At 62.1% G+C, this 57,671-nt stretch carries 53 protein-coding genes and 1 pseudogene (2 of these 54 running past the window's edge); 32 read left to right on the top strand and 22 right to left on the bottom strand.

Annotation, left to right across the window (positions count from 1 at the left end):
- The 5 genes from IPM54_20180 to IPM54_20160 form a co-directional block, all read left to right on the top strand.
- Positions 1-174, top strand: partial view of a hypothetical protein gene (locus IPM54_20180; protein MBK9262109.1) — the 3' portion only. It extends 309 nt beyond the left edge of the window; the window shows 174 of its 483 coding nt (coding positions 310-483); its start codon lies off the left edge, out of view; its stop codon occupies positions 172-174.
- Positions 175-1,225: 1,051 nt separating this feature from the next.
- Positions 1,226-1,933, top strand: coding sequence for a hypothetical protein (locus tag IPM54_20175; protein ID MBK9262108.1), 708 nt, complete (start codon positions 1,226-1,228; stop codon positions 1,931-1,933).
- 267 nt (positions 1,934-2,200) lie between these two features.
- On the top strand, positions 2,201-4,465 hold the full coding sequence (locus tag IPM54_20170; protein ID MBK9262107.1) for a nucleoside triphosphate pyrophosphohydrolase: 2,265 nt from the start codon (positions 2,201-2,203) through the stop codon (positions 4,463-4,465).
- A gap of 147 nt (positions 4,466-4,612) precedes the next feature.
- Positions 4,613-5,080, top strand: coding sequence for a hypothetical protein (locus IPM54_20165; protein ID MBK9262106.1), 468 nt, complete (start codon positions 4,613-4,615; stop codon positions 5,078-5,080).
- A gap of 236 nt (positions 5,081-5,316) precedes the next feature.
- A complete protein-coding gene (locus tag IPM54_20160) occupies positions 5,317-5,955 on the top strand; it encodes a hypothetical protein (protein MBK9262105.1) in 639 nt (212 codons plus the stop codon).
- 10 nt (positions 5,956-5,965) lie between these two features.
- Here IPM54_20160 and IPM54_20155 read toward each other — a convergent pair whose 3' ends face one another.
- A complete protein-coding gene (locus tag IPM54_20155; GenBank protein MBK9262104.1) occupies positions 5,966-6,610 on the bottom strand; it encodes a hypothetical protein in 645 nt (214 codons plus the stop codon).
- Positions 6,607-7,314: a hypothetical protein gene (locus IPM54_20150; protein MBK9262103.1), complete on the bottom strand. Its 708-nt coding sequence runs from the start codon at positions 7,312-7,314 to the stop codon at positions 6,607-6,609. The genes IPM54_20155 and IPM54_20150 overlap by 4 nt, the downstream gene beginning before the upstream one ends.
- Before the next feature lie 967 nt (positions 7,315-8,281).
- Here IPM54_20150 and IPM54_20145 point away from each other — a divergent pair.
- From IPM54_20145 to IPM54_20115, 7 genes are all read left to right on the top strand, one after another.
- A complete protein-coding gene (locus tag IPM54_20145; GenBank protein ID MBK9262102.1) occupies positions 8,282-8,539 on the top strand; it encodes a hypothetical protein in 258 nt (85 codons plus the stop codon).
- A 77-nt stretch (positions 8,540-8,616) separates the two neighbouring features.
- On the top strand, positions 8,617-9,753 hold the full coding sequence (locus IPM54_20140; GenBank protein ID MBK9262101.1) for a Fic family protein: 1,137 nt from the start codon (positions 8,617-8,619) through the stop codon (positions 9,751-9,753).
- A 286-nt stretch (positions 9,754-10,039) separates the two neighbouring features.
- Positions 10,040-10,993, top strand: coding sequence for a tRNA glutamyl-Q(34) synthetase GluQRS (gene gluQ / locus IPM54_20135; protein ID MBK9262100.1), 954 nt, complete (start codon positions 10,040-10,042; stop codon positions 10,991-10,993).
- Positions 10,994-11,442: 449 nt separating this feature from the next.
- Positions 11,443-11,919, top strand: coding sequence for a 4-vinyl reductase (locus IPM54_20130; protein MBK9262099.1), 477 nt, complete (start codon positions 11,443-11,445; stop codon positions 11,917-11,919).
- A gap of 179 nt (positions 11,920-12,098) precedes the next feature.
- Positions 12,099-12,722: a rhomboid family intramembrane serine protease gene (locus tag IPM54_20125; protein MBK9262098.1), complete on the top strand. Its 624-nt coding sequence runs from the start codon at positions 12,099-12,101 to the stop codon at positions 12,720-12,722.
- Between the two features lie 66 nt (positions 12,723-12,788).
- The gene (locus IPM54_20120; GenBank protein ID MBK9262097.1) at positions 12,789-12,980 is read left to right on the top strand and encodes a hypothetical protein; all 192 of its coding nucleotides are present in this window, start codon (positions 12,789-12,791) and stop codon (positions 12,978-12,980) included.
- Between the two features lie 75 nt (positions 12,981-13,055).
- Positions 13,056-13,286, top strand: coding sequence for a hypothetical protein (locus IPM54_20115; protein MBK9262096.1), 231 nt, complete (start codon positions 13,056-13,058; stop codon positions 13,284-13,286).
- Positions 13,287-13,464: 178 nt separating this feature from the next.
- Here the strand turns inward: IPM54_20115 and IPM54_20110 are convergent, their stop codons facing one another.
- Positions 13,465-14,484, bottom strand: coding sequence for a hypothetical protein (locus IPM54_20110; protein ID MBK9262095.1), 1,020 nt, complete (start codon positions 14,482-14,484; stop codon positions 13,465-13,467).
- A 555-nt stretch (positions 14,485-15,039) separates the two neighbouring features.
- Here IPM54_20110 and IPM54_20105 point away from each other — a divergent pair.
- The 4 genes from IPM54_20105 to IPM54_20090 all read left to right on the top strand — a co-directional run bounded on the left by IPM54_20105 (position 15,040) and on the right by IPM54_20090 (position 19,490).
- The gene (locus IPM54_20105) at positions 15,040-15,936 is read left to right on the top strand and encodes a serine/threonine protein kinase (protein ID MBK9262094.1); all 897 of its coding nucleotides are present in this window, start codon (positions 15,040-15,042) and stop codon (positions 15,934-15,936) included.
- A 108-nt stretch (positions 15,937-16,044) separates the two neighbouring features.
- Positions 16,045-17,355, top strand: coding sequence for a polynucleotide adenylyltransferase PcnB (pcnB, locus tag IPM54_20100; GenBank protein ID MBK9262093.1), 1,311 nt, complete (start codon positions 16,045-16,047; stop codon positions 17,353-17,355).
- Positions 17,356-17,406: 51 nt separating this feature from the next.
- The gene (locus IPM54_20095) at positions 17,407-19,050 is read left to right on the top strand and encodes a transglutaminase domain-containing protein (protein MBK9262092.1); all 1,644 of its coding nucleotides are present in this window, start codon (positions 17,407-17,409) and stop codon (positions 19,048-19,050) included.
- A complete protein-coding gene (locus IPM54_20090) occupies positions 19,047-19,490 on the top strand; it encodes an NUDIX hydrolase (GenBank protein ID MBK9262091.1) in 444 nt (147 codons plus the stop codon). Before IPM54_20095 ends, IPM54_20090 begins: the two co-directional genes overlap by 4 nt.
- A 357-nt stretch (positions 19,491-19,847) precedes the next feature.
- Here IPM54_20090 and IPM54_20085 read toward each other — a convergent pair whose 3' ends face one another.
- The 3 genes from IPM54_20085 to IPM54_20075 are packed head-to-tail and all read right to left on the bottom strand — an operon-like array spanning position 19,848 to position 22,130.
- A complete protein-coding gene (locus IPM54_20085; GenBank protein MBK9262090.1) occupies positions 19,848-20,330 on the bottom strand; it encodes a hypothetical protein in 483 nt (160 codons plus the stop codon).
- 28 nt (positions 20,331-20,358) lie between these two features.
- Positions 20,359-21,102 (bottom strand): 3'-5' exonuclease, encoded by a 744-nt coding sequence (locus IPM54_20080; protein MBK9262089.1) that lies wholly within the window; start codon positions 21,100-21,102, stop codon positions 20,359-20,361.
- Positions 21,099-22,130 (bottom strand): thioredoxin domain-containing protein, encoded by a 1,032-nt coding sequence (locus IPM54_20075; protein ID MBK9262088.1) that lies wholly within the window; start codon positions 22,128-22,130, stop codon positions 21,099-21,101. Before IPM54_20075 ends, IPM54_20080 begins: the two co-directional genes overlap by 4 nt.
- Positions 22,131-22,190: 60 nt before the next feature.
- Between IPM54_20075 and IPM54_20070 the strand changes: the two genes are divergently transcribed.
- Positions 22,191-22,928 (top strand): response regulator transcription factor, encoded by a 738-nt coding sequence (locus tag IPM54_20070; GenBank protein ID MBK9262087.1) that lies wholly within the window; start codon positions 22,191-22,193, stop codon positions 22,926-22,928.
- 246 nt (positions 22,929-23,174) lie between these two features.
- Here the strand turns inward: IPM54_20070 and IPM54_20065 are convergent, their stop codons facing one another.
- The 4 genes and pseudogenes from IPM54_20065 to IPM54_20050 form a co-directional block, all read right to left on the bottom strand.
- Positions 23,175-24,338 (bottom strand): metallophosphoesterase, encoded by a 1,164-nt coding sequence (locus IPM54_20065; GenBank protein ID MBK9262086.1) that lies wholly within the window; start codon positions 24,336-24,338, stop codon positions 23,175-23,177.
- Between the two features lie 70 nt (positions 24,339-24,408).
- The gene (locus tag IPM54_20060) at positions 24,409-25,260 is read right to left on the bottom strand and encodes a hypothetical protein (protein ID MBK9262085.1); all 852 of its coding nucleotides are present in this window, start codon (positions 25,258-25,260) and stop codon (positions 24,409-24,411) included.
- Between the two features lie 309 nt (positions 25,261-25,569).
- Positions 25,570-27,632 (bottom strand): annotated as a pseudogene (locus IPM54_20055) (hypothetical protein).
- Between the two features lie 52 nt (positions 27,633-27,684).
- Entirely contained in the window at positions 27,685-29,430 is a 1,746-nt protein-coding gene (locus IPM54_20050) for a hypothetical protein (protein ID MBK9262084.1), read from the bottom strand.
- A gap of 352 nt (positions 29,431-29,782) precedes the next feature.
- Here IPM54_20050 and IPM54_20045 point away from each other — a divergent pair, with 352 nt between their 5' ends.
- Positions 29,783-30,034: a hypothetical protein gene (locus IPM54_20045; GenBank protein MBK9262083.1), complete on the top strand. Its 252-nt coding sequence runs from the start codon at positions 29,783-29,785 to the stop codon at positions 30,032-30,034.
- 142 nt (positions 30,035-30,176) lie between these two features.
- On the opposite strand, the gene IPM54_20040 is transcribed toward IPM54_20045, so the two are convergent.
- Both IPM54_20040 and IPM54_20035 read right to left on the bottom strand, forming a co-directional pair.
- Positions 30,177-30,860: a hypothetical protein gene (locus IPM54_20040; GenBank protein ID MBK9262082.1), complete on the bottom strand. Its 684-nt coding sequence runs from the start codon at positions 30,858-30,860 to the stop codon at positions 30,177-30,179.
- A 153-nt stretch (positions 30,861-31,013) separates the two neighbouring features.
- The gene (locus IPM54_20035; GenBank protein MBK9262081.1) at positions 31,014-32,120 is read right to left on the bottom strand and encodes a DUF362 domain-containing protein; all 1,107 of its coding nucleotides are present in this window, start codon (positions 32,118-32,120) and stop codon (positions 31,014-31,016) included.
- 179 nt (positions 32,121-32,299) lie between these two features.
- Here IPM54_20035 and IPM54_20030 point away from each other — a divergent pair, with 179 nt between their 5' ends.
- From IPM54_20030 to IPM54_19995, 8 genes are all read left to right on the top strand, one after another.
- A complete protein-coding gene (locus IPM54_20030; protein ID MBK9262080.1) occupies positions 32,300-32,875 on the top strand; it encodes a helix-hairpin-helix domain-containing protein in 576 nt (191 codons plus the stop codon).
- Positions 32,876-32,934: 59 nt separating this feature from the next.
- On the top strand, positions 32,935-33,654 hold the full coding sequence (locus tag IPM54_20025) for a hypothetical protein (GenBank protein MBK9262079.1): 720 nt from the start codon (positions 32,935-32,937) through the stop codon (positions 33,652-33,654).
- Between the two features lie 80 nt (positions 33,655-33,734).
- Positions 33,735-34,508: a ribonuclease PH gene (rph, locus tag IPM54_20020; protein ID MBK9262078.1), complete on the top strand. Its 774-nt coding sequence runs from the start codon at positions 33,735-33,737 to the stop codon at positions 34,506-34,508.
- A 2-nt stretch (positions 34,509-34,510) separates the two neighbouring features.
- Positions 34,511-35,167 (top strand): RdgB/HAM1 family non-canonical purine NTP pyrophosphatase, encoded by a 657-nt coding sequence (rdgB, locus tag IPM54_20015; protein ID MBK9262077.1) that lies wholly within the window; start codon positions 34,511-34,513, stop codon positions 35,165-35,167.
- Positions 35,164-35,568, top strand: a complete 405-nt coding sequence (locus IPM54_20010; GenBank protein ID MBK9262076.1) for an AtpZ/AtpI family protein — start codon at positions 35,164-35,166, stop codon at positions 35,566-35,568. The genes rdgB and IPM54_20010 overlap by 4 nt, the downstream gene beginning before the upstream one ends.
- Complete coding sequence (locus tag IPM54_20005) at positions 35,565-36,086, top strand: ATP synthase subunit I (protein MBK9262075.1); 522 nt, start codon at positions 35,565-35,567, stop codon at positions 36,084-36,086. The genes IPM54_20010 and IPM54_20005 overlap by 4 nt, the downstream gene beginning before the upstream one ends.
- Positions 36,087-36,177: 91 nt before the next feature.
- A complete protein-coding gene (atpB, locus tag IPM54_20000) occupies positions 36,178-36,945 on the top strand; it encodes a F0F1 ATP synthase subunit A (protein ID MBK9262074.1) in 768 nt (255 codons plus the stop codon).
- A gap of 194 nt (positions 36,946-37,139) precedes the next feature.
- Positions 37,140-37,481, top strand: coding sequence for an ATP synthase F0 subunit C (locus IPM54_19995; protein ID MBK9262073.1), 342 nt, complete (start codon positions 37,140-37,142; stop codon positions 37,479-37,481).
- 191 nt (positions 37,482-37,672) lie between these two features.
- On the opposite strand, the gene IPM54_19990 is transcribed toward IPM54_19995, so the two are convergent.
- From IPM54_19990 to IPM54_19975, 4 genes are all read right to left on the bottom strand, one after another.
- Positions 37,673-39,376: an AarF/ABC1/UbiB kinase family protein gene (locus IPM54_19990; GenBank protein ID MBK9262072.1), complete on the bottom strand. Its 1,704-nt coding sequence runs from the start codon at positions 39,374-39,376 to the stop codon at positions 37,673-37,675.
- Positions 39,377-39,391: 15 nt separating this feature from the next.
- Positions 39,392-40,771, bottom strand: a complete 1,380-nt coding sequence (locus IPM54_19985) for a L,D-transpeptidase (protein MBK9262071.1) — start codon at positions 40,769-40,771, stop codon at positions 39,392-39,394.
- The gene (locus IPM54_19980; protein MBK9262070.1) at positions 40,771-42,339 is read right to left on the bottom strand and encodes an FHA domain-containing protein; all 1,569 of its coding nucleotides are present in this window, start codon (positions 42,337-42,339) and stop codon (positions 40,771-40,773) included. Before IPM54_19980 ends, IPM54_19985 begins: the two co-directional genes overlap by 1 nt.
- Before the next feature lie 229 nt (positions 42,340-42,568).
- The gene (locus tag IPM54_19975) at positions 42,569-44,209 is read right to left on the bottom strand and encodes a HEAT repeat domain-containing protein (protein MBK9262069.1); all 1,641 of its coding nucleotides are present in this window, start codon (positions 44,207-44,209) and stop codon (positions 42,569-42,571) included.
- A 279-nt stretch (positions 44,210-44,488) separates the two neighbouring features.
- Between IPM54_19975 and IPM54_19970 the strand changes: the two genes are divergently transcribed.
- Both IPM54_19970 and IPM54_19965 read left to right on the top strand, forming a co-directional pair.
- Positions 44,489-47,839 (top strand): DNA translocase FtsK 4TM domain-containing protein, encoded by a 3,351-nt coding sequence (locus IPM54_19970; protein MBK9262068.1) that lies wholly within the window; start codon positions 44,489-44,491, stop codon positions 47,837-47,839.
- A gap of 76 nt (positions 47,840-47,915) precedes the next feature.
- Positions 47,916-48,152: a hypothetical protein gene (locus tag IPM54_19965; GenBank protein MBK9262067.1), complete on the top strand. Its 237-nt coding sequence runs from the start codon at positions 47,916-47,918 to the stop codon at positions 48,150-48,152.
- 606 nt (positions 48,153-48,758) lie between these two features.
- Here the strand turns inward: IPM54_19965 and IPM54_19960 are convergent.
- The 3 genes from IPM54_19960 to IPM54_19950 all read right to left on the bottom strand — a co-directional run bounded on the left by IPM54_19960 (position 48,759) and on the right by IPM54_19950 (position 50,735).
- Positions 48,759-49,046 (bottom strand): hypothetical protein, encoded by a 288-nt coding sequence (locus IPM54_19960; GenBank protein MBK9262066.1) that lies wholly within the window; start codon positions 49,044-49,046, stop codon positions 48,759-48,761.
- A gap of 174 nt (positions 49,047-49,220) precedes the next feature.
- Positions 49,221-49,763, bottom strand: a complete 543-nt coding sequence (locus IPM54_19955) for a hypothetical protein (protein ID MBK9262065.1) — start codon at positions 49,761-49,763, stop codon at positions 49,221-49,223.
- Positions 49,764-49,943: 180 nt separating this feature from the next.
- Entirely contained in the window at positions 49,944-50,735 is a 792-nt protein-coding gene (locus tag IPM54_19950; protein ID MBK9262064.1) for a hypothetical protein, read from the bottom strand.
- On the opposite strand from IPM54_19950, the gene IPM54_19945 reads away from it, so the two are divergent.
- Entirely contained in the window at positions 50,689-51,798 is a 1,110-nt protein-coding gene (locus tag IPM54_19945; GenBank protein MBK9262063.1) for a hypothetical protein, read from the top strand. The genes IPM54_19950 and IPM54_19945 overlap by 47 nt on opposite strands.
- Before the next feature lie 139 nt (positions 51,799-51,937).
- Here IPM54_19945 and IPM54_19940 read toward each other — a convergent pair whose 3' ends face one another.
- The 3 genes from IPM54_19940 to IPM54_19930 form a co-directional block, all read right to left on the bottom strand.
- Positions 51,938-52,627: a hypothetical protein gene (locus tag IPM54_19940; GenBank protein MBK9262062.1), complete on the bottom strand. Its 690-nt coding sequence runs from the start codon at positions 52,625-52,627 to the stop codon at positions 51,938-51,940.
- Positions 52,628-52,632: 5 nt separating this feature from the next.
- Positions 52,633-53,730 (bottom strand): site-2 protease family protein, encoded by a 1,098-nt coding sequence (locus IPM54_19935; protein MBK9262061.1) that lies wholly within the window; start codon positions 53,728-53,730, stop codon positions 52,633-52,635.
- A gap of 119 nt (positions 53,731-53,849) precedes the next feature.
- Complete coding sequence (locus tag IPM54_19930) at positions 53,850-54,428, bottom strand: hypothetical protein (GenBank protein MBK9262060.1); 579 nt, start codon at positions 54,426-54,428, stop codon at positions 53,850-53,852.
- Between the two features lie 156 nt (positions 54,429-54,584).
- On the opposite strand from IPM54_19930, the gene IPM54_19925 reads away from it, so the two are divergent.
- The 3 genes from IPM54_19925 to IPM54_19915 all read left to right on the top strand — a co-directional run.
- Positions 54,585-56,597 (top strand): TonB-dependent receptor, encoded by a 2,013-nt coding sequence (locus IPM54_19925; GenBank protein ID MBK9262059.1) that lies wholly within the window; start codon positions 54,585-54,587, stop codon positions 56,595-56,597.
- A 147-nt stretch (positions 56,598-56,744) separates the two neighbouring features.
- Entirely contained in the window at positions 56,745-57,236 is a 492-nt protein-coding gene (gene tpx, locus IPM54_19920) for a thiol peroxidase (protein ID MBK9262058.1), read from the top strand.
- Positions 57,237-57,308: 72 nt separating this feature from the next.
- Positions 57,309-57,671, top strand: partial view of a hypothetical protein gene (locus IPM54_19915; protein ID MBK9262057.1) — the 5' portion only. The gene runs 105 nt beyond the window's last position; only the first 363 of its 468 coding nucleotides appear in the window; its start codon is at positions 57,309-57,311; its stop codon lies beyond the right edge, outside the window.

Raw genomic sequence — 57,671 nt, 5'->3', positions numbered from 1 at the left:
AGTGGGCGCCCAATGACGAGACCCCCTTTTGGTATGGTGAGTGCGCAGCCGGGTGTGACGATCATTCCGCGACAGTTCGCGGTAAGAACGGCTGTGAGTGGGGATGCGGGAAGACAGGGGACGCGCAGGACAGGGCTAGAAGGGACGAACGCCGAACAAGGCGGTTTGTCCTAAGCGCTTAACGCGCTCGCCCTCGCGACGCATGAGTGCGCCTACAGGTCAACAAAAATCGTCAGAAGCGTATGTATTTAGGTCGCGTCGAGGAACTGGAATGCCAAGCTGTGAGTGAGGATACGGGAAGACAGGGAACGTACAGGGAGGGCTGGAGGGGACGAACGCCGAAAAGGTGGCTTGCTTTTCTTGCGCGCACGGCTCCCTCGCGAGGGTGTGATTGGCGGGTTGTGTTCCCTAGCCGCTCCTTCGGCAAACAGAAGGCTCCGTGACTGATGCCAGCGAGCTTTGGTGGCATCGCTCTGGAGTGGAGACCGCGAACAAGCTACCATCGCACCACGAGAATGAACGTGTTGACTGCCCCAACCCCCGACACGTGCAACCCCGTCGGCTCGACTGCCCGCGCTGTGGACAGTCCGCTCCGTTGCGACCCACCGCCTGCGCCTCTCAACAGCGCCAAGGTTTCAGGATGTCGATTTTGCGGAATCGCCGCCAGTAGGGCCAACTTCGACCGCATCATCTTACGGACTCCACATTTTTTGGTTGTACCCTCAAAGGGCGGTTTCTTGCCGGGCTGGATCTTAATCGTCCCCATCCATCACGTGCTGAGCTTTGCGCAGCTGGATCGCTCGCTCAACGCAGAGCTGGACGCGTTGACTGCAGCAGCTACGAGACTCCTCGAGGCTAGATTCGTCACTCCCACGGCGTTCGAGCACGGACCATCGAGCGTGGGAACCACTCTCGGATGCGGCATTGATCACGCGCACCTCCACCTCGTGCCGCTCCCCAAGGGAACGAACATGACCAGGTTGGCCGAGGCAGCTCTAGGGGAGCGGTTTGGCACTGATCCACCTAGTGCCACCAAGGGATATCTTAGGATCCGCGAAGCTGGCAGCGACGCGTGGCTCAGCTTGGAACCGCGTGTTGCCCCTCCGCGGCAGTTCTTTCGGCAGATCATCTGGGAAGCAAGCGGCCGACCATCTGAGTCCTACGACTATGATGAAGCACCTTGTGATTCTCAGGTGCAAGCTACCCTCACGGCTCTGGTGGGTCAGTGACCGAGAATCGCAAGCACAGTGGGGAGCCAGGTGAAAAGCGCCTCGACGCAGACTCGAAGCGCGATGACGCGGCGCCAGAGGCCCAAGCCCCGGCTGTCGACGCGTTGGAGGTCGTCCAACAGTCGGCGGAGCAAGCGTCGCCCAAGGGTCGGGAGGCCGAGGTCAAAGCGCCAGACGCGTTTGCGCCAGCCAATCCGACCGATAACCGCGAACTCTACGACTTCAAGTCGCGTTGGCACACCGATGCTCGCAAGGCCCAGCGCACGGAGGGGATTTATCTCGCGGTTCTCGCGATATTCGGTATCGTCGGTTTTACGTTACTCCATCATCCGCCGTTCGTCGAGGAATTCCAGATTGGTAAGTCAATACCCCTTGTGTTCTTTTCGGGTCTATTGGGTGGAATCACCTTCGACGTAAAGTGGTGGTACCACAGCATTGCCAAAGGCATCTGGAATCAAGATCGGCGCGCATGGCGACTCGCGGTTCCGTGGCAGGCCGCCGTTGTCGCGATGTTTGTACACCTCCTTTTCAAATCCGATCTTCTGGGGATTCTCAATCCGACGGCGCTCGACAAACCGAACAATGTGCTGGCGTTCGGGTTTCTGGTCGGTTACTTCAGTGACTCGGCAATCGCGAAGCTCGCCGAAATTGCTGAATCACTCTTCGGCACAGCAAGGGGCGGGCGTAACAATCGTCGCGATTGAGCGCGTCGTATGAACGTATCTCTGCGAGCGGCGGTATTTGAATGGCTCCAACCGACGGGCTGCCGCATCGCGGTGACTGAGCTAGAGCCAACAGATTGTGGAACGAAGGCCCTCGGACTCGCGCAGCTGCCGACTGCTTGGGGCATTCAGTGGACAGTCGTGCCAGTCAGCGCGTGTCGTGTCGCTCAGGCTGAGTCCCGATGGACTGAGGCTGCTGGATGCATCCTCCAGTGGCTGTCCCAAGCAGGAGCGCCCTGCGAACTTGGAATGATCGTGAGATCGTCCGGCCCCAACGAAAGCATGGATATGAGGGGCCAGCTTGAGAGCATCGTGTGTGAATCCGTTCCCGAAAAACTTGCAGAGGCCATGCGCAACGTGGCTTTTCAGGTGCGGGGAGAACCGATGACGCGCCTCGACGTTCCAGCTTGTGCAATCGTCTTACAACCGTTCGCTGCATCCGACTTCTGGGGGCACCTTTCAAACGAGTATCGGCTAGCTCAGCGCAGCGTTGACTTCGTGTACGAGGTGGAAGGCATTGCCAGCCAGCCACCGCGCCCAGCGACGTTTCGTTTGCAGCGTCCCGTAGCGGCTCCGGAAGAACAGGCACTAAGCACTGGCCTGCATTTGAAGGATGGGGCGAGAGGGATCGAGAAAGCGCTCAAGATGGTTGGCGCTTGGTTGGCGGCCCAGAACGTACGGGGGCACATAGAGTGGCTAGTAACACAGAAGCGCCTCATGCTGGTCCAGCTAGATGTCGACCCATTGCCGGCAAAGATAGTTCCGATGTCCGAGGTGACGTTGCCATGCCTTGCGACGGTGCCAGACGTCGCAAGCTTGGGATCGGCTTTCGTACCGATCGCGGGCGGCGCGGATTTTTCTGGTCTCCGCAAGACTCGGTCGCACGCTCTCCTTCAGGCCGCAGGGGCTTTCGTTCCGCCCATTTTTGTCGCCCGCGACGTTGGTGAACGCATCCTGGATCGCCAGAGTGACTTCTGGCGCGAGCTCACATGTCTTCTTTCCACGCCTGCTGTCATCCGCTTCGATGTCCCACTCGCAAGGACGGAGTGGACAAACTTGCCGACCATAGGCCCTTTGTCGTCACCTGACGAGGCTTGGCGCAAGGTCGCAAGTGCAGTTGAATCCGTCAGGGCGCGCGGCATCGAGTTGGGAGAGCTTGCCGTCGTCGTGCATCACTTTATTGCAGCCAGAGGAGCCGCATGGTCGGAGGCAAATCCTTATTCAACGCAGGTGCGCATAGACTCCACTTGGGGCCTCCCTGATGGGCTACAGTCGTTTGTTCACGATTCGGTTATTTACAATGGTGACACGGGAGAGATCGCTCCACACATCCGGTACAAGGACAGGTTCATTGATGTGACCGTAAATGGAGAATGGGTTATACGTAAGGCGCCCCCGAGCATTGCCGGCGAGGAGGCGTGTAAGATTCAGGACGTCAAGGCTATTAGTAACATTTCAATTAATGTCGCGCGTGCTGCAAACCGAACCGTGCGGATCATGTGGTTTCTCGATGTGCTGGCCGGGGGCGGCGGGCAGTCTCCCAGTGCGATGCCTTGGATCGTAGTTGAAGTTGAAGGTCCAGTTGGCGTGCTTGGGCCAGCCTTGCCCGCACAGCCAGTACACACGGCGCAGCGCCGGCAAGCGGAGCTGCACGCGGAGCGCGCGGTAAAAAATCGTCACACGCTTGAAAGATTCCGCAGGACCCCATCAGCAATGGATGTCGGTGGACGCCATGTTCTTTTGCAACCTGATGCGTCGACGGTACGCGACCGTACATTCCTGGCTGAATTCGCCCATGTGGTGCTAGCGCTGCCCCATCACTGGAAGGTTCTGTATGCCGGGAGTATGCTCGCGCATGCTCCCTACCAGCTGCAACAGCTTGGCGTTCCAATCCTTCCGCTCCATTACGAGGTGCGGCCTTCCAGGCGGACGTATATGCGAAAACTTGTCCGTGATGGCATCCCCGCTCGCATTGTCGCAGGCGGAGAACAAGCGGACGTAGTTCAGCTTGATGAAACAGAGTTTCAGCTCGCGCTCAGGCAGAAGTTGGTCGAGGAGGCGCTCGAAGTAGTCTTCTCTGGCGATTGGGACGAACTGCGCGAAGAGCTTGCAGACTTGTTAACCGTTGCTCGTGCGCTTGCGAAAGCCGGCGGAGTGGATGCTTGGGCTGAAGTGGAGAAAGCCTCCGACGACAAGACGGCGAGAAGAGGCGGCTTCGTAGACCGCTTCTTTCTAAGGTCCACCGGCTTCTCTCGGAGCATTGATCCAGTCACGCCGGGCGGGGCCGAGGTGCAACGGCTTAGAAGTGGGGTGGGCATTCGTATTCCCTTGGTTCCCCCACTGCTCCCAGCAAAGAGAGCGAGTTCGATCGAATTTCGACGGCTCGGGATGAACGTGGAGGTAGAATTTCGCGAGCATTACGTTCATGTTCGCTTCGCGAGTAGTCGCGCCGCTATCCGGCAAGAGAGTTTGCAGCTCCCTCTATTTGATCTCGCGGACGACGATGATGGCTGAAGCATGCTGGCTCTTATCGTCAGCGGCTGTCGACGCTCAAACCGGGCGATCCCGCTCCATGAAGCGGGAAGTCATGATTCGCCCGCGCCGGTGATCCGGCGATTTTGGCCTTTCCATGTCAGCCGCATCTTCGATAGGATGCGGCGCATGAAGCGTCATGGAAACATGCGTTGGGTGGTTGCTGCTGTCGTGGCGACGGCTCTTTCGGGCTGCATGTTCGGCGACGAGCCACCGCAAGCACAGCCCATCGTCGGACCCTGGTTCGATGAGAACTGCGTCCCCGCGGAGTGTATGTACGAATGTTGCGACGGGTGGAATTATCACAAAGACCCACTCCTCACACAAGGCGGTCCAGAGTGCGAGAAAGTCAGATTGAAGAATTCTGCGTATGCGGAGTATGTTGCGCTGATGCAGCAGCTCTGGAATAAGTGCTCTGAGGAGTTCCGCGAAACAGAATCTGGGTATTGTTACGTCATCAACCCTCCCGACGCCATCAAAGAGTTTACGGCCGACAATCAGCCCGTGTACTCCGGATTGAATTTCTTGGTCTGCCCGCCGCGGGGACAGTTTACGACCTGCCCCATGGAGGATGTGCTGCTCGTCCCCGCAGAGTGACGTGGGTGCGGGTGATGCATGCGCGCCTCCTTGCAATCGGCACCATTACCCTGGCCCTCGTCTACACGTCGCGTGTCTTCGCGCAGGAGCCGTGTAGGGCACCCGAGCCCTTTCATGGGTACTGGGGTGGTGGAGTCGTCCAGGTGAGGGAACACGTGGCAGGGATTCCGATCGTCGCCACGGCGCGCTTTTCGTACAGACAGATACGATATTCCCCTTGCGCCAATGGGATACCCGTGTTCCCTCCTGGGATCGGCGCAACGACCGTCAGCGTGGGTGTACCTCTCTTCAACAATCGGCGTGGCGGGTGGCTGCTGCAAATGGGCGCTCATGGGCAAGGTTCGCAAAGACCGAGCGAGCCCGCGAGCGGTTTCGTCACCGGCGCGCCTACCACCGCCGGCCACCTCAATCTGTGGGAGACGCCGCTACCGTTGGTCCAGTTTTCGGGAGCGTTGTCGGCGACCTTCATGCCGCAATCTGGAGATGCTCCCCTATCGCTTGCGTATCTGGGCGGCGCGAGAATCTACGCTCTCTATGCGAAGCGCGCGCAGGCGAATCTGGGGTTCATGATTGGTGGCAGCAATGGGGGCGTGAACATCGTCCCCTCGCTTGCGTTCCGGGTCAGCGATCTGGCGATTCTGAGCCACAAGATGGCGATTGCCTTCGAGGCCCGCGCCCCCATCGAGCTCTCTCCGGGCTCGGTAGCCGCGCGGTGGAGGCTTTGGGGCGCCTTGATCGTCGCATTTGACAGGATCGATGAGGGCAAGCGCGACCGCGTGCGTGCAGTGCAAACGCCTTCTCCCTCATTCGACCTCGTTCGTTCCCCGCCCGAAGCTGCACCGCCCGCTCAGACGGCATGGGAAATGACGCTGTGATCGCGTCCGTTCATTCATCGGGCAGCGCCCAAATTCGACGACACTCGCGGCGTGTCCATTGCAGACTCCAAGCCATGTTGTCCTTCTTTAATTTCCAGCTCCATTTCGAAAACATGATCCGCATCTTTTCTTGCTGCGTCAGGTTGTCTTCGTCGATATGTGGTGGATACTCGTCCAGTTCGGCGAACTCGGCGCACTTGGCGACGCTATTGAGAAGGTATTCTCCAATTCCTGGCGGTTCCACGCATGCGTTTCCAAGCACCAAGACGTAGTGCAAGTTATCGTGCTCGCGGATCGTCCCGCAAACATAACCATTCTGCAGCGTTTCTCGCACCCGGCATTCGTGCACTTCCTTTTGCAGCGCCTCGACTTTCGCGGCTACCTCCACACCCGCGTCGTCCAATTCCCCCGGCGTCACCATTACCTTGGGCATCGCTCGAGCTTTCTTGATGGCCTTCAATTCGCGCCGGCACGCAGCAAGCTCGCTCTTCACCTCCGCATCGGGTATCGCCTCTGCGCTTTTCTCCGGCGGCGTCGGTGTGCGCTTGCGTGTCGACCAGCCGAATAGCGCGCCACCACCAAAGCCGAGACCAAGCACGGTCACCGCAATGAGCAAATGCACGACGACGCTAGCGCTCTTGGGGCGTTCGCTCATCGATCCACCTCCTCCCGCATCGGTGCCTTCTTCACTCCCGGAGGAAGCTTTGGAGGTGTCTCCGTGCACGTGTACACGAAATCCTTCAATCGACGAAGCAGCTCTTCTTCCGTGAGCGTTTGATGAACCTTGATCGCCTCCGCTATCAAGCTCGCTTGTTCCTTCGTGAGGTCATCCGTGCGAACGTTGGCCGGCATGTCCGCGAATGCCGCGCAGCGTTCGAAGTCCTCCTCGATGAGATCCGCAGCTCTGGATTTGGGCCCGCACCTCAGACCATCCTTGGGCAACGCCATCAGCGCATCGAATTGACGACCCGCTGCGCTGCACACCTCCGCGCTGACCAATAGCTCGTTTTTCGTGCACCTGCGTAGCTCCGCTTCGAGCTCCTCGACGGTCGCTGGCGTTCGTCCCGCATCTTCGCTCACCGCGTCTGCCGAAAGGGTCGCTCCTGCCTCTGGAAACGCGGCCAATGTTTCGAGCGCGGCCAAGGTTTCCTGGCACGAAGCGAGCTCTTGCCGTTCCTTCTTCACCCAAGGAGCCGACCGAGCTTCCGCGTTCTGCTCCGTCGCCTTCGGTCGTCGCTCCGGAATCGACCTGCCCACCCAAACCCCCGCGCCCACGGCAGGAGCGAACAGAATCGCCGCTGCAATGAGTGGAACACGAAAGCGGGCTCGGCTGGCACCTTCCATCTGCGTCGACGTCATAAGCCCGCGCAGGATTTCGTGCAACTGATTGCATCACATACTTGGGCTCGCTTACTCGTTGGCATACCGTCATGTATGACGGCGTGAACGGCGTGAAGACCGAGATCGAGGTGAACAAAACCGCATAGCGCCCTTGATGGGGGTTCGTCGGCGTCGAGTCACCAAGACGAATCAGCCGACGGCGCTCGCCGAAGCGGACGAAGACGACGACGCCGATACCGAGAGCGAAGAAGACAGCGGCGAAACCAAGAAGGGTTGACGCAAATCCGCGCCGACCTCGTGCGAGGTGGCGCTCGCACCCGCGCAAAAGGCATCGGCACCGCTAGGCGCATTCCTTGCGTCGGCGCAAATCACCGTGCACACACATGGCAAGCTGATTTGCACGCGTGCAAATGGGTCGCCGCAATTCGAAGGGCGGTCTTTTGCACCGACGCAAACACCATCGCGCACCCGTGGCGCCACCGCTCGCGCGCGTGCAAATCAGGCTGCGCGACGTGTGCGAGGTCCTTTGCGCCGGTGCAAATGTGTTGCCGCAAGCGGTCGAGGTCGATTTGCGTCGACGCAAGCATGGTGTCGCAAAGGGTCCACTCGAGTGTCCACGATTGCCCGACGCGGAGGGAGGCTGGGCCATGGCGAGCGAATTGGGGACATCCTCTCAGACTTCGCTTGCGAGATTGAAAGAGCTCCACGCGCTCAAAACTTCGCCTTCAAGTGCCCGCCCACATCCCCCACGGGCGACCTGCATCTTGGCAGTGCCGTCGCCGCCATGTTTTGTGCAGCCGCCGCGCTCGCCGCGCGCGGAGCGCTCGTCCGCAAGGCGCCTGGTCCAACCCGACGGGCTGCGGACGAGGTGCGCCAATTTCCTTTGACGCCCGGCTGCTCGTCTTCGTCGAGCCTAGCCGCGGCTGTGCGAACACGTGTTCAGCCACCGCATCTGCCGACGTATTGTGGTATCGTTGGAGGAGCCATGACATCAGACGACATTCGTGCGTTCGTCAAGCGTGATTGGGCCTTGCTCGAGCGGCTCGAGGAAGACCAACGCGCCGAGAGTTACCGAACATTGGGTTGGCAAGCATCGCGTAAGCTCGCGCTGTCGCTCTACGATCATGCGCTCCAGGTTTCGCCCGGATTTCCGCAAAAGGACGCGCAAGCGGAAGACCTCGACCACCACATTCCTGTCAAACGCCTCATCGACAGGGCCCGTCATGCGATCACCACCCGATAGTGCTCTCGCAGCGCTCGCACCCGTAGTCTATCCCCGATGACTTGATGTAAACACACAACATCGAAATCGTGATTGCCATGGCCTATTCGCCTCGTTTCAGCTATACGGGCTCGATTGTCCAAGCCGCAGAAGAAGTCGGCGCCTACCGAACTGTGGTCTCCGTTCTGCCACTTCCTCTTGCGGTCGAGCGACGTCTCCGGCACGACGCTCGCGTGCGCGTTGCGCATAACAGCACGTGGATTGAAAATCGCACATTGACGCTCGAAGAAGCCGAACACGTCATTGCGGACAAGGCATTGGCAGACCCGACGCGCTCCAAAGCTGGCGCCGCCGAGGAGGTTCGCAACTACTTCCAAGCGCTCGAATATGTCGATCAATGCGCCGGAAGTGTTTGTGACGAGGAATTTATTCGCCGCTTGCACGCGCTCATCATGCGAGGTTCCTCTCCCGGACGGCCTCGAGAACAAAGCGAGTATCGACGGCATACGGTTACAGTGGGCCATTTTGCCTATGTACCGCCCGCTTGGGAGGATGTTCCTAGGCTCATAAGTGACTTGTGCGCGTGGGCTCAAGGTCCGGGTTTGGGATTGCCGCGATGGATCTTTGCAGCAATTCTCGCGTATCAATTCGTGACGATCCACCCGTTTCATGACGGCAACGGGCGCACTTGCCGCGCTTTGGCGACATGGGCGATGCGAGGACCCAACGAGGAACGAGCGGTCGATCCAGTTGGGCTCCTGAATGTGGAAGAATTCTATGTCGCAAATCTCGAGGGATATTATGATGCGCTCCAGATGGGGCTTCACTGGAATTATTATCATTCGAATGAAAAAGGAAGCCGTTCGGATCCGGATCTCTCGCAATGGATCGAATATTTCAGTGAAATGCTAGCCCAGAGTGCACGTCAGGTTCGACAAACCGTCGTCGAGCAATTTCGGGCTGTGAATTCTGACGTACTCGCGGATCCGATTGCCAGCTATCCGCGCACGTTCCGCCGTCTGCTTGTTCGCATTCCCGACCCCTCGATCCCGTTTGGCCCGGGCGAAGTGGCTGCGTGCTTGCATGTTAGCGATCGAACCGCGCGAACATGGTTGAAAAATTGGCATCAGCAAAAGCTCATCCAGCCTGCTGGCACGGCAACCAAACGAGTTCACGTATGGTCGCTCGCTCCCGATGTTGCAGTCCACATCGGCGCCGAACGGCAACAAGGGTGAACAAATAGCGGCAACAGTCAGCGTTGTTGTTGGTGGTTTGAACCACGTGTTCGACGGGATCAGGATGGGATTTCGGCTTGATTTTCACCGCCTCCGTGAGCGGTGTCTGTCCATTTAGCGGCAACGTATCTTGTCCGTAGCGGCAACCAGCCGCGCTGCGGACCTGGTCCGCCAATTCCCTTGACGCCCGCCAGTTCGTCTTGGCCCATGCCGAACGGTCACATCCACGAGTGAGCGAACCGTGGACCCATTGTTCGCAGATGCAGTACAACCAACTTCCACAAAGATGACCTACCGCGGCCGATTCGCACCTTCACCCACGGGCGACCTGCACCTCGGCAGTGCCGTTGCCGCGGTGTTTTGTGCGGCTGCCGCGCTCGCAGCCCGCGGAACGCTCGTCCTGCGCGTGGAAGACATCGACACGCCACGCGTCATCCCAGGGCAAGCCGCACGCATCGCCGAAGACCTCGATTGGCTCGGCATTCGTTTTCAAGAAGGCCCGGACATCGGCGGCGCCGCGGGACCGTACGTGCAGTCGCAACGACAAGCGCTGTACGAAGCGGCCATCGACGAGCTTGCAAAACATGACCTCGTGTACCTGTGCGATTGCTCGAGGGCCGAGATCGCCCGCGTCGCCAGCGCTCCGCACGCCGGCGACGAAGGACCGCGATATTCCGGAACGTGCAGACCCTTCGGCATGCGTCCGCGCGCATTCAAGCGGCCGCCCGCGGTGCGCATCGCGGTGCCGCACGACGCGCGCTCGATCGTCACGACAAACGATCTCGTGCTTGGCTCGCGCACGGACGATGTCGCTGATGTAACGGGCGACTTCGTTTTGCGGCGCGGTGATGGCATCTTCGCGTACCAGCTCGCCGTGGTCGTCGACGACTTGGCCATGGGCATCACGGACGTCGTGCGAGGGGCAGACTTGGCCGGCTCGTCGGCGCGCCAAGTGCTCCTTGCGCGGCTGCTCGGGGGCGAGCCGCCGGCGTTTGCGCATGTGCCGCTGCTCGTTGCGGACGACGGCCGCAGGCTTGCCAAGCGCGATGGCGGCATGACGATTCGCGAACAACGCGCGTTTGGGCGTGATCCACGCGAGCTGGTGCGCACCATCGCGCGCGCGTACGGGCATGACATCGCGGGCAGCGCCGAGCCGCTCGAAGCGCTGGCCGAAGCGCTCGAGTGGTCGAAGTTGCCGATGCAGCCGGTGCGCGTGGGCGCGCTTGGAAGAAGTACGTAAGCAGCAAGCTTCGAGTCGTCGCGTGGGGAATGCGACGTGCATGCGGCGCGATTTCGCGAAACGGTGAATGGATGGAGAGCTCGTCGTCGTGGATAGTGCAACGGGCAAAACACAGATTGTGCGAGCGTTGGAAATTTGACGCAATTTGCAATTGGGATGTCGCACGCATTGCCATTTTAAAAATATTTTTGTCTTGTCCTTTTCGGCGATGTCCCCTATTGCCTAGGTGCACCCAGATTTCTCCTGACATCGAGGCAATCGAGCCGAGCGGCAGCATCGATGCTTCGTTCCGAAGTTTGTAATTTTGGATATGTAAATTGTGCCAAGCGGAGGAGGCTGTTTGTCTTGCAATCCAATGGGCGGGATGATTGAATAGCTCAACGCGCGGATCCGGATGACAGCAGAGTTGGAGTTGATCCAGGTCAATCCAAGGACAAAAAGGTGCTTTCATGGGGCTCATCCAAGACGTCGCCAAGATCGACAGACCGATTCTGGGTAGCGACATTCCGATATTGGTTTTCCGTGTCTTCCGGCACTTTACGGCGGGTTACGTCGAGGAGGTGCTTGGACGCGGTGCGGCGGTCGTTTTTCAGAACGGAGGCAGGGAGCTTGGCAAGGAAGCGGGTCAAATGCTTTACCGGCCGAACACGGACGACTATCTTCGTGAGGTCTTGCAGTTCGTTCGCGATTCGCGCATTGGTATTCTGATTCCTCGCCGATTCGACGACAAACAGCTCGTCATCGATCTCGACGAATGCATTACTTGTGCCGGCATGGCGAGCATCTCGAAGCGCATTTGCCATTTCGAGGTTGGTTTCGTCGCTGGTATCGTGGAGGTTCTGATCAAGAAGCGGCCGAAGGCGTACGAGACGAAGTGCGGCGCCAACGGTGAAGAGACTTGTCAGGTAACGGTCGACTTGGCGTAGCGAGACCCGCAGCTCCACGCTATCCGATGCTCTCGATTGACGATCGAACGATACTCGCAATTGGAGCATCGTGATGGATCGCGCTGTGCACCGTAAGTGGGGATACTCGACTGGTGCATGCGATTCGCGCTCGAACTCGGTTCAAGTCGACTCAATGATGCGATACAGTGCTCCGCATCATGCCGACCCGTCAGCTTGAAAGCATCGTCGCCTCCCTGCCTGTGCACGTCATCCTGATCGCGACGATCGTCGTCGTGAGCTTCATCGGAATGTCTTCCGATTCCGTCAAGCGAGCGCTGATTTTGAACCCTTGGCGCGTACGCCACGACGGCCACGTCCACCGCCTCCTCACGGCTGGATGGTTGCACGGCGACTTTCCGCACCTCGCGTTCAACATGATCACGTTGTACTTTTTCGCGAACGACGTCCTACGCGTGCTCGGGCCGGTGCGCTTTTTGGCACTGTATCTCAGCGCAGTGGTCCTGGGATTCGTTCCGACGACTTTGCGTTACATGAACAAGAAAGAATACAATTCCATCGGCGCGTCCGGTGCAGTTGCCGCCGTGATGTTCAGCGCGATTCTGCTCGTCCCCGGAATCAAGCTTTATTTGATGTTTTTACCCATTCCCGTGCCGGGAATCGTATTCGCGTTGGCATATTTGGGTTATAGCGCTTGGCATTCGCGCAGCGCCCGCGATGGCGTCAATCACGACGCGCACTTTTTCGGTGCCGTGTACGGGGCCATGTTCACGTACGCGTTCGAGCCTGCTCGCGTCGAGCGCACGATCAAGAGCTTTTTTTGAATCCATCTGTGGGTACACGCTGGACTTCGAGTGCCTCAACCAGGGCAGAGAAGTGTCACGGCGATCATGCTTTGGTCCTACTTCACACACCGGCATCCAGCGTTCTGCGAAAAACCCGAAGTGTTCGACCCGGATCGCTGGACGCGCGAGCGAGAGGAGGCTCGTCATGGCCACGCCTACTATTGCAGAGACCACGTCTTTGCGACTCTGCGTCTTTGCCCCTTTGCGTTGAATTCTCTTGTGGTGTCTTGCGCGTAAGTTAGCGCTTATGGCTGCAGGGGGTGGGACAAAAAGCGTGGATGATGACGACGACAGCGGCGGCGGGGTGGTGCAGTGTTCGACCTCGACTCCAAGAGCGCCTTTTGGCTCAGCTACAAGGGCGGGTATGCGCTGGTCCTCTATACGTACAGCGGCGACGCGTACGTGGGTATCGAGGCGCGAGATTCACCGAAGCGTTCCATTGCAGGAGAGTACACGGGCTCGCGTCTCGGCTGGCGTTGTCGTCATGGATTCAGCGTTGCGCGGTGCACAAATCACCACCTGCAAGCGCGAGCTGGCACGTAAAATCAGGCCAATTCTCAATTTGGCCGCGCAACCGGCGCCGCAAAATCCAATATGGTTGAATTGGCTTTTGCATTCCCTCACCCTACATCAATTCGTTCCAGATATTGCATTCGGTCATGCCGCGCGCATGAGCGCACTTCATGTTCTTGGCTGAGCAACGAGTACGGTTACCGTTACGCTATTTACTCGGCGGTGGTAGACCAAGCTGCGCAGCAAAATCGGCAATTCGAAAATCCAAATCCACATCGCACGGAAGTGGCACTTGCCGCACGCGATCGTCTTCGACGACATAAAGGCTATCACCGAGTTGATACGCGTGAACCTTGCCACCCTCGAAGCAAGAGGCGGCAACGCTGCGCGGATTATCATCACGCGAGGCATTACATACTTCGACGCATTGTGCCGAAAGCAGTCCCAAATCCTGCGACGGGGCAATCGCAGGGGGCAAGATGAGTCGCACCATTGTGATACCGCGACAGTAGCGGTATGGTGGCGTGCTCGTGCGCTGCAATTTTCCCATTTCATAAAAAACATGACCTTTGGGAAGTGGCTCGTGAACCAGAGTCGCCCGAACCTTCCGCCGCGTTGCATTCATGTCGCGACAGCGCTCGGATGGGTTGTCATTGAGGTGCGCGTTCTTGAGCGGGATTAAGTTGCGTTTCGGAATTGTTGTCGTGATTGACGCGCACGCATTGGATGGCATCGGCGTCACGAACCACGTATTACTCCCATCCCCACGACCTACTTCTTTGCCATTATCAATAATGACGAGCGTTCGACCTTGTTCGATGCGGTATTCGATGGTCTTCAACTCGCCAGCGATGTCTATGCAAACAAAGCGGTGATATGATGGCTGCGTTTCCTCTGCGGAACAAAGATCCTCTATCGAGTAGGCAGCAGCATATGGTGGCCAAGCCAGCCCAAACGTTATGGTCGTCCAAAGCTTGGCCTGCAGTGCACCATCGCTTGGAACAAGATGCTCGGCAATGAGCGAAGGGCCAGTGAGTATGAGAGGTGGGAGGCTCATATCATGAGTGTATGAGCCAGCAATGCGCACATCGACCAGAACCGGGATGCATTCCGACTCCTGAACCCCTGAGGCGCCATCGCTCCCACTGTTCGCGTTCGCATCTCGCTCGCTCCCACGGTCATCGGCCCTCGACGACGCCACACCGTCGGCGCGTAGCCCCTCTGCCACGTGCACGCTCGTCCCCGCACAACCCACATACGTGTACACGGCACCGAGCGCCGCGGCGATGGGAACGATGGCCGTCGTCACGCCCGCAACGCGACGCCATGGGTTTCGATGCGCCGGCCTGGGCGAACCGGATGCGTCCGGGGTTTGTGAGAATGATCCGGCTCGCTCGCCATGCTCGAAGCGTACGAACATGCTCGCGCGTCGTCAACGCGCGCTGCGTCTTCAGTGGTTTGTCCATTCGGTGTACCGTGGCCGGTTTGAGACGTCGGCCGCGCGCTCCAATGTCACGATCGCGTTCCGTCGCGCCAAACCTTTTTCATTTATGCATCGACGACGAGCGCACACGATTCCCTTCCGCACCTGCCCCGCGCCCGCGTCAGCCACCGACGCGCCCATCCTGCATGCGCTCCACGATTTCCTTTGACGCCCAACTGTTCGTCTTGGCCACGCCCACATGCTCACGTGCGCCCGCGGCGCGCACCATCCGGCGCGCTTGGACGAAGTCCGTAAACAGCAAGCTCGGATCCGTCGCGCGTCGAGTAGCATGTGGTGCACATGCTCGACGCTTCGCCGGACGCCTTCGTCGGTGCGCTTCTCGATGAGCGATATCGCATCGTTCAGCACATCGCGACGGGCGGCGTGGGGCAGTTGTACGTCGCCGAAGACGTGCGCGCACGTGGTCGCGTGAAGCCTTGTTTTGCAGTCAAAGTGCTGCGGCCCGAGCACGTGGAAAACGGCATGCTGCGCGCGCGGTTCGCACGCGAAATCCAAGCGACCACGCGCATTCACGATCCCCACGTGCTCGCGATGCACCACCATGGCGAGCTGCCCGATGGCTTGCCCTACTTCGTGGCCGAGCTCCTCGAGGGCCTCGACCTTGCAGATACGCTCGACTTGTCCAAGTGCCTGGCACCTTTGCGCGCCGTCGGCATCGCCATCGGCATCGCCAAAGGCCTCGCAGCAGCGCATGCCGCAGGCGTCGTGCATCGTGACCTCAAACCGGAAAACGTGTTCCTCGTGCATGCCGCGGACGGACGTGAACACGTGAAGCTGCTCGACTTCGGCTTCGCATGGATCGATGACGATCCGGGCGAGGTGTTCTCCGGTCGTCTCACGCTCTCGCAAACGGCCGTGGGCACACCCGAGTACATGTCGCCCGAGCAAGCGTTTGGCGATGTCGGTCGTCCGTCGGCCGACATCTATGCGCTTGGAATCGTGCTCTACGAGATGCTCTCGGGCGCGCCGCCCTTCGAAGGCCCGCGCGATGTCGTGACGCAAAAGCACGTGCGACAAGAGCCTCCGCAGCTCGTGCGAGGGTCGAACGAGCTGGGCGATGTCGTGCACAAGGCGCTCAGCAAGGATTCTTCTAGGCGGTACGTTTCGGCACTGGAAATGGCGGAAGCCTTGCGAACGACCCCCGAAGGGCGAGCGCTTGGCGCACTAATCGCGTAATCCATGAAACACTCGAGCGCTGGACATTTGCCCCCGAGGCCATCCCCTGCTAGACGCGAATGAATCCTCGATGGGCGGCCCAGGCCGGGGAAGAGCCGCATGGAAGCCATGGGTCGAACGGCCCTCTCACCAGTAACGACTACGACTGACTTGTACGAGGCCGATCTCGAGCCGCGATACACCGTGGGCTTTCCTGCGCCTACGCGGCACGACGTGACGTTCGAGCACATCGACATGGATGTGCAGAAGGTCGTCCGAAGGCTCACGCGTCACGGCCACGAAGCGTACCTCGTGGGCGGCTGCGTGCGTGACTTGCTGCTCGGGCGTCAGCCGAAAGATTTCGACGTCGCCACGAGCGCTCGGCCCGAGGAAGTGCGCGACTTGTTCCGCAACTCGCGGATCATCGGTCGGCGATTCCGGCTGGTGCACGTGTTGTTTCAGGGCGGCAAGGTCATCGAAGTCGCGACGTTTCGCCGCAATCCGAAGGACGAAGGGGATGACTCGTCCGAGCTGCTCATACGCAGCGACAACGTGTTCGGTGTGGCGAGCGAAGATGCAATGCGGCGCGACTTCACGATGAACGCGCTCTTCTACGACCTCGAAGCAAGGCAGATCCTCGACTGGTGCGGCGGCATGGAGGACGTCGTCGAGCGGCGTGTCGTGCACACGATCGGCGATCCGGAGACGCGCTTTCGCGAAGATCCGATCCGCATTCTGCGCGCGCTCAAGTTTGCCGGACGACTCGGGTTTGCCATTACGCCCGACGTCTACGATGCGATCGTATTTTGCCGCGAAGCGCTGGCGCTCGCTGCACGTCCGCGCGTGTCCGAAGAGATTCTGCGGCTGCTTCGCGGCGGCCAAGCGCGGCGCACCATTTACCTCGCGTGGGAGACCGGCGTGCTCGATGTGCTGCTGCCCGAGCTGTCGTCGCTGCTGTACGACGAAGGTGCCGAGGATGGTCCGTCGGCGCGTCAGTGGCGCCTGCTCGATTACATCGACAAGCGCACGACGGAAGTTGGGCCGCTCGATGACAGCGTGCTCTGGACGCTCCTCTTGCTCGAACCGATGCAGGAAGCATGTGAAGGAGCGCGTGATCGAGCTACGGCGGTGGCGGATTTCCTCGAGCCTCTCGTCGATCGACTCTCGCTGTCGCGGCGGTATGTCGACAACATTCGTCGCATCGTCGCGGTGATGCCGCGGCTCGTGACGGGGCGTCCTGGTCGCTTCGCGCGCACGGACATGTTCGACGCGGCGGTGGAGGTCACGTACGCGGATCTCGTCGCACGGCGCAAGCCCACGGAGGTGCTGGAGCGGTACCGCAGCTCGTCGCACCGCGGGCAAGCGGCGCCTCGACAGAACGACGCGCCCCCGGCGCCGCGGCGAACGCATCACCGTCGCGGTGGTGGTGGTGGTGGATGAGCGAGCTTGCGTGGAACTTTCGAGCGCTTCGTGTTTCACTGCAAGTCTGACATGTCCGCAGGCTCTTCGTCGATGACGCGTTCACGTCGCCGGTGGCTTCGACCTTCCGGTGCGCTGGCTCCGTTTCTCATGGCGGCGGTGGTGGCGTCGAGCGGCGTGGTCGATGCGCAGAGCTCGATCCTGCACGAGTTTGTCCCGGAAGATGCGGCGGAGGATCTGTCGTTTGCCACGACGACGATCGACGGCAACTTGCATGCGGCAGTGAAGACGCCGAGCGGCATAGCGACGGCGCCTGATCCGCGTCGTCCGCCGGATGCGCGCAGCTTGTATGGCGGCACGACCGTCGACGACAGTCCCGATTCGACGTACGAGCCGGATCGCGACACGCGTCGTCCGAACGTCGAGAATTACGAGGACCCGTTCATTCCTTCGACGACGCCGTTCAAGCGGCTGCGAGCATTCGACACGGTGCTCGACGATTACACGCTCGCGGTGCGTAACAAGTCGTTGAGTGTGGTGCCCGTGGGTGGAGTGATTGGCACGGACGAGGAACCTTTTTATGGTGACTTTTCCGTGGCGCTCGTGCCGAACGAGCCTGTGCGTATTCCGAGCGTCGGCCCGGATGCTCGGCTCTTGCGCATGCATTCGAATCCCGAAACGGATATCAAAGTCTTGCGGGACGGAGCCGACAACTGGTTTGTCAAATCGCCCACTCGGAAAGACATTCGGCTCGTGGTGGAGCTGGCCATATTACGTCGCACGTTTGGCAGTGCATTTGCGGATGTTCGCTGGCAACGCTTGGCGCCGCTCGTACCGCCTCAGCCGGCGACGCATCGCGCGGCATTTCAGCAGGTTGCCAAGGCCATTGATATTTCGACGTCCATGAGTGCGCGTGACGTGGTCGAAAAAATGGTCGATTACTTCCGTTCATTCGAGCCAACGGACGCGCCACTCCGTGAAAATTCCGATATTTACTTGGATTTGGCATTGTCCAAAAAGGGCGTGTGTCGCCATCGTTCCTTTGCGTTTCTCGTGACTGCCTTGAACATTGGCATTCCGGCGAGAATGATCGTCAACGAAGCGCACGCTTGGGTCGAAGTGTACGACGGAACGATTTGGCATCGTATCGATCTTGGAGGCGCTTCGGCGAACCTCGATTCCGCACAGGAAGATCCCAATCGTCCGATGCACAATCCGCCGGACGATCCTTATGCATGGCCGGAAAATCAGGATTCGGGTCAAGAATTGGCGAATCGGTCACGGGCCACTTCGGGTGGTGGAGGGGCTTCGTCGCCGGATGGGACGTCGACCAGCAGCAGCAGCACGGCAGCGCCATCTTCTTCTGCGGCGCCGCCCATGCCACCGCCGGCAGCGTCCTCTGCGGCAATCGATCCGAATGCGACCTCGGCGGACGTGACGATTGGCGCAATGGGCACGGACGTTCGTCGCGGTATGCCCATGAAGCTCGACGGGCAGATCAAGGCGAGTGGCAATCCGTGTCCGCATGTACGCGTGGACGTGCTCTTGCGCAGCGCATCGGCGCCAGCGGGTGTGGCTGTCGGGTCGCTATCGACGAACGAGCAGGGCATTTACGATGGCGCAGTCGTCGTTCCGCGCGAATTGCCGCTCGGCGAATACGAGGTCATCGTGCGGACGCCGGGTGGCGGACGATGTGGACCGGGTGAGACCCAATGACGTTGGGCGCGGATGGCGCGAATTCCATAAAAAAAGAATGTCCCCAAATCGCGGTCGGAGCGGTGGTCATTGACGATTCGTCGGGGGCTTGTCGGCGGATAGTATTGGTTCGTCGAGCGCGTCCGCCGATGGCGGGTCGCTTTTCGCTACCGGGCGGACGGCTCGAATTTGGCGAGCGGATCGAGGCGGCGGTGCAGCGCGAGGTATTCGAGGAGTCGGGGCTCGTCGTGCAAGTGGGGCCGCTCGTCGAGGTCGTGGAAGTGATCGAGCCGCCGTATCATTATGTCATTCTTGATTACGTGTGTCTCCGGACGGGCGGAGAGCTGCGAGCTGGGGATGACGCGAGCGAAGTTGTATTCGTGGTGCCGGGCGAATTGGAGCGTTACGGGGTGACGGAAGCGGTCGTGCGAGTTGCCACGAAGGCATTGACGATGGTGTAAGGGAGGCGGCGCGAGAATGTTGCGGTTCGACGTGGACGCATGCGCGTAGCGTGCATGGTTTTCGGCTTGATTGCAGTGTGGCCGAACGAGTCGACGTGCAAAGGGCGCTGGAATTCCCGTGGGGGCTCTTGGCTGGATGGCCCGCCCATTGCAGTGGGTGGGATTGTGCGAATCTTCGAAGTCGACCCCGGTCGTTGGCGCGTTGAATTCGACAGTGGCCTAGGCCTCGAAGTCGTGCTGCTGTTTAGCCGAACGGTTGCATTTTGGCGATGGGGCGGGGAGCTATTTGCGGAGGTGACGATTGGGGAGGCGTGATTGCGAGAAGTCCAATCTTCCGCTGACCCTACGTTTCCCGTATTAGCCAATCCGTTTTCTCTTCCCGACCCTCGCCCCGAGCATTCCGCCTGCCGCTCCGATCGCGCCCACGATTGCAAGCAATACGATCCACGTGACGATCGTCACGCCTGGGACCGGTGAACCCGCCGCAAGCGCGACGGCGAATGCCGCCGTGACGAAGCCGCTCACCGCTCCTTCGCGCGGTCCGGCTTCTCCACCGAATTTTCCAATGAGAAAACCACCTGCAAACGTCGCCACCAAAAATCCCAATACGTGCAGCGCAACCATCACGACGCCCAGGCCGAGCGTCGATGATTCGGCATTCTGAGCAATCCGAGCGCTCAGTGCCGTAATGGCTGCTGCAATGGGTAGCCATACCAAAAACGTGGCGACGACGCCGATGCCCGACCAATGCCACGGCGGACGCGGTTCGGCTTCGGGTTCGTCCGCGGGCGCTTTGTCTTGCAATATCGGCAGCCGTCGCTTTTTGTCAGGCTCGGTCATGTGATCCCCCGAATACCGTGACAATGCATCAGCTAGGACGCCGCCACCTCGAACGCGCTTCGTCCTGAATGCGCAAAAGGCGCCGCTGCTCCTGAATGAAACTTCCGTATGCTTTGGGAACGCGGGAATCTTTTGCCAATGCATAGAGGACGCGCAATGCGGCTTCCGCGTCGTCCGTCGCGCGGTGTGCATTCACGAGCGATATGCCCAAAAGCGCGGCCATGTCCGAAAGTGCACGGCTGTCTTCGTGTTTGTAAAGTTCCCGGGCAAACGTCAATGGATCGATCCAATCGACCTCGCGGCGCATCGCCGGTGGTGGGTTTTCCGGAAAAACCTGCGCTCGCTCGAGTTCCGCAAGCAAAAATCCGCGATCGAATACGGCGTTGTAGGCCGCCGGAATCGCACCCGCGAGCGATTGCAGAATTTCGTGGGCGATTTCTCCAAAAGCAGGTTTGTCCGCGACGTCTTCGTCCTTGATGCCGTGCACCGATGTCGATTCTGCCGGAATGGGACGGCCTGGATGAATGAGCCAGCTATGCCGCGCCACGACGTCGCCGCATTGGCCAATCACGACGGCAACTTCGACCAATCGATCCGTCGCCGCATTACGTCCCGTCGTTTCGACATCGAGAAATGCAATGGGCTGGTCCACCCACGGCGCGCTGGCATCGAGCTCCGATGCGACACCGACCGCGCGCACCTTGAGCAAATGCGCAATGCCGGGATAATGCTTTCCCGACGGAAAACACCCACAAGGATCGGCAACCTTCATTTCTTCGGCGGCCCCGCAGATGGCGCAGCCGATGCGCTCGAACCGGGCCCCGCAGATGCCGGAACGCTCGGTGCAGGCTCAGCCGATGCGTTGACCACCGGAGCCGGAGGTGCCGCAGGCGTGATGCCCAAGAGCTCGAGGTCGAGCTTGATCCACTTCACGAGGTCCCCGACGGGATCGTCGATCAGTTGCGTTTCGACCTGGCGACCGTTGATGAAGACCGTCGGCGTTCCATCGAGGTTCACGTCGTCAGCGGCGCGCTTGTCCCGCGCGATGCGTGAGACGGTGTCGTCCGAACCCATCTCCGCACGGAATTTGCCGACATCGAGCTTGAGCTGTTTGGCGTATCCCTCGAGATCCGATTGTTCGAGCCTGTCCTGGTTGTCGAAGAGCAAGTGGTGCATTTCCCAAAACTTGCCTTGACGTGCCGCAGCGACGCCTGCTCGAGCGGCGATCTCGCCATGCGGGTGAATGGCCAGCGGATAGTTTTTGTAGACGAGACGAACCTGACCGGGGAAGCGTTTCACGAGGCCGTCGAGGATCGGGTAAAACGCTTTGCACGCGGGACATTCGAAGTCCGCCCACTCGACGATCGTCACGGGCGCATCGGGCGGTCCGAGCTCGGGGGACCCGTCGGTATCGAGCGTGCGAACTTTCTTCGGATCGAACCGCATGTTGTAGGCTTTTTCGCGGTCCTGTTTGCTTCGTCCCGCGCGCACGGCATCGAGCAGGTAGAGCGCCGCGGGCGTACATGCTTTGCACGCACGTTTTTCCGCGATGCACTGCGCGATGTTCACGGGCGTTTCAGGGCACGGAGCAAGCAGCCCTTGGAGCTGATCCGACCACTCGCGTTGCTCGCGCGCCGTCATCGGTCCGAGGTCGACGCCGGGAATGGACACGATCGGAGCTGCGGACGCTGCGGCCGAAGGCGCAGAAGACGCAGGCTTGTCGTTGCCTTGGCTGGACGAACCATCGCAGCCGATTGCCAGGAGCGCTGCAAGGAGGGCAGGCCATCGCAGGTGAACCATCGCGGCGCGAGCTTAGTCGGACCCTTTGCGAGGCGCTAGCCCGGGGTGTAGCGTGTACGCGTGCGGAGCGTCTGCTATCGGTTTTCCGACCCTCAGCAGTTCGAGCATCAGATTACCTCCGTGGGAGATTGCGAGCTCGAGCTCGAGCTGCCACCAGAGGAAGTCATCGAAGACGGCGAGTGGGTGCTGGCGATTTTCGACGTGGGTGCTCGTCACAAGGCATCGTCGGCAGCCGCTCGCGCGATCGTCGATCCCGATGGCGCAAGGCTGGTCTTCGAGCCGCGTGACTACCGGCGCTTGGCCGACTTTGCATCGAGCGTCGTGGAAGGCGATCGCGCCACGTCCCCTCCGCCTCTTCCCACCGCACAAGCAGACGACGAAATCGAAACACCGAGACCGACGTCATGGCCACCGCGTGTAGGGCGTGGAGCTCGAATTTTGGTCGTCGACGACGATCCGGACATTCGCGCCGTCGTTGCAGCGATGCTCGCTGCCGTGGGTCTGGTCGTGACCACCAAAGAGAGCGCCGAAGAAGCGCTCGCTGCGATCCATCAAGAAACGTTCGACCTGCTCGTGCTGGACTGGAACCTGCCCAAAATGACGGGCATCGATCTGTGCCGGGCCATCCGCCGAGACAAACTCATCGCGCTGCCGGTCTTGTTTCTCACGGCAAACGCGTCGTCCCAAGACATGGTCGATGCGTTCGCCTGCGGCGCCGACGACTACATGGTCAAACCGTTTCATGCGCCAGAGCTCGGAGCGCGGATTTTTAGTTTGTTGAGAAGAACGCGGGGTTGAGAGGCGTTTGCCTCACCCCCCAACCCCCTCTCCTCACGCGCCTACGGCGCGGCGGAGAGGGGGAGCCTGCCTCACCCCCTAGCCCCCTCTCCAACTGCGTTGGAGAGGGGGAATGGAGATGCGCACAATCAGATTTGCGAGCGCTCTTCTCCCCCTCTCCCGTGCAGGGAGAGGGGGTCGGGGGGTGAGGCATGTTCCCCCTCTCCCGTGAAGGGAGAGGGGGCTAGGGGGTGAGGCAGTTGCTGCTCAAACGACTTCCGGAACGACCTCGATCACCGCGATCTCCGCGGGCGCGCCCACGCGCATCGGCGGGCCCCAATAACCCGTTCCACGACTCACGTAGATCTGCGTGTCGCCTAGACGATCGAGTCCCGCGACAAACGGTTGTTGCAAACGAACGAGCAGCGTGGCCGGAAAAACCTGGCCCCCATGCGTGTGCCCGCTGATCTGTAGCCCCACGCCAAACTTCGCAGCGTCGATGACTTCCTTCGGCTGATGCGCAAGCAAGATGCACTCGCGGGTCGGATCCCGACCGGCAAGCGCCTTCGCCACATCCACGCCATGGTCCTTGTCGAATTGACTGCCGGTGTGATCATCGACGCCCGCCAGATCGAAACTCGCAGCACCTTCCCCAATCGTCACATGTTCGTTGCGTAAAACCCGCAAGCCAAGCTGCCCAAGGTGCTCGACCCACGACTTGACCCCCGAGTAGTACTCGTGGTTGCCCGTGACGAAGTACACGCCCCGCTTCGATCGCAACTGCGCAAGCGGCGCGACGTGCTCGCGTAGTGCCTCGACCGATCCATCGACGAGATCGCCCGTGATCACCACGATGTCGGCATCGAGCTCGTTCACGCGAGCCACGATGCCTTCGAGCCATTCGCGACCAATCATCGGCCCGATGTGCACGTCCGTGAGCTGCACGATGCGCATCCCCGCGAGTTCCTTCGGCCACTTGCGCAGAGCCACCTTCACTCGCTTGAGCGCCACTTCCCCGAGCGCTTCGGCAACACCTGCACCGGACAAACCCAGCGTGAATACGCCAGCAATGCCCGCAATGATCCGGGACAGAAACGTGCGCCTCGATGCATCGATCGGCTGACCAGAAAGCAGCCGTGACGTCAGGGCTACGGCGAGGCGTGGAACTTCAGCCGCAATCAAGAAGGACGCGAGCAAGCCGGCAAAGCCCATCCAGGTGTACACGACAAACGAGGCGACTGCGCCAAGAGGTCGCGGCAGGATCTGCACGAGAAACATCGCCGATGGCATCGCGATGCCAAAGCCGACGATGATGCGCGTGCCGAGCCGCTTCAGGCGATCGCCGACGCGAGTCGCGCGGAGCAGGCGATGCCAGAGGTAGTAGTGGATGGCTCCGACAAACGTCGTGAAACCGAGCAAAAAGATGACCATGCGGAGCAACGACACGCCCGTACCATCGCACGCACGGCGCGCCGCGCGAGGTGGAAGCGACGCCTTCTCACTACTTCACACAGATACCAATGCCGTCAGGGAAGCCTTCGCTGCCCCCCTGACAAAGCATCGCATCCGGACAGTCACTGCCGCCGACTCGGCAGAGCTTCAGGCACTTGCCGAGGGATATCGAGCACACATGGCCAGCGCTGCACGGGCACGGATCGCCAAGCTTGCCTGGGCCGGGCTGCACGCAACTCGTCGTTCCATCGGCACGCACGAGCGTGCACGTGCGGCCATCGGGACACGTGGTGTCGTCGAGAAGCGTGCAAGGCGTCGCAGGAGTGCAAACCGGTATCTGGATGGGTTTGTCATTCAAACCATCTTCGGCCATGTCGCCAAGCGTGCAGTAGGCACCGGCAGCACACGCTTCGATGTCGCCGCAGCAATACGGCCGACACACGCTGACGTCGGAACCCACGCGTACACATCCGAGTGATGCGGCGCAGTCCGATGCCTTCTCGCAAGGTTCTCCCTCTTGGAACACGCCCGGCGCCAAACATTCGGCAACGGGTCCCATGTCGGTCGGGACGATTGTGCAGGACGTGTCCGGCGGATTGTCGGGGTTCATCGGCAACGAACACGCGATGGACTTGTCCCCGGACATGCACCCACCCCCGCACATGTGCGCATAGGACATCGTGCCCGCTCGATCCTGCTCGGGTGGCGGCAGCTGCACGCCTTCGTTGCCGCCCCCGGCGCCTGTCGTTGCGCCCGCCGAGAAGTCATCGTCTTCGGCTCCCCCAACTCCCGACGCAAGGTCGGCGCTCATCTGCACGCTGCACGCGCCGGCTACGACAGCGCCCACGGCGAGGAGGGAAAAACCGAGCAGCAGATTCGAAAAACGCTTGAAAGAAGCCATATGGATTGCCCCTGGATAAGTGCATGCATTGTACCACCTGGGCGATGGGGCATCACGACGACGGCGCGGCCTAAACGCGCGACGAAAACGGCGATGAGCATTCGCACGAGCGCGCCGAAGGCATGACAACGCTGTCGCGGCGATCGGCGCAGTGGCATGGCCATGTGCACCGCTCCGTTTGGATGAAGGCAAATCGGAGGGGTATGGGCGAGCCTCGGCCCCCCCATCGTAAACAAGCCTCGCGAAGCGGGCGTCTCACGCCCGCGAAGCGAGCGTGCAAATCTTGGCTTGGATTCAGCGCGCCCGGACTCAGCGCGCGTCGACGTCGCGTGTCACGACGTTGCCAGCGGTGTCGTACGCACGGACGACGACGAGGTGTGTCCCAGCGGGCACGATGGACGAGATATCCGCATCGAAAGCTTCGGACGCTTCGTCAAAAATGCGGTCGCTCGGGAAGAGCGGGCGCCATTCATCCGTACCAGCTACCGACACTTCGATTCGGCTGATGGGACCCAAGCCATCGGCAACTTCGCCGCGAAGCCTTCGGCCTTGAATCGAAAGCGTCTTGTACACGGGCGGCGTGTTGTCGACGAGCACCGTGCTGGATTCGAGCACGTGACGCTGCGCGCGGTCCGGTGGATTGGCCAGCTCGTCGCTCGCTTCGACGCGAATGCGATACGTGCCCTCGGGCAAACCCGTCGTGTCCCAATCGAGCTCGGTGCGCGTGATCTTGTCCGTGGGCTTGTGAGCGCTGCGCCACGTGGTTTGTCCTTCGATACGGTAGTACACGCGATACCGCAGCTCGTCCTGATCCGGATTCTCGACCTTCCACGACAGCTTGATGCCAGTCGTCGGTTTCGGCGCTTCTCCGCCCGACGAGGGAATTCCGCTCTTCAAAGCAGGCTTGCTGTTCTTGGCGGTGGCTTCGATGGACGTGACGACGGGGCGAGCGTTGTCCGTGACGAAGTAGAGCGTCAATTCGCGCAGCGTTGCTTTGGGATCGCGGCTCCAGCGGGAACGCACTTGCACGTAACGACCTGGCGGGCTGGTCACGTCGCCGGGTTGACCGAGGCCCGCGGACCAAGCGCTCCATGAGCCGTCGGGCGTTGCCGTGTTGCCGCTTCGCGTGGACAACTCGAGCTGTCCGTCGCCGCGCCACGTGACGCGCCCGAACGATGCGCGCAGGCCCGCGTCGAGCACCTTGCTGGTCCACACGGCATCGCCACCGCCGGTTCCTTTGATCTCGTGAAACACCACAGGATCGGTCGTCGCGATGAAACGCCGTTTGCCCGCGACGACGACGGCACCCACTTGCCTTTCGTCGGTGTCCGCTACGAGGCTCGTCGTGTGCGCATCGTCGACCGTGTAGACGCGTCCTTCGGCACCCGTGCCGACGTAAGGAGCTCCGGTGTCGTCGATGCCGAGCGACACGAAGTGCGTTGTCTTGTCTTCGAGCAGCTCCTCGGCAATGCCGTCTTTGCCAAAGCGGAACAAGCTGCCCTGGCCAGGCTTGCTCGGTTTCGTCGGCTGCGGGGCAGCACCGGGTTTGTTGCGTTTCGGCGGCGCGAGCTGCTCGCCCATCTTGTTTGCCACGACAAACATCGTTCCGTTTTTCGCAAACGCGATGGCTTTGACCTCGTCGCCGTCGAAGTCGTACGCGACGGTGGCTCGACCAGGCGCCGTGATCTTGTAGAGCAGCGCCTTGCCGCTCGATCCGGCATACACCGCTCCGTCATCGGCGATCGCGAGCGACATGATGTGCGGCTCGTCGCTGTCGAAAAAGACCTGCGATTTGCCTTGTTGGTCGACCTTGAAGATTTTGCCTTCGGCGCCGGTGCCCGCGTAGAGCGATCCGCTCTTGGCATCGAACGCGAGGGCCCAGATGTCTTCGCTGTCGGGCAGTTTGGCGAACTCGGTGGCTTGACCGCCCGTGCCGCCTCCCGCGGGCAGCTTGTAGAGTTTGCCCTCGGGGAACGTGCCTGCGATGACGTCGCCGTTCCATGCAACGGCGAGAGCACTCACCGCCATCTGACCGGTCGTCGCGACGAGCGAGGTTTGTCCTGTCGTGCTGACCTTGTAGATCTTGCCGTCGTTGCCGGTGCCGAGCAGCACGGAGCCATCGGCGAGCACGACGCTGCTCCAGATGCTCGTGGCATCGGTGATGGGCAGGGTTCCAAGGGTAAAACCCGCGCGCACGGTGCCGCTCGAGTCGACGCTGACGCCGGTGAGGTCGCCGCCTTTGAGGTCGTCGAGTTTTTCGAGCTGGAAGGTGCGCGTACCGACGGCCGATGCGGTCGATGCGGGGACGATGGCTGCGGCGAGAATGATGACGCCGATGCCAAGACGCGAGAGCTTTCGAGAAGAGAGGGGTGTCATGCAGGAGGCCTTTTGACGGTCGATGTTCTTGGTTTGCATGGCGCGGGATCAGCGCAGGACGGGACGAACCTTGATGCGAACGGTGTCGCGACCGCTCAGGAAACGACCGAGCGGAACGGCAGTACTCGATTGAGCCACGAACATTTCGGGCCCGTTGGAGTCGTTCGTAGAGCGCAGCGTGTCGATGGCGCCCGCAGGCAGCCTCGAAGCCACCTTGCCGCGATACGCAGCGCCGTTCTCACGCAGCTTGAACGAAGCGACGATGGATTCGGGATCGTGCGTTTGGTTGGGCAAGTTGGCGATGAGCTGAGCGAGCGATTCGGGTGCAGGCAGCGGCCGTTCGACTTCGTACCCAGGCGCGAGCTCGATGTCGACATCCCGTCCCGCCATCTCCGCAGGCACCGGAACTTCGATGATCTTCGTTTCGATCGGGCCCTTGAAGCGCTGCAGCTCGAGCTGGATCCGAACGGGCGCACCGGCATCGACTTCGGGATCGAGCGCTTTGGCACCGCGAAGGCCAAATACTTCACGCTCGGAAGAAACTTTGATCTCCGTGTCGATGCGCTCGATCGTGACGGGTTCCCAAGGATTGCTGAGCAGCGATCCGAGTGATCGCACGAGGCGGCTGCGGATGAAGTCGTCGGCGCTGATGGGGCTTCCTGCGCCGGCGCCGAAGTCGTTCAGCGTGATCGTGCCGTACTTGGCGAGCTTCACTTTGCTCGTCGAACGGAACGTCGAATCCTCACGTTCGGATGCCGTGACTTCGGCTGCACCGCCGATCGCGATGGCCGTGTAGATCGGACCCAGGAACTGATCCGCCGACACCTCCATGTTCCAATCGGTTTTGGGAGCACCCGGAGCGCCGTCGATCTTCACGTGAACCGGGATGACGGGCGCCGTCGCGTTGGAGTCGACCACGATGGAGGCTTGGCGATCGTTGACGAGCGCTCCGAGAGGACGAACGGCTTCGCCGAGTTTGTAGCTGCGGCTCGTGAGCGCCATGATCCAATGAACGCGTGCAATGGCCGTGGGCAGTGATTCGAGGCCGCCGCCGAGCATCGGATGGCCGAACGCGACGAGTTTGTCGCCGGCGACCTTCGTCACGGTGCCGATGGCTGCCGCCGACACATCACCTCGAACGAGCTGCACCATGATGCCGCCACCATCGACGTACTTGGTGGGCGCGTCGGGAGCAGGTTTCGCAGCACCACCGCCGCCTGCCTGAATGGGTTCGAGACCGAGCGGTGCCAGGTACTTCTGAGCGATCTGCATGCCGATGTTCGTCATGCCGCCCATGAGCACGGGCGTCGTGGCTTTGCCGATGCCCATGTCTCGCGGTGGCGCTGACGACGAGATGCGTGACGCGATCTGCGATGCATGTTGAGCGAGATCGTACGATTCCGGAGCACCGACGAATGCGCGCGCGCTTCTCTCCCGTTTTTCTCCGCTAGGCACATCGAAGGAGGCCAGCGGATTGCCGCCTCTCGGCGCAACGCCCTTGGGCATGGGGCGCGCCAGATCTTCGAGCATGTACTTGATGGGCGTGACGAGCGCGATGGGCTCCTTGGCAAACGAAGGGCCGTACGAGTACGCGCCGATCATCTTGCCGTTCACGAAGATCGGGCTGCCGCTCATGCCTGCGACGAGGTGCGCTGCATCGAGCCGCGGGTGGTTGGGTGTCCTGATCAGGAACAGGTCTTGGTTGGGAAAAACATTCTTGATGGTCGAAATGATTTCGACATCGAAGCGTTCGGGCGTCGTTCCGGAAAAAACCGTCAGACCGTAACCCTTCATGCCCGGTTTGACCTCGGATGCGGCCAAAATGTCGGGCGGATCGGCGACGGCGTGGGCTGCGCCGACGCCTACGAGCAAGCTCGCGAGCAGTCCCAGTGCGATGCCCGTGGGCACGACTCGGGAGCCGGGGAGGTGATCGAGGAAGGACGTTCGACGGGTAAAACGAGGCGCGTTGGCGTGTGCGCCGTTTGCATGAGTGCTTTGCGTCACGCGCAGAGCTTAGCGTGAAATTTGGGCTGGGACAGAGCCGCCGCGAAAGTCGGATCGTGAGATCGTAGGAGTGTTCGTGCGGCAGCGCGCTGTTCTACCGAAGTGGGAGCATGCCAGCACGTGGCGCGCTACGCTCGCGAGGGTGTCCGGCAAGGACCTGGTCATCGCTGCGCTCTTGATTTTTGGATTTGCTGCCTTCGTGACGACGCATGTCTGGCTAGCAGGCAAGCTGATCGTGCGGAAGAAGCCGCGAATCCGGGGCGTCCTCGCGCTCATCGTCCCTCCGCTTGCGCCGATTTGGGGGTATCGCGAAGGGTTTCGTCGCGGCGCGATGCTGTGGGTCGTGACGCTGGGCGCGTACGTGGGCGCGAGGATCGCTGCGGCGTTGGTGTGAAACCTCGGTCGAAGCGTGAACCTTTCCGGCACTCGCGGGACCCCGCTCCGCACTCGCCCGCTTCGCGGGCTCAAACAGCGGGGTCCCCCCCGCAAGCGCCGGAAAGATTCACGCTTCTCCCTTCATCCACTGAGTGAAGCCCTTATCTCGAAAGCGTTTCGGGCGCTTCCTTCACGTGCTTCTCCCACACGAGCTGCGCGGCACCCTCGGCGACCCAGCGATCGCGGATTTGTTTTGCAAGCGTAGGATGGTTCGTCGCGACAACTGCGAAACCTTGGACGAGACACGTGCCAGGAAACGATTGATAGGCCGCAACGGCTCCGTGGTAGTCGTTACGCCCAAGGATGCTGTCGAGGCGTCCCGTGAGTAGCTCGACCACGATCGGGCGAACCTCCGCGCCGACGGACTGCGACGTGCGAAGACGCTCGCGTGCGCTGACTTGGATGCCGTTCGCGTCGGCGATGGGCGTGGCGTAGTCGAGGAACTTGGCGAGACACGCTTCGGGATCGTTCGCGCCTTCCATCGGCGTGTACCAAATGGTGGCTACCGCGTGGTGGCTCTTGCCGTACCGAAACGACGCGCGCGTGGGATTGGCGATGATGCGCGTGCGCTGCCAGTTCTTCCAATCCACGAGCGGGACGTGCAGCGAGTTCCAATAATCTCGGCGAAAGCCCCAGGGCTGTTTGGCGAGGCGTTCGAGCGCCGCATATTCGGGGTCGTTCGCATCGCCCCCAGGGTTTGCCGCCGTGATGGTCTTCGGCGTGGGCGGCGCGCCGGGAGGCTGCGAGGGCGGGGCGGGTTTGGCGCAAGCTGCGGCGACAAACACGACGGAGACGAGTAGCAGGCAACGCGAGAACAACATGCCGAGGCTCCTCGAAAAGTTCGAGTAAGAATGATAGCCGGCACTGGGGCTTGGGGCGAAGGACGCCGAAGGCGATCCGTAGCCCCAAATGGTTGAGCTGAGACGAGACGCGCGCGCTTACAATGCAACTTCGCGCATCGAGATTCTGTTCTTGTCGAATACGCCGAGACCCAGCTCACCAGCGATGCGGATATACGAAGGATCGCGGCCAGCATCTTTCAACGTGGGCAGGTTGTTGTCCTTGCGCCACTGCTCGACGACGCCCCAACCAATCACATCCATCGCCACGGGATCCGTCGTTGCATAAACCGCTTCGTGCGAGACGCGACGCTTGGCAACTTTGTCGAGCGGCCCGCCTTCGTAGATGACCTTGAAGCCATCCACGATGTGAAGTCGAACGCGGCTACGCACGATGTCCTGCGCGTAAAGCTCGGCGATCTGAGGGCTCGCAGTGTGCTGATGAAACGCGTGCGGATTGACGGTCGCGCCGTGCGTGATGTTCTTCAAGCAGCCGGTGTAACCACAAATCGAGTGGTCCTTGATGAGCGACAAGTTGATGACTGCCGTCGCTTCGGTCATCACTCGGACAAACTTCGTCGGGATGCCCATCACGCTGATCTCGGGCATCGTGGCGTCCTTGTTTTCATGCACGTTCGCCGTGATGCCCTGGGGCACGGCGGGGTCGAATCCCTTGTCGCGATCCCAAATGCGCGTGCCTTCGAGGAACTTCGGATACTGCTCGCAAATGACGATGTTTTGCGCGGGCACGCCAGCGGCCATGACGCCGCGCACGACCTCCAAAATGAGCTCGCGGTTCGTCGCCATCGTGGCGCCCTTCTGACCCGCGATGCCGTTTGCCTTGATGGCAACCTTGTCGTCTTTGTGGACAAACCGCGCAAACGCCGCGCCGATGTCCGCCTTGCCGGTCAACTCCGACATCGCACGCTCGAGCATCACCTTCGTAGCGGCTTCCGTGGGCCAAAGTCCGTTCGGCTGAAGCGTGTTCGACTTGGTGATCTTCACGATCTTGCCCGGGACCGACATCGGCAAAAAGCCTTGCGGAGGTCGCGCTGCGAGGCCGGTGCCCGCGGCTTCGGCCGACGTCGAACCGATGAGCGTTGCGGTGGCAAGTGACGCTCCGAGAAACGTTCGGCGAGACAACCCGTTCGCAGAAGCGGTCGAGTCGGTGGCGAAAGAGGATGGAGAAAAGTGACGGTGCGGCATGGGCGTGCTCGGGACGGTCATCGTAGCGCGGAAGGTCACGCTCGGCTGGCGGAGATCTGGCGGCCGCCACCCTTCGCCATGGCGGCCGCCACCCTTGGCCAAATGCAAGCACCTTGATTCTTCGAATGAAACGAGCTGGCACGCTCTTCGCTGAAGCCTTCGTCCACAAGGAGGCTCACATGGAGTCGTCATCGAAACTGAAGCTGGGCGCGAGTGAACTGTTCCAACGAATCACGGCGCGAATTCGCGCATCGGCTTGGACGCCGCTCGTGGCGAAGGTCGCCGTCGGAATGCTCGGGTTCTTCGCACTGGCCTTCGTAGGATCGGGTGCCGCGGCGGATCTCTTGCCGAATCGTATGGGCACATACCTTGGACCTCCAACGGTTCCAAGCGCAGCGATGCCCGTAGCATCGGCACATCCTTCGGCCGAGCCTGTAGCGCACGCTCCACCGGGTCCATCCGGACAAACTTTGGCCGCTGCCGATGCGGGTGCACCGGAAGCGGATGCGGGGTCAGCGAACACCGAAGGAGCCGTCACGCCCGATGGGAAGGTGATCTTGAACCTGGCCACCGAAGCGGACTTGCGAAAGCTGCCGGGCATCGGAGCGAAGAAGGCGCAAGCGATTTTGGCTCTTCGCGCGAAGCTCGGGCGGTTCAAGCGGCCGGAAGATTTGCTGCGCGTGAAAGGCATCGGGCGAAAGAAGCTGGCGAAGCTGCGTCCGCGCTTGCTCATCGATCCACCCGACAAACCGTGATGCGCCTTTACCTTCGTGGATGAAAGGGTGGCCCTGCGCGTGCAACACTCAGCTCACTCATGCGCACGACGTACGTTCTCACCGTTCTGTTTGTCTCTGCAAACCTCGTTGCGTGTCAGCAACAAAACGCAGGACCTTCGACGCAAAGCTCGGCCTCGGCCGCTCCGCCGCCCGCGGCTTCATCGGCGCCCCCGGCGCTCGATACGGTGGCCGCGGCGCCCGCGGACCTCGACATCAAAGGTCTGCAAAAGCAGCTTGCGTGTCCGGCCGATCCGAAGAGCGGTCCATGCGCGATCCTTGCAGCGTTTGCTTCGTGCACGCAGTGGAGCGCATCGACGCCGTCGGGTGATGGCCGATGGATTGGCCGTGCGCATCGTGTGGAGGGTGGAAAAACAACGAACGAATTCGCAGTGTTTCGCGCACGTCGCATGCCGGCGAACGAGGTTGGTCCGGGCCAATTGCCGCTCAAGATCGGCATCGACACCATCGCGAAAAGCGAAGGCGCCGCGTGGGAGCAGGCCGAAAAGGCGATCAAGCCGTTTTCCCGTCACGACGTGCCGCCAAAGGGCAACGCGGCCGTGGAGTTCTTGAAGCGCAAAGACAACTGGCCCGAGGGCTTTACGCTGCGGACGGCCGGCGGGCAGGTGTACGTGGTGCTCGAGGGAGGCGCCTTCGTTTGTCAGGGTCAGCATCAACAACTGCTCGTCGTGCATCGAGCGGCCACGCGTGGAGGCAAGGGCGACGGCCTCTACGCGGAGGTTTGGCCATCGTCCTGGTAGCTCGCATGCGTGCGGCGAGCTCGACGGGATGACGCGTCGAGAAATCTGCACCGGCGCGCGCTTGTGCTAAGGACGCCGCCGTGCCTCGCTCACATGCTCGCAGCCCCGCAGATCCTCGTCCCATCGAGATCGCTCCCGACTTTCACCGCAATGCCGAAGGGTCGGTGCTTTATCGCGCCGGCGGTACCGTCGTGCTTTGCACGGCATCCATCGATCCCACCGTTCCGACGTGGATGGTTGGTCGCGGCAAAGGATGGCTCACGGCCGACTATCAGATGCATCCGCGTGCCAGCCGCGCGCGTCGTGAAGCGCGTGAAGGACGCGGCAAGGCGCTGAGCGGTCGGACGCAAGAGATCCAGCGTCTCATCGGACGAGCGCTTCGAAGCGCCATCGACCTGGATTCATTGGGTGAACGAACGATCGTCATCGATTGCGATGTGCTCGAAGCCGACGGAGGTACGAGAACCGCGTCGGTGACCGGCAGTTTCGTCGCCGTTGCGCTTGCGCTTTCGCGGCTTGCGGCGTCGGGGCAGCTCGGAGCGCCCGTCCTGCGTGATCAAGTCGCGGCGATCAGCGTGGGGCACGTGGGCGACGAGCTGCTCTTGGATCTCGACTACTCGGAGGACAGCCAAGCGCGTGTCGATCTGAACGTCGTGGCGACGGCACGAGGCGCGCTCGTCGAAGTGCAAGCGACGGCCGAAGGTGAAGCGGTGGATCGGCGCGACATCGATCGCATGATCGACCTGGGTTTGTCCGGGATTACGCGCCTCGTTGGGGTGCAGCGACAAACCTTGGCGGCGGCTGGCGTCGAATTGTCAAAGTTGTTTCAAGAAGGTCGGTGGACGGCGACATGAACATGGGGCTGCCGCTCTCGGTTCTTCTGGCCACGACAAACCGCGGCAAAATCGCGGAGCTCACGGCGCTTCTTGCGGATCTGCCGCTCGAGCTTTTCCCGCTGTCGAAGGTGCTGCCCGACTTTCCGCCGATCATCGAGGATGGTGCGACCTTCGAAGAGAACGCGCTCATCAAGGCACGCGCAGCGTGCGATGCAGCGATGATGGTGACGATCGCCGAGGACGCGGGTCTCGAAGTGGATGCGCTCGGAGGGCGGCCCGGCGTGCGGTCGGCGCGGTTTGCGAAGGAAGGCGCGACGGACGCGGAGAACAACGCGGAGCTGCTCGCGTCGCTTGCGGAGGTCGAGGACGATCAACGCACGGCGCGGTTTCGTTGCGTGATCGTGCTGCGCGATCCGTGGAACGAACACAGGCCCGAGATTTTGGCCGAGGGTCGGTGTGAAGGCGCGATCGCTCGGCAAGCGCGCGGCACGGGTGGATTCGGGTACGACCCGCTTTTCATCGTGGCCGGGGACGGTCGCACGATGGCCGAGCTGCCCGAGGAAGAGAAAAACAAGAAGAGTCACCGAGCTCGTGCGGTGCAGGCACTTCGCCCGGCGCTCGAAGCCTTGATCGATGCGCGCCTGTCTTCTATGGCGCACGTCGTGGGAGCCAAGTGACGCGCGAAGGCAAAGACGCGGCGGATCGCGGTCGTCGTCGCAAGGTCGACGATTGGCGTGGTGTCGGCAGTTTCGGCACGATCGGCCTCGAGATCGTGTTGAGCATCGCGTTCGGTTTTTTCGGTGGTCGATGGCTCGACGAGAAACTTGGTACGGCGCCGTATCTTGCGGGGATTGGGTTTGTCTTTGGCCTGGCTGCGGCGATCAAAGCCGTGATGCGTGCGCATGCGCAGATGCAGCGGGAAGCCGCGCGGGAAGAGCGTGAGCAAGGTAATCCGCGGCCGATTTACGACGCGCGGGACGATGAACGAAAAGACGACGACATCGTGAAGGACGACGTTCGCGATTCGAAAAGCGAAGGCGATGGCGCCGACGCGGATGGCAAGAAGGTGGATCGATGAGCGCACCGGCATCGTCCAAGAGCACCTGGCTGGATGAAGGCATTCGTGCAGCGATGATTTCCGTCACCGCATCGGCGCTCGTGCTTGCTGCGGGAGCGTTCGTCGCGTTCGACGTTCGTACGGCGGGCGGCGTCGCGGTTGGCGGAGCGTTTGCGCTGGCCAACCTGTGGGCGTTTGCGCGCATTGGCGAAGCGTTTTTGTCGCGGCGGGGCAAAGCGGCGCCGTGGACTGCCTTTGCCATGTTGAAACTTGCGGGCCTTTTTGGCGGCGTGTGGCTCATCCTGCGCACTGGAATCGCCTCGCCGCTTTCCCTATTGGTGGGCTACGGAGCGCTTCCCATCGGGATCACGCTGGGAACGATGTTTGGCCCGAAGCCTCCGGATGAGGTAACCGAGTCCGATTCGAGCCTGTCGGATGGTGACTCGAACGAACGCAGATCTTTCGCAGATGACTCTCGCGAAGATGTGCTAAAGGCGAGTCCCCCGGGGCCGGAAGAACCCCCACCGAGTAAGAGTTGACAAGCGTTTTGTTCGGTGAGGCCAAGGGGTTTGGGGCGAAGGGCGCCGAAGGCAACCTCAAGCCCCAAGTGTTCAACGAGGGATAATCAACATGCCCGAGCACACGAGTTTTCTGACTTTCCTCGTCGCGCATCTGCCCGGTCTTCGTGAGAACGCGAAGAACCTCGGTCACACCTTCATCGGCAATCAGCCGGTGGGCTATCGAGGGCTCGAGCCGATCTTCTCGAGCATGCTCGTCATCCTCGTGTTCATCGGTTTGTCGCTCGCGGTGCGCAACCAATGGCGGCGCGTCGACGAGTCGGTCGTACCGGACGAACGGCTCAGCTTGCGGACGTTCTTCGAGGCGTTTTTTGGCTACTTCTACGGAATGGCCGAAGACGTCATGGGAGCGGCGAATGCGAAGCGATACTTCCCGCTCATCGGCGGGTCGGCTGCATTCATCTTCTTCTCGAACGTTTCGGGTTTGATTCCGGGATTCCCCGCCCCTACGTCGAGTTTGAACGTGACGATCGGCTGTGCGCTGCTCGTGTTCATCGCGTTCAACTACTACGGCATCAAGGAGAACGGCTGGAGCTACATCGCGCACATGGCGGGGCCCAAGTGGTACTTGGCGCCGCTCATTTTCCCGATTGAGCTCATCTCGACGTGCGTCCGTCCGATCACGTTGAGTGTTCGTCTGATGGTGAACATCGCGGCGGATCATCTCATCGCGTCGGTATTTGCCGGCATGATTGCGATCCTCTTGCCGCTGCCCGTGATGTTTCTCGGGCTCATCGTGATCGTCGTTCAAACGTTGGTGTTTTGCCTGCTCAGCAGCATCTACATCGGTCTCGCGACCGAGCATGCCGAGCAGCACTAAAAGGGACACTTGGCGCAAAAGTCGCTGGTCAAGTGGCCAAAATCGGATTAGAGGGGGGCGCGCTCGTAAAGCCGCCCCGGCCCACGAGGGGGACAAACCCGTCAACGAGTTCCCCACGCCCCATGGGCCAAACGATTTTTCACACGCAGCATGAGCCCCCGTCGGGGCGTGTGGCCTGAAAGGAGCAAGTCCGGATGTCTCTCAAGAGCAAGCTTTCCCTGTCTGCCGTGGTCGCTACTGCGATGGTCCTCCTTCCCGCTGTGGCGTTCGCGCAGGAAAGCGCATCCAACAAGTTCGATACGTTCGGCTGGATCAGCATGGGTGCCGGTATCGCCATCGGCATCGCAGTCCTCGGTGGTGCCCTCGGTCAAGGCCGCGCTGCTGCCGCGGCACTCGAAGGCATCTCGCGCAATCCCGGCGCGGCTGCACGTATCCAGACGCCGATGATTCTCGGCCTGGCCCTGATCGAGTCGCTCGTTCTCTTCGCCCTGATCATCGCGTACTTGCTCCAGAACCGCCTTCCGGCCACGTTCTGAGCCGAGGGTATTCCGCAGGCTGCTGCGCGTTGCGAAGCTAGGGAGGATGGCGGAAGCGTACGTGTCGTACGCGGAGCACGTCCGCCCAGCGATTCGCAACGCTCGCAATGCCTGCGAAACACCCTCGAGAAAGCACGCCTTCCTCTCTGCAAAGGAGAGTGAGGCGTGCATCCGTTTGCTTTGATTCCCAACTATCGATTGCGGCGAATCATGTCGGCCGCAACGTGGGCGATCATCGTCAAAAATCCGAACACCAGAAGCACGTAACCAAGTGTCGCCTGCTGTCCGGACGCAACTAGCCCAGCCCCCGCCAATACGAACGTCGCCACGACGAGCCCCGAAAAGACGCGCCGGCCAAGCCGATCCACCGTGCTCGGTAACGCCGGGTTCGTCGTCTGCATCGTGAGCCTGCCCAATCGCAAGTCGTCCAGGATCTCGCGTACCTGCTGCGGCAAGTCGTAGGCTGCCCCGGACAAACGCTCGAGCCCCCGCCACGCCTCCATCCCCATGCGCTCGGGCGAATAACGCTTGCGAAGGAGATCCAAAAAGTACGGTCGCGCAACACCGAGCACGTCGAGATCCGGGTCGATCTCTTTGCCGACACCTTCGATCGTCATGATCGCTTTGCCCACGAGCAAAAAGTCCGCCGGTATTTCGATCCCGTACTTGTTCGCGCCTCGCACCAAGTCGCTGATCAACGCCGCAACGTCGATTTCCTTGAGCGGTCGGCCAATGTACTTCTCCGCCAGAAGACTCACCTCCGCACGGTACGCACGCATGTCGACTTTTTTCGTTGGTGTACCAATCAGATACAGCGCATCGGCGACGGCGAGATGATCCTGTCGAACGGCTGCGATCATCAGATCGAGCGTCTTGTCGCGCATGTCCGGAGACAAACGCCCGACCATGCCGAGATCGATGAGGCCAATCGTCGGACGGTCTGGATCGCCCGAGATCAGGATGTTTCCCGGATGCGGATCCGCGTGGAAAAACCCATCTTCGAAAATGCTTTTGACGACGATCCCGACGGAAGCTTCTGCGATCGCAGCTCCCTTGTGCCCATGCTCCCGAATGGCCTCGTACACCTTGTGGCCTGGGAGCAATTCGAGCGTGAGCACGGTCTTCGACGATGCTTCTCGATAGACGAGTGGAAACCGTGCGTGCGGATGACCTTCGAAGTTTTTTGCAAAACGGATCGCGTGCTCCGCTTCTTGTCCGAAGTCGAGCTCACTCGTGATCGCGCGATCGAATTGGTCGACCAGCGCGGATGGTTGGTACAGCGACGATTCCGGGATCGTGCGTTCGATGAGCTTGGCGAGCATGTGCAAGAGCTCGAGATCGCTGGCGATCGTGGACCGGATGCCCGGCCTCTGCACTTTGACGACGACGTCTTTCGGCCCTTCGGAATGCTTGAGCACGGCGCGATGCACTTGGCCGATCGATGCTGCGGCAAGTGGTTTGTCGTCAAACGATTCGTAGATCTGATCGATGGGTGCGCCGAGCGATGTTTCGACCGCCACTCGGATCTCCGTCGCGGGGAGGGGAGTGACGCTGTCTTGGAGCTTCTTCAGCTCGACGATCCATTCGGCGGGAAGAACGTCGGGCCTGGTCGACGCGATCTGACCGAGCTTCACGAACGATGGGCCGAGGTCCATGCACACGAGGCGCACGCGTTCGGGTAGCGAGATGCGGCGACGTTCTTCTTCACCACGCTCGACTTCTGCGAGCGCTTCTTCGGCGGGGCCTTCCGCGGTGATGTCTTGTTCTTGGGCTCCGCGATCGCGGCCGCTCAAGCCAAGGCGCTGTGCGAGCTCGCCGAAGCCGTGCCGCACGAGCACCACGTAGATTTGCCGTAAGCGCCCTAGATCTCGGACTGCGTTGACGATCGACACCATGTTATTCGTCTCGAGTCATCGCACGCGTACGACGGTGCCAGCGTCGTGCGTCGAAGGTAAAACGGCGGTCCAGCCGGCAGGCATACGCGGCCCGGTCCACCAGAAGAGCCATTCCGCATCGATGGGCGCGAGGTTGACGCAGCCGTGACTGCGCACGTAGCCAAACGATCGATGCCAGAACGCTCCATGAAGGCCCACGCCTTTGGAGAAGTACTGGACCCACGGGACGTCCTCCATGCGGTAGTACCGATGCGCGCCTTCGTCTTCGAGGTTGTCCATGTTCGACGTGAAGAGCTTGGCCCAGATGCGAAACGTTCCTCGAGGCGTTGCCGTGGCCGAACCTTCGCGGCCTTTGCCGGTCGACACGAGCGTCGCGAAGACCGGGCGAGCTCCTTCGTACGCGACGAGCGTTTGCGTTTCGAGCTCCACGTCGATCCAGTGATCGCCTGCAGCAACGTCCACTTCGGCTGGAGGCTGAGCAATCGTCGGATGGCGGATCTCGGATGAGCGCACCCAAGCGTCGTCACCGATGCGCGTGAACGAGGTGGGGCCGGATGTTTTGACTTCGTAGAAAGGAACGCGTTCGAAACGTGTGCGGTGATCGATTTTTTTTGCGCCGGGGTTTGGCGAAGCGAACACGTTGGCGCTGTCGACGATGACCCACGCGAAGGGGAAGGTGGTCGTCACGTCTTGCGCGACCGTCTCTCCGCGGAACGCAAACGTGCGCGCAGGACCGACGTCGCGCATGGGCACCCACAGCTCGTTGTGGGTGCGGCCGTATCGATGGCCGTCGATGACGCGTTCTTCGACGACGGCGATGGCGAAGCCGGGCTCGAGCTGCATGTCGGGCGTGCCGGTGTCGGCGGCCGAAAGTCGTTTGTAGGCAAACGATCCATCGGGACCGACGAAGTAGTAACGAAACGGCAGTCCATCCGGGTTCGAGCGCAAGGCGCGGTAGCCGGGGTCGACGAAGGGTGTTGCGGCGAGCTCGACGGCGTCGTCGCAGACCCAGGCGCTGGGACCGACTTCGAGGAACCTGCCGCGGCAACCAGGTCCGCGCCTGACGGCGAAGATGGGGAGGTGCACGTCGCGCGCAGCGGAGCCTCGACGAGCGGCGTTTTCCCAAGGCGCCGTGAGGATGGGCTGGTCGCCTTTGATGATGCGAGCGCTGACGATGCCGTCACCGAGCGGTGGTGTGTCGGGACCAACCCAGGGAGGTTCGTGTGCAGCGAACGCGTGCGTCGCGACGAACGCCGAAGCGATCGCGAGGATGGAACGCGCTCCGCGGGCTGCGACGCGAGTGGTGTTTTTCGCGCGCAGCCTGGGGATGTGGGTGGGGTTTGAGGCGGAAGGCGCCGAAGGCGACCCGAAGCCCCAAATGTGGAGCCCGCGCATCAGCGGTAGGAGAAACGGACCTCGTGATCGCAGATCCGGTACTGGTCGCCTTCACCGATCGCTTTGCGCGTGATGCGCTGACCGCTGAACTCGACGCCGTTCGTCGAGCCCATGTCGACCATGTAGTACTGGCCGTTCAGGTACTCGACCATGGCGTGTTGTCGGGAGACGTTCGGATCTTTGATCGTCAGGTCGCTCGACTGTTTGCCGCGGCCGATGATGAAGCGGTCCTTGTTCACGATGAATCGTTCGCCGCCGTAATAAGCGAAGAGCGGGACCGCGCCGGGGATGCCTCCTGCCGATGGTGCAGCGGGTGCTGGCGTCGGTGCAGGCGGCGGCCCGGGCGGCGGACCTGGCGGTCCGGGCGGCGGTCCAGGCGGCATCTGGCCGTATGGCGGCGGCGGTGGCGGTGCGCCAAACCCGCCTGCCATGGGAGGCGGCGGCGGAGGTGCCATGCCGGGCCCTGGCGGCGCAGCCAATGTCGCGGGTGCTCCGAGGCTCGGAGGCGGCGGCGGAGGCCCAGGCGGCGCCATGCCGGGCGGTCCCGGAGGAGGTGGCGGCGTCAGGCCTGGCGGCGGCGGTGGTCCGGGCGGCATGGTGCGCGCGGGCGGCGGCGGTGGTGCACCGGGGCCCATCATGGTCGAGCGCACACCTGGAGGCGGCGGGGGCGGCGGTCCACCGGCGGCGCCTGGAGGAGGCGGCGGCGGCCCAGGTGGACGGCCAACGCCCGTTGGAGGCGGCGGGGGCAATCCAGGCCCGCGCGGCGCACCAGTAGGTCCAGGCGGCGATGGAACGCTCGGCGGACGCTTGGCTGCGGTGGGCGGCGCTGGTGTTGCCGTACCCGACGGCGGACGAGGCGGAGGCGGCGGTGCAGCCGAGGCACCAGGAGGAGGCGGCGGGGGCATGCCAACACCCGGCGGTGCCGGCGGAGGACCCACCATGGGCGGCGGAGGCGGCGGGCCTCCAACGCCCGCAGCGCCCGACATCGTCGGCGGCGGGGCATACGCTCCCGGAGGAGGCGGCGGCGTCGCACCGTAAGGCGAAGGCGGCGGAGGCGGCGGCCCAGGAGGCGCGCCCGGCGCACCCATCATCGGAGGCGCACCCGGCGCACCCATCATCGGAGGCGGCGCGCCTGGAACACCCATCGGCGGTGGAGGCGGCGGAGCGCCTCCCATCATCGGAGGCGGCGCACCCGGCATGCCCATGCCACCCATCATGGGAGGCGGCGGCGGAGCACCCGGCATGCCCATGCCACCCATCATGGGAGGCGGCGGCGGAGCACCCGGCATGCCCATCATCGGCGGCGGCGCTCCAGGCGCACTACCGTACGTCGGAGGCATCGGCGTGGCTCCGGGCGGAGGCGGATACCCGGGCGGCGGCGGCGACGGAGGCGGCGCAGGGATGCCCGCGGTCGACGGCGGCATCGACGGACCAGATCCCGGCGCTCCTCCCTCGGTACGCTGCGTCCCGGGGAACGGCGTGCGCGGGCTGTAGCTGCGCTGCCGGGCATACTGCTTCATCGACTCGTTGATGAGGTAGTCGATCGAGCACTCCAGCTCGCGTGCCATCTGTTCGAACGTCTCCCAGAGGACGTCGCGGCACTGGAATGTTCTTGCGCTCTTTTTGTTGGGGTCCGCGCTCATTTTTCCCTAATCGTCGTCGATGGTTCTGGGCCGTGCGGTGAGGTTCGGAAGGACTGCGGCATGACGTAAATATCGGAAATTGCGCTGGAAATCTGCTGTCGCGTGGGGCGCGAAGCCGAAGACCGGCGCAATGGGTCGAGCCGCCTGCCCAAGGTCACTTCTTCTGCTCCTTGCCAGCCTCGGGCTTGCGCTCCTTCATGGCCGGCTGGATGCAATAGCGAACGAAGTCGCTAATCGTCTTGATCTCCTTCTGCTCGCGCCCCTGCTCGCCCTCTTTCGGGACTTCGCAGATCCACTTGCATTCGGGATCGGTATCACAACTCGGAGCTGGGGCCGGGCCCCATTCACCATCGACGAGCAGTGGTGCGAGGTCGGGTAGCTCCGCAGATGTTCCGTAAGTGAAGTAATACGCAATCGCGCTGGTACGAGCAGCAGGCGTGCCCGAGTTCATGAATGGCTTCAATTCGTCGAGCGGCTTGCCCTCTTTGAGCTCGCCGAGAAGCGCGCCATACGTGAGGGCTTCGCCCATCGCGAACGGCTTGCCATCGGGCAACGCTTTCAAGAACTCACCAATGTGCTTGACGTTCGACAACTTCAGGAGCGTTGCGGCAGCGGCACGACGAACTTTCCATTTGTCCGTCTTGAAAAGACCGTACAGTTTGTCCGCAACAACCTCGCGAGGCATTTCGCCGAGACGACGAAACGCTTGATCGAGCACCACGTCGGGCGCGTCGCTGCCGGCGATCTCCACGAGACGCTTGACGTCGTCGGGGTTGCTCTTGTCGAGCGACTTGGGCTTGCCCGGTTTTCCCGTCGCATCGAGCGCCGCCAGCGCCGTTTGCCGCCGTTTGTCACTCTGGTCCTTGCGCGCTGCGAACCCGAGCGCAAAGTCGACCGCAGGCCGACCCCCGACCCGACGAAGCGCTTGGAATAACTTCATCAGCTCGTCGTCCTGAAGCGTCTCGAGCTGCTTCTTGAACTGCTCGGGCGTCGGCGTGAGCTTCTGATCGGCGTTCTGCTTCTCGAGTTCTTTCGTCCGAACCTTCGCCCAGTCTTCGCCGAGGACCCACTGGGCCGCTTCGACCAACGCCGCCGAAGCCGCTTCCTTGGCCTTCTCGTCCCCAATGTCCGCGACGAGAATCGACATCTCCCCGAGCTTGCGTGCGTCTCGCACCATCAACTTGGGTAGCCCCGCGACGGCCTCCGACCCCACGGCCCGAAGCACTTGGTCCATGCTCGACGCTTGACCCCGAGCTTCCAAGCGATGCTCGAAGTCCGCCATGGCCCATTCGGTGAGCGCGATCTTGAGGTCCTTTTTCTGCGCCTCGTCCGAAATCAGCACCGGCTTGTCGGCCATCAACAGGGCATACGCCGCGTCCTTGTACGGAATCGATCCGTCCGTCGGAATCGGCTCACCCTCTTTGTAGACCGGCGGCGGCTTCTTCAGCTCGACGATGATCGACGACACGAGCGGCCCGACGATCGCCTTCTGCGCTTCCGGCTCGAGGGCCGAAAGCACATCGACGAGGCTTCCCTTGCAGGTCGGGTTTTCCGCCTCCACGTCCGAATCGATTTGCGTGAAAGCCAGCCTCCGACCCGAACGGGGTTTCATCCGAATGATGGCCAGCGCCGACTCGACGCGCAGCGACGTTTCGTACTTGTCGTGAAGCAACACGGCGCAAAGTTTCTTTGGCCCTTGAACCGTGCCCTCCCACCGATGGACGTCGTTTTCGTCGACTCGGCACCCCAGAAGGCCCAATGCCGAGCCCAGCGCCGCGATACACAGCGCAATCATCGACACCTTCATCGGGCGTCGCCGTGCTTCTTCATCAATTCGCATGCCGGGATCGACGGGGATGGTAACGCCCACGCCCTCCCAAGCTCAAAGAATTTTGGGTCGTTTCTTCAAACCCCCTCAAACCTAAAGGCTTTCCGACACACCACCCACCACCGAGACACCCACCCATCCTGTACCGCCGATCGCCAAATCCCTCGCTACCCACCCGCGTTGCCCACAACAACTTGCACATGACTACAAGTGCGTATAGGTAGGCAAAGTTAGGTACAGGTAGTTATGGCCGTTCCCCTCTTCGCTCCTCGTCGTGCGCCGGCTGCTTCCGCTCCCGCAGAACAGGCCGCTTCGACCACGAAAAAGAAGCAGGATGGCAGCTCGACTGCTCACGCGACCGCAGCGCGCCCGATGCATACGTACGCCCGCGAAGCAGCAGCCCTCGTGCTGCTCGCTTCCGCGCTCTATTCCGTGCTCGCGCTGGCGTCGTTCGAGGCTGATCCGATGCGCCCCGAAGTGACGGGGCCCAACTGGGTCGGTCCCGTGGGGGAAGCCTTTTCGAGCTTGTTTTCAGGAGCGTTTGGCATCGCCGCCTGGACCATTCCGCTCGAGCTTTCGGTGCTCGCGGGACCACTGCTCGGGGGCAAACCGTCTCGTGCAAGCGTCGCGCGCCTCGGTGGCGACATCGTCGTGCTCGTCATCCTCGCAGCGCTCGCGCACGTCGCGTTTCCGATGGCCACGGCCTTCGGTGCACTGCCGCTCGGTGGCAGCGTGGGGGAACTGTTTGGCGAGGTGATGCGATCGCTGTTCTCCGCGATCGGCTCGTACATCATCGGTCTGACGATCGTGTCGCTCATCCTCGTGCAGCGCGCGACGTTCTCGTTCATCGAGCTCGTGGCGCAAGTGCGCGCGTTCTTCGCCAAGCTCGGTGAGCGTGGAGCGTTTGGGCTGGGGGCGATCTTGAAAGCGCTTCGGCGCGTGCGGGAGATCGAAAAAGCCGCGGACGCGACGGATGCAAAGGATCGAACGAGCGTCGCGAAAAACCTGACGCCGTCGCCCACCGACGTGGTCATTACGGTGCTGACGGACGATTCCGCGCAGCATCGGAAAGACAAACCGTTCGAAGGCGAAGCATCTGCGTCCGGCGAAGCGGACAAACCGCAACGCAAAAAGCGTGCGGCTTCGAGCAAGCAAGCTGCGACAAACGAGACGAACGCGGACGGAGTGCCGAGCTCGCCATCGAGCGATCACGGCGACGCAATTGCGCTCGGTGCAACGACGCCGGTTCCGTCGGAGGCGGTCAAGGTGGCCGACGATGCGAAGCCTGCGGCGAAGATCGTGCGAAACGACGAGGCCAAGCCTGTCGTGAAGATTGCGCGCGCCGAGGAGCCGAAGCGTGTCGTGAAGGCGGCGGTCGCGGACGCAGCGAAGCCTGTCGTGAAGGTTGCTGCTGCAACGGTTGGACTCGAGGCTGCGCCGGTCGACGCGGCGAAGCCGGCAGCGAAAGCGGTCGTTCCGGAAGACAAACGCGGACCGGCCATCGTTGCTCCGCCGGCCAACCCGGATGCGATCGTGGCGGCTGCGGACATGAATGCGCCGGACGAGCTCTTCGATGCGGCCGTCGTGCCTCCGAGCGACAAGCCTGCCGTTCGAGGTGGTGGGTCACCTCGGGCGACGAAGTCTCGCAAGGCTGAAGTCGCGGAGCCTCGGGCCGAGCGTGTGGCGAAGACGGTGCGCGCCGAGATGGTCGAGGTGTCCGCTGAAGACGGAGCGAAGGCGAAGAAGGTAGAGGCGTCGGCCGCGCTCGTGGAAGACGCGCCCGTTCAGGAAGACGTCGTGGAGCGACCGCGCGCGGTGAAGAAGACGGTGACGCCGCCGCCGGTGCGTGCAGTTGCACCGCAGCCGATCGTCGAGCGTACGGTGCACGTCGATGATGACGACGACGCGGAGGATGGCCAGGACGAACCGGGTGGGCTGTTCCTGAATGACGAACCGATGGACGAATCGGATTCGCCCGAGCCTGTGGCGGTCGTTGCGGCGTCTGCTGCGGAAGTGTCGAAGCCGGTTACCTTGGAAAAAGCCAAGGTGCGCGAGGTCGTCAAGGTCGTGCCATCGTTTGGCAAGGGCTTCACGTTGCCATCGACGACGATGCTCGAACCTCCGGGTGACGAGTGCATCGTGGTGGACGAAGACACGCTTCGTGAAAACGCCGGGCTCTTGGAGAAGACGCTCGCCGACTACGGCGTGAGTGGAAAGGTCGAGGAGATTCATCCTGGACCGACGGTGACGACGTTCGAGGTAGCTCCTGCGGCTGGAACGAAGGTGTCCAAGGTAGCGAGCCTTGCGGATGATCTCGCGTTGGGTTTGTCGCGGAAGGTGCGCATCATCGCGCCGATTCCTGGGAAGAACCGTATCGGGTTCGAGCTGCCGAACGATCGGCGCGTGCCGGTGTCGATGCGTGAGCTCGTCGAGGATCGGCGATTCTTGGAGCTCAAAGCACCGCTGCCGTGCGTGCTCGGGCGCGACATCGTTGGAGCTCCCTACTTTGCGGATCTTGCGTCGATGCCGCACGTGATCGTTGCAGGTGCAACGGGTGCTGGAAAGAGCGTGGGCCTCAACGTGATGCTCGTGAGCTTGCTCTTTCGGAAGTCGCCGGCGGAGCTGCGCATGTTGATGATCGATCCGAAGGTCGTGGAGCTTGCGCCGTTCGATCGGATTCCGCACATGCTCTTGCCGGTCGTTACGGACATGAAGCAAGCGTCGAACGCGCTGAAGTGGGCGGTCGACGAGATGGAGCGGCGGTATCAGCTCTTTGCGAACGCGGGGACGAAGAACATCGGCACATACAACGCGTGGGTGGAGAAGGTCGAACGTGGTGAAGCGCGTCCGCCGAAGCCTCCAGCGAACGCGAAGGTCGCAGCGATCTCGGCTGAAGGTCTCGAAGTGGAAGTGCCCGCAGCGAAGGATGGATCGGACGTGGCGATGCCGGAGAAGCTTCCGTACATCGTGATCGTGGTCGACGAGTTTGCGGACTTGATGATGCAGCAGGGCAAGGATGTGGAAGCGAGCGTGGCGCGTCTTGCGCAGAAGGCGCGAGCTGCAGGGATGCACGTGATTTTGGCGACGCAGCGTCCGAGCGTCGACGTGATCACGGGCATGATCAAGGCCAACTTCCCGACGCGCATTGCGTTCCGCGTGGCGCAGAAGGTCGACAGTCGAACGATCCTCGACGAGCAAGGTGCCGAGCATCTTTTGGGTCGCGGCGACATGCTCGTGAAGATGAACGGCGCGACGGACACGCGGCGCGTGCAGTGCCCCTTCGTGAGCGAGGAGGAGGTGCAGCGAATCACGGACTTCCTACGCGCTCAGGGCGAGCCTGTTTACGACGAGGCAATCCTCAAGCCGCGCGATGAAGACGGCAAGGAAGAGGACAACGACACGGAGAACGATCCGATGTACGACGCTGCGGTACGGATCGTGGCGGAGACGCGTCGGTGTTCGACGTCGTGGATTCAGCGCAAGTTGGGCGTTGGGTACAACCGTGCAGCAAAAATGGTGGAGGCAATGGAACGACGAGGGATCGTCGGACCGGCCAACGGTGCCAAGGACCGTGAAGTGCTCATCGCTCCGTTGTGATCGAGTTGCTTTGCTTTCCGTACGAGCGTGCTAGACAGACCGCGCGAAGATGGCGTGTGAAGAGGAACGCACGCGGTTGATTGGCCAGATCGCGAGCTTGCTTCGGGAGACATCGATCCCGGCGGAGGCCCGTGAAGCTGGCCTCACGCTCATTGGCTGGCTTGCGCGTCGAATGCCGGGTGAACCGGTGTCGATCGTAGGAGTCGAGGAGATGTGCCGTCGTTGCGCCGAGCTTCGTGGGGAAGGGACGAACGGCGTGCATGCGGTCGCGGGTAAACCCGCACCTGTCGCGAAGCGCCGTCGCGGACGCTGACCCGACGGTTTGTCCGGGGCGGGTTTGTGTGGACGAACATCTGCCAGCGGGTCTCGATTTGGGGGGCTCGCTTCGCGCGCGTGGGACGCTCAATTTTGGAACCGGGTCTTGATTTGGGACGCTCGCTTCGCGCGCGTGGGACGCGCGCTTCGCGAGGCTAGTCACGATGGGGGGCTCGCAGGCGGCTCTATAAGTCTTTTGGGGCTACGCCCCAAAAGACGAGCCGACTGCTCTGCCCCCCATACCCCCCGGGACGAATCGGAACCTCGTTCCAATCTGACCGGCATCACTTCTGCCGATAATTCGTCCGGATTCTCGAAAGGCGTTAGGCTCGAACGTCCAGCGAGACTTCCAGGATTGATTCGAAACGGCCTATGGTAGGGGTCAGGTGATGGCCGAGTACTCGGTAAAACTTCCCGAACCGCGATCCGACGACTCGGAGGATGTCGTTTGGGGACTCTCGACCGCGAGTGCGCTCTGGGCGCGAGGCGAGCGGCGAGACGCGATCGTGTGGATACGCCGTGCAGCCGAGGCCGCTGAAGCAGCGGGCAATCCCTTTCGCGCATCAGAACTCGGCATGTACCTGCCGGAGCTCGAGAAAGCACTTCACGCGACGTCGGCTTTACCCGTTGCGATGCCAGCGGAGGAACCAGCTCCCGTCTCGGAAGCGGCGCCCATTTCGTCGTTCGAGATCGTCGTCGATGGCTCCACCCCACCTCCGTCAGCCGCGCTTCCCCCGCTGGCCATTCCTCCGCTTGCCCCGCTCGCGCCCGCCGCGTCGCCTCCACCTGCTGCGCCTGCTGCCGCGGCTGCTCCTACGCCGCCAACGATGCCCCCTGCGGCCGCGCCTGCTCCCACGCCGCCAACGATGCCTCCCGCCGCGGCTGCTCCCACGCCTGCACCTGCAGCGCCAACCGCATCACCCGTGTCTGCACGGCAGACTCCCGTCCCATCGGTGCCCGCTGCTTCCGTAAAGCCGCCGCCTTCCGTGTCGCCCGGCAGCCTCCGGCCGCAACCGATTGGACTTCGATCGAAAACGCAACCCGCAATGCCCGCGGTTGTGCCGCCTCAGCGGCCGCCGTCCGATGCGCCTGCCCGTGCGGTTGCACCGCCGGCGGTATCGGACGATGACTGGCCGTCCGCCGACGATGGGCGCGCTGCCGTGCCGCCTCCCGCACCTGCAACGGTTGCAACGCCGGCTCCATCCGCCGCAATCGCACCTGCAACGGTTGCAGCCCCAATTCCATCGCCCGCAGCGCCAGCAACGGCAGCCGTGCCGGCTCTATCCGCCGCAACCGCACCCGCAACGGCAGCCGCGCCCGCTCCATCCGCCGCAACCGCACCCGCAACGGCAGCCGCGCCGGTTCCATCCGCCGCAACCGCACCCGCAACGGCAGCCGCGCCGGTTCCATCCGCCGCAACCGCACCCGCAACGGCAGCCGCGCCCGCTCCAGCCGCCGCAATCGCGCCTGCAACGGTTGCAACGCCAGTTCCATCCCCTGCAGCCGCGTCTGCACCGGTTGCGACGCCAGTTCCATCCCCTGCAGCCGCGTCTGCACCGGTTGCGACGCCAGTTCCTGCCGCTGCCACGAAACGCAAGGTGCTTCGCACGCCCATCCTCGATCCGTGGTCCGAAGCGAGCACCCACGAGGTCTCGCCGCGCGAAATGCGACGCCGGCAAGCTGCGACCGAAGGTGCAGCGCGACCTCGTGCAAGACCGCTGCTCGACGAGGACGAAGACGACGTTCTCACGTCAGCTCCGACGCTTGCCGAAATGCTTGGCAAAAAGCATCAAGGCGGCCCCGTCATCGGCGGCACGGGTTTGGCCCAGGCACCTCCCGTGCCGGCCGCCGCGCGTACCGGCTCGCCTGCAACGCCACCACCTCTGCCTCCACGCTCGCCGGGTGCAGCTCCCGCCGGGGCTCGACCGCCGCCATTGCCGCCCGGCGCTTCGGCGCCAACGCCAACGCCCCCTGCAGTGGCACCCGCGCCGCCATCGACGAAGGCACCCACACAGCCGCCTCCTCCCGCGGCACCGGCGCCTGCAGCCGCTCCAACTTCAGCGAAGGCACCGACGCCGCCGCCACCGCCACCCGCCGCGCCAACGTCGGCAAAAAGCCCGACGCCCGCGCCTCCACCACCGCCTACGTCTGCCAAAGTTCCAACACAGCCGCCTCCACCGGTAGCGCCTGTTACAACCAAAGCGCCAACACCGCCGCCACCAAGCGAAGACGCGGACGCATCCCAGGCTCCTCGCAGGCCGACGCCACCGACTCCGCTCGCTGCATCCGTCGAGCCTGCGGCTACCCCAGCGCCGCCGCAGGACGCGAAAGCGTCGAGCGATGTGCCCACGCCCGAACAGGCCCCCGCATCGGACATCGTGCCGACGGCGCCGCGCCCCTCCGTGCGGCGTCCGACGATTCCACCAGCGCCCAAGCTTCCTTCCGGCGCTTTGGGCCGACCCGCGCCTCCAGCACCTCGGCACAATGCTCCAGCCGATGCGCCTCCCCCCGCCGAGGAAGATGCTTCCCGCCGCATGTTCACCGACACGTTGCCGAGCGGCACGACAGTCGCTGCACTCATGCAAGCCGAAGCCGAAGCGGCGGCAGTGGGACGAAAAACTTCGATACCGCCCCCCGCGCCCGGAACGAAACCGCTCTTCGAAATCACGAAAAAGCCCGGCCCATCAGTCGCTCCGCCTCGTGTGCCCGCGCCTCCTCCGCGCCCAGGATCCATCGCCCCAAGGCCACTTTCGATTCCGCCGAGTGCACCCCTCTCCAAGTCCAAATCGCAGTCAGCATTCGAGGCCGTGCGGTCCTCGGTTGCGCCTTCCGCGCCGACCGCGAGCAAAAGTAGTCTTCCGCCGCCTCGAGAATCGGCTGCGCCTCCTGTCGATTCGCTCAGGATCAGCAACGTCGAATTGCGTGCAGTCGAGCCATTCGCAGGACTTCCCGAAGACGTTCAACGCACGCTCGTTCGCACCGCGATCGTCGACGACATCGTACCCGGTGAAGCGCGCACCGCCTTCGGCGCCGTGCTCGTGATCGCCGGCGAAGTATCCGTTTGTGCGGTGAATTTGGACGTTCCGGCCAAGGTCGCTGGGCCACGTTCGTTCATTGCTTCGCGCGGGTCGCTTGCACAACCGGTCCCTCTGCGCATCATCGGCAGTGGCGCTGGAGCCACCATTTCCCGCTGGTCGTCCGAAGTTTTCGACAGCGCTTTCAGTGCTCATCCGCGCGCCGAGCAAGGTTGCCGAACGCTATCGGACGAACTCCAAGCGCGCGTCGGACTCACGCTCGGTGCTCTCGCGCAGGTCGATCTCGCCACGCGTGACGCCATGCTCGCGCGGCTCGCAGTTCGAGTGCTCGAACCCGAAGAAACGATCACCGAAGAAGACGGGCCGATGCCGGGCCTCGTCTTCGTCGTCGGCGGAAGCGTCGAAGTGCTCGAAGGCGATCCTGCAACCGTCGTCGCCGATGTTCGTCCGGGCGAGCTCCTGTTCCCCGAAGCTCTTTGGGCAGGTGCAGCGGCGCCGCTTTGGTCTCGCGCGGCCTCGTCAGGTGCGCTGCTTCTGGTTGGCGATCGCAAGCTCGCTTTGGACTTCGCTGAAAACGTTCCCATCGTCGGCGAACTGCTCTCACGCTGACGAAATTCCCCCTCTCCACGTGTGGAGAGGGGGCCAGGGGGTGAGGCCTATTCCCCCTCTCCACGTGTGGAGAGGGGGTCAGGGGGTGAGGCCTATTCCCCCTCTCCACGTGTGGAGAGGGGGTCAGGGGGTGAGGCAATCACCGCGCCGCGATGGTCGTCGGAATGCCCAGCGGTGACTGTTTCTGCGTGCCTGATTCCTTCAGCGCCCACACCAGCTCGCTGTTGCCTTGAGCTCCCGCAAAGCGCAGCCCCACCCACGTCGCTTGCGGCGAAATCGTCGGCGTGCCGCTCGCCTTCTTGTGTGGAAACCGAATCCGAAACGCCTGGCGATACACCGTGTTGTACGGAAAGTAGGTCCGCTCCACCGCGTTCGGCTTCGTGATCGAAACGATCTCCTCGGGTGCAGTCTCGTTCCCCGTGTCGTCGATGAGCCGCACGATCCACGCGCTGTCTGGCCTCGTCAGATCGTTGTACCGACGCTCGCCGCCGTAAAGCGCCACGAAAAACTGATGATGGTCTCGCGTCTCGTCGAGCGTCCGTTCGAGCAGCTTCTTGCGCTGTTCGATCGTGAGCCGATAGTCCTGCACGTACCGCACCACGTACGCCCAACGGAAATCCCACGACTCGAACGTCGCCGTCACCGTCAGGTAACTCTCCAGCTCCGACACCGCGAAAAGATCGCCCGTGCGCGTCCACTTGCGAAGCACCGTTTCGTAGTCTGTCGCGACGTACTCCCGCGGCCCTTCTGCAAGGCTCACCGTTTGCGTCGCGCAACCACTTCCGGCTGCAAGCAACAAGGCCAGCGTGAATGCTCGAGCGCCAAGCATCGCGTTCACTTCGATCCGAGGCCGAGATCCTTGAACACGGTCACCCACAACATGAGACCCAAGAACATCAGGATGCCCATCGCGTGAATCCACGCCTCGATGCGCGCGTTCGGACGCCTTCGCGTCGTCGCTTCGTACGTCAAGAACATCAGCCGCCCGCCATCGAGCGCCGGGAGCGGAATCAAGTTGAACGCACCGAGGTACGCCGACAGCGCACCGAGCAAGTGCAGGCCATACGCCGTGCCTCGCTTCGCTGCGTTGGCTACGTGTTTGACCATCCCCACAGGCCCTGAAAGCTCGCCTTCCACCTTGCCCGTGATGAGCTGCCCGAGACTCACGACCAGCATTTTCACGACGTTTGCAGGTTCCGTCACGGCAAGCTTTGCCGCTTCTTTTGGCGTTACCGCAACACGCTGCTCGAACGCCGTCACCCCGATGCGCCCCGTTCCGTTCTCGTTCGCTGGCGTCATGTCGAGCGTCACGCGCTGTTTGTCCCGTTCGACCACGACATGGATGGGCTCGCCCGGCCGCTTCGAAATCTGCTCGGCCATCTGGCCCCACGTTTGGATCGGCGTGCCCGCGACTTCGACCACCTTGTCGCCTTCGCGAATCCCGGCCGCGATCGCGACTTTCCCTTCGAGCGGCGTCACGTACGCCTCGTTCGATGGGACGCCGCCGAGCATGAACGCGCCGAAGAAAAACACGGATGCGAACAGGTAATTCGCGAGAGGCCCGGCGAAAATCGTCGAGATGCGTCCCGTCAAGCTCGCATTGGCGTAGCTGTGTTTGTCGTTGGGATCGTTGTCCTCGAATGGGTTCATTCCGGCGATTTGCACGTACGCCAGAAACGGGATCATCGCGACTTGGTAGATCGTCGGGCCGTGTCGCTCAGGGTCGTGTTTCCACAGGCGAATCTGGATTTTGTCCGCGCCCGTGATGAACCAGAAGTACCCGTCTTTTGGGACGATTTTGAAGAACGTCGGACCGAACCCGATCGAGAACTTCGTCACGTGCATGCCGAAGGCTCGGGCTGCGAAGTAATGGCCACTCTCGTGAACCACCATCAGCAGAGCCAACCCTAAAATCCCGACGAGGTTCCACATTCACCGTGAGTCTACTCGGGGGACAGGCGATTGGCACGCGCGCGATGTTGTGGAAAGCAGGTAGTGCGGAGCCTGAGTCGTGCTCGCTCGGCGCGTTTCGCCAATGTCGCGAAGGATGGTCAACTGCCGACGTAGAACGAAACGCCAACGCTGAACCAGGGCGAGCCTGCCCTCATCGTCAGGGCGATCTTGTCATTGAAGTGGAAACGTCCACCCACCCAGAAGGCTGGATCGATCCAGATGTCTCTGAAAAATCCTTCGCTTCGGATAATCCCACCAGCCTCGGCGAATACGCTCCACCTGCGCGTGAGGTAGAAGTTCCACTGAAGCGCAACGGGCGACCAAATCAGAAAATCGTCCCGCCAGCAGTAGCGACAGTTCGTCAGGTCGAGCCCGAACGAGATGGCGATCGAGTTGTTGATTTTCGGGATGAACAAAGGATCGCCAAGCTCGATGGATGCTCGAAACCCACCGCCACCTTCGGCATGACCAAAGTTGCGCCCGCGGTAGCGACCGCCGTAGTCGCGAAACCTGAACAAGATCAGATTCGCGTGCGGCTCGAGCTCCACACTCTTGCCCGGATGCGACCCTGGGTTCTTGATGATCCAATCGACGGCGAGTGCTTCGGGGGCTGATGCGACGAGCGCTCCGGCGGCAAACGCGGTGGAAAAGAAAAGCTTCTTCGTGCGTGTGCTCATGACTCTTGAGTATCAGGAGAACGACCTCGATGGAACGGACCTCGCGGGGCAACTCCGTGCTTCACTGGTCACTGGAGAGGGCAGGCGTCGAGGTCGCTGCATCGTCGCTTGGGATGCCAACATCTCACCACGCACGACGCCTTTGACCTGAACGGCATGCGACCCTCATCGAAAATATCTACGATTGCGGTCGCGGCGCTGGCCATGGCGACGTCGCGTGACGTTTGCGCGGACGAACCCGAAACGCCCATCGACGTCACCGTTCGAGGCTCACCCGCACCCGCCTTCGTCTCGCGCGCGTCCGAAGGCGCTCGATCACGCGAACCCATCGACGCCGCATCGATGCTGGCCGAGCTTCCCAGTGTGCACGTACGTCGCCTCGGAGCCGACGGCGCGCAGTCGACGCTGTCCATTCGTGGCTCGGCGTCGTCTCAAGTCGGCGTCATGCTGGGCGGCATTCCGCTGACGAGCGGCGCCGATCCAACCTTCGACGTCGGATCGCTCCCGCTTTGGCCCGGCGCCTCGTTTCGCGTCTACCGCGGCTTTGCGCCCGCATCACTCGGCACCACCGGCTACCTCGGAGGCTTGCTCGTCATCGATCCACCGTCCGCGCTGTCCGGTGCACGCTCCGACGCGCAACTCGTCGCAGGCTCCTTCGGCACGCTCAAGGCTCGAGCTGGCGATGCGCGTACGGTTGGTCCGGTCAAACTTGGCTTCGGCGTGTTCGGATCGCGCTCCGACGGAGACTTTCCGTACGACGTGCCAAACCCTCGCACGGGGGATCTCGTCACGCGCACGCGCACGAATGCCGAAGCCGTGCGAGCTGGGGCCATTGGTCGCGTGGCGCTCGAACGCGCGTGGGGCAGCGTTGGCGCGACGTTTCTCGCGGATGCCAGGCACGTCGGCTTGCCCGGATCGGCGACGTTCACGACCACGTTTCCAAGTCTCGATACCAGTCGCCTCGTGGCAGGTGTGGACACGACCATTCGCGTTTTTGGCTCGGCGGCCGTTCGCGCGCAGGTATGGGGGCGCAGCGAGCGTTCTCGATTTGCCGATCCTCTTGGCGAGATCGATCCGACGCGCAGCTCGAACCTTGCAGAACAATCCATTCTTGCTGCGGGATCCTCCGTGGGTCTTCGCGGCGTGCGAGCGGGTCCTGTCAACGTTGCCTTTTCGATCGACGGTCGTGCCGAACGTCTTTTGCCGACCGATGGCACATCGGTGCTCGGTGGCGTTGATGCATCACGTTTCGCGGGAGGAGCTGGCGTGGAAGTCGAGGCGCGCGTGCGATCGGCATTGCGGCTTTTTGCGTCCGGCCGCATCGATGCGCGGCGTGATAGCGTGACGGGTGTCATTGCGTCGAAAATGCCCGACAGTGGAGTGGCCATGGACGTCGTACCGAGTGGTCATGTGGGTGCGTCGTATCGATTGGGCGACGCGGCGACCATTTCGGCGCACGTGGGCTTGTTGCGACGATTTCCGAGTTTTGCCGAGCTTTATGGGGATCGCGGCAGCCTCGTCGGGGATCCGCGATTGCGCATCGAACGAGCGCTTGCTGCGGACTTGGGCGTTCAAGGGGATGTTCGGGTGGGCCGCGTTCGATTGGGATACGAGGTCGCTGGGTTCGTCACGGATTCGAGGGATCTCATTTTGTTTTTGCCGCTCGGGCGAGGCACATTTCGAGCAGGCAATGTGGGAGCGGCATTGCTTGCGGGTGTGGAAGGTTCGGCGTCGCTCGCGGCGAAAAACCTCGTGACCACGTTGAGTTACACGTTTCTCTTCACGGACAATCGCAGTGACGATCCTCTTGCGCGCGGAAGGCCTTTGCCTGGGCGCCCCATTCATGATTTTTCGTACGATGCGACGTATCGCGTGGGTCCCATTGGATTTCGTTATGGAATCGATGCGATTGCGGGCACGACCGTGGACACTGCGGCGAGCATCGTCGTACCGCCGCGATTGTTTCACGGGGCGGGCATTTCGCTCAATGTGCCGCGATTTTCGTCATTGCGAGTCGGGCTCGAAGTGCAGAACCTATTCGACGTGCGCGTGATGCGCGTGCCGTCGCCTTTGTCGCAAAACCTCGTCGCCGTACCTGTCAGCGATTTTCTTGGGTTTCCGCTGCCTGGGCGATCGATATGGGCCACGTTGCGGTTTCGCGCTCCGTGAAAGGTGTGGCTTATGTTACGCTTCTTGTCGACCCGGATGCCGTAACGACACGACACATCCCCTTGTCGAGCGTTGCGAACCGACTACAATTCGCGCCCCACGAGCCGCTGTTTCGAGCGAGCCTCACGTATACGGAGAAAAATTCACATGGCCACCATTACGTTGAAGGGCAATCCCATTCCCACCTCGGGCGATTTGCCGAAGCCCGGCGATGCCGCGCCTGACTTCAGCCTCGTTCGTAGCGACTTGTCCCGCGCCACGCTCGCATCGTTTTCCGGCAAGAAAATCCTCAATATTTTCCCCAGCATCGATACGCCCGTTTGCGCCACGTCGGTCCGCAAGTTCAACAAGCATGCTTCGGAAAAGGGCATCACCGTGCTCAACATTTCCGAGGACCTTCCGTTTGCGCAGAAGCGTTTTTGCGGTGCCGAGGGCATCGACAAATGCGAATCGCTTTCCGCGTTCCGATCGTCGTTTGGCAAGGACTATGGCGTTGAAATCGCGGCCGGTCCCTTCGCGGGCCTCACCGCGCGCGCCGTCGTCGTGCTCGACGCCGACAACAAGGTCATCCACTCCGAGCTCGTGCCGGAAATCGCGCAGGAGCCGAACTACGACGCGGCCCTGAAAGCGGTTGGCTGATCCTTCGAAAAAAGTTGGTCACATCTTGGGGCCTCGTTGCTACATGCACCTCGAGTCGTAGGGAGGCCCCCCATGGTCAACATCTGGAAAGTTTCGACCCTCGTTTTTGCCGGCGCTTTCGCCTTCGTCGTAGGCCGCGGTGCCATCGCCGAATCCATCGCTTGCAACGATGCCGCGGAAGTTCCGACCACGGCGCAAAGCACCCGCCTTCATCTCGTTCGGGGCCTCGCGTTTTTGGACAGCGCCGAGAAAGAGGTGCAAGCGGCGACTGGGGCGCCTGCCAAACCTCGTGCGGATGCTCTCGCGCATATTGCCAAAGCCCGTGCGGCCATCGGATTGGCGCTCAATCCGAAACCCGAACCCCAGATCATCGTGCCTCGTCCGCGCCCCAAGATCAAAATACCCAAGCCGAAAAAGCCCGTCACTGCCGGATCA

The organism is Polyangiaceae bacterium (assembly GCA_016715885.1).
Lineage (GTDB): Bacteria > Myxococcota_A > Polyangia > Polyangiales > Polyangiaceae > Polyangium.
Note: the sequence above shows the minus strand (reverse complement) of the source record. Positions and strands in the feature narration are given on the sequence as shown.

Excerpts from the sequence above, each read along its gene's own strand:
- pcnB (MBK9262093.1), top strand. The coding sequence starts at position 16,045 with ATGGGTCGAACGGCCCTCTCACCAGTAACGACTACGACTGACTTGTAC.
- IPM54_20125 (MBK9262098.1), top strand. The coding sequence starts at position 12,099 with ATGCCGACCCGTCAGCTTGAAAGCATCGTCGCCTCCCTGCCTGTGCAC.
- IPM54_19945 (MBK9262063.1), top strand. The coding sequence starts at position 50,689 with ATGTTCACCGACACGTTGCCGAGCGGCACGACAGTCGCTGCACTCATG.
- IPM54_19935 (MBK9262061.1), bottom strand. The coding sequence starts at position 53,730 with ATGTGGAACCTCGTCGGGATTTTAGGGTTGGCTCTGCTGATGGTGGTT.
- IPM54_20145 (MBK9262102.1), top strand. The coding sequence starts at position 8,282 with ATGACATCAGACGACATTCGTGCGTTCGTCAAGCGTGATTGGGCCTTG.
- IPM54_20085 (MBK9262090.1), bottom strand. The coding sequence starts at position 20,330 with ATGACCGAGCCTGACAAAAAGCGACGGCTGCCGATATTGCAAGACAAA.
- tpx (MBK9262058.1), top strand. The coding sequence starts at position 56,745 with ATGGCCACCATTACGTTGAAGGGCAATCCCATTCCCACCTCGGGCGAT.
- IPM54_19980 (MBK9262070.1), bottom strand. The coding sequence starts at position 42,339 with ATGGCACGCGAGCTGGAGTGCTCGATCGACTACCTCATCAACGAGTCG.
- gluQ (MBK9262100.1), top strand. The coding sequence starts at position 10,040 with ATGACCTACCGCGGCCGATTCGCACCTTCACCCACGGGCGACCTGCAC.
- IPM54_19925 (MBK9262059.1), top strand. The coding sequence starts at position 54,585 with ATGCGACCCTCATCGAAAATATCTACGATTGCGGTCGCGGCGCTGGCC.
- IPM54_20155 (MBK9262104.1), bottom strand. The coding sequence starts at position 6,610 with ATGAGCGAACGCCCCAAGAGCGCTAGCGTCGTCGTGCATTTGCTCATT.
- IPM54_19950 (MBK9262064.1), bottom strand. The coding sequence starts at position 50,735 with ATGAGTGCAGCGACTGTCGTGCCGCTCGGCAACGTGTCGGTGAACATG.
- IPM54_20090 (MBK9262091.1), top strand. The coding sequence starts at position 19,047 with ATGACGTTGGGCGCGGATGGCGCGAATTCCATAAAAAAAGAATGTCCC.
- IPM54_19975 (MBK9262069.1), bottom strand. The coding sequence starts at position 44,209 with ATGATTGCGCTGTGTATCGCGGCGCTGGGCTCGGCATTGGGCCTTCTG.
- IPM54_20165 (MBK9262106.1), top strand. The coding sequence starts at position 4,613 with ATGAAGCGTCATGGAAACATGCGTTGGGTGGTTGCTGCTGTCGTGGCG.
- IPM54_20140 (MBK9262101.1), top strand. The coding sequence starts at position 8,617 with ATGGCCTATTCGCCTCGTTTCAGCTATACGGGCTCGATTGTCCAAGCC.
- IPM54_19940 (MBK9262062.1), bottom strand. The coding sequence starts at position 52,627 with ATGCTTGGCGCTCGAGCATTCACGCTGGCCTTGTTGCTTGCAGCCGGA.
- IPM54_20025 (MBK9262079.1), top strand. The coding sequence starts at position 32,935 with ATGCGCACGACGTACGTTCTCACCGTTCTGTTTGTCTCTGCAAACCTC.
- IPM54_20065 (MBK9262086.1), bottom strand. The coding sequence starts at position 24,338 with ATGGTCATCTTTTTGCTCGGTTTCACGACGTTTGTCGGAGCCATCCAC.
- IPM54_20035 (MBK9262081.1), bottom strand. The coding sequence starts at position 32,120 with ATGCCGCACCGTCACTTTTCTCCATCCTCTTTCGCCACCGACTCGACC.
- IPM54_20005 (MBK9262075.1), top strand. The coding sequence starts at position 35,565 with ATGAGCGCACCGGCATCGTCCAAGAGCACCTGGCTGGATGAAGGCATT.
- IPM54_20150 (MBK9262103.1), bottom strand. The coding sequence starts at position 7,314 with ATGACGTCGACGCAGATGGAAGGTGCCAGCCGAGCCCGCTTTCGTGTT.
- IPM54_20170 (MBK9262107.1), top strand. The coding sequence starts at position 2,201 with ATGATCGTGAGATCGTCCGGCCCCAACGAAAGCATGGATATGAGGGGC.
- IPM54_19930 (MBK9262060.1), bottom strand. The coding sequence starts at position 54,428 with ATGAGCACACGCACGAAGAAGCTTTTCTTTTCCACCGCGTTTGCCGCC.
- IPM54_19985 (MBK9262071.1), bottom strand. The coding sequence starts at position 40,771 with ATGCGCGGGCTCCACATTTGGGGCTTCGGGTCGCCTTCGGCGCCTTCC.
- IPM54_19970 (MBK9262068.1), top strand. The coding sequence starts at position 44,489 with ATGGCCGTTCCCCTCTTCGCTCCTCGTCGTGCGCCGGCTGCTTCCGCT.
- IPM54_20105 (MBK9262094.1), top strand. The coding sequence starts at position 15,040 with ATGCTCGACGCTTCGCCGGACGCCTTCGTCGGTGCGCTTCTCGATGAG.
- IPM54_20030 (MBK9262080.1), top strand. The coding sequence starts at position 32,300 with ATGGAGTCGTCATCGAAACTGAAGCTGGGCGCGAGTGAACTGTTCCAA.
- IPM54_20075 (MBK9262088.1), bottom strand. The coding sequence starts at position 22,130 with ATGGTTCACCTGCGATGGCCTGCCCTCCTTGCAGCGCTCCTGGCAATC.
- atpB (MBK9262074.1), top strand. The coding sequence starts at position 36,178 with ATGCCCGAGCACACGAGTTTTCTGACTTTCCTCGTCGCGCATCTGCCC.
- IPM54_20130 (MBK9262099.1), top strand. The coding sequence starts at position 11,443 with ATGGGGCTCATCCAAGACGTCGCCAAGATCGACAGACCGATTCTGGGT.
- IPM54_19995 (MBK9262073.1), top strand. The coding sequence starts at position 37,140 with ATGTCTCTCAAGAGCAAGCTTTCCCTGTCTGCCGTGGTCGCTACTGCG.
- IPM54_20060 (MBK9262085.1), bottom strand. The coding sequence starts at position 25,260 with ATGGCTTCTTTCAAGCGTTTTTCGAATCTGCTGCTCGGTTTTTCCCTC.
- rdgB (MBK9262077.1), top strand. The coding sequence starts at position 34,511 with ATGGGGCTGCCGCTCTCGGTTCTTCTGGCCACGACAAACCGCGGCAAA.
- IPM54_20120 (MBK9262097.1), top strand. The coding sequence starts at position 12,789 with ATGCTTTGGTCCTACTTCACACACCGGCATCCAGCGTTCTGCGAAAAA.
- IPM54_20095 (MBK9262092.1), top strand. The coding sequence starts at position 17,407 with ATGTCCGCAGGCTCTTCGTCGATGACGCGTTCACGTCGCCGGTGGCTT.
- IPM54_19990 (MBK9262072.1), bottom strand. The coding sequence starts at position 39,376 with ATGGTGTCGATCGTCAACGCAGTCCGAGATCTAGGGCGCTTACGGCAA.
- IPM54_20080 (MBK9262089.1), bottom strand. The coding sequence starts at position 21,102 with ATGAAGGTTGCCGATCCTTGTGGGTGTTTTCCGTCGGGAAAGCATTAT.
- IPM54_20050 (MBK9262084.1), bottom strand. The coding sequence starts at position 29,430 with ATGAAGGGTTACGGTCTGACGGTTTTTTCCGGAACGACGCCCGAACGC.